The 57,671-nt window shown below is 42.6% G+C and carries 47 protein-coding genes and 1 pseudogene (1 of these 48 running past the window's edge); 32 read left to right on the forward strand and 16 right to left on the reverse strand.

Annotated elements, in window-relative coordinates:
* Positions 1 to 113: 113 nt before the first annotated feature.
* Both CXF69_RS06085 and CXF69_RS06090 read right to left on the reverse strand, forming a co-directional pair.
* Positions 114 to 860 (reverse strand): hypothetical protein, encoded by a 747-nt coding sequence (locus tag CXF69_RS06085; RefSeq protein ID WP_102078452.1) that lies wholly within the window; start codon positions 858 to 860, stop codon positions 114 to 116.
* Positions 861 to 1,174: 314 nt separating this feature from the next.
* The gene (locus CXF69_RS06090) at positions 1,175 to 2,107 is read right to left on the reverse strand and encodes a dienelactone hydrolase family protein (RefSeq protein ID WP_102078453.1); all 933 of its coding nucleotides are present in this window, start codon (positions 2,105 to 2,107) and stop codon (positions 1,175 to 1,177) included.
* A 571-nt stretch (positions 2,108 to 2,678) separates the two neighbouring features.
* Here CXF69_RS06090 and CXF69_RS06095 point away from each other — a divergent pair.
* From CXF69_RS06095 to mmsB, 8 genes are all read left to right on the forward strand, one after another.
* Complete coding sequence (locus tag CXF69_RS06095; protein WP_267284173.1) at positions 2,679 to 3,839, forward strand: MFS transporter; 1,161 nt, start codon at positions 2,679 to 2,681, stop codon at positions 3,837 to 3,839.
* Between the two features lie 209 nt (positions 3,840 to 4,048).
* Entirely contained in the window at positions 4,049 to 5,719 is a 1,671-nt protein-coding gene (locus CXF69_RS06100) for a fatty acid--CoA ligase (RefSeq protein ID WP_102078455.1), read from the forward strand.
* Between the two features lie 313 nt (positions 5,720 to 6,032).
* Positions 6,033 to 8,054 (forward strand): propionate--CoA ligase, encoded by a 2,022-nt coding sequence (locus CXF69_RS06105; protein WP_180952643.1) that lies wholly within the window; start codon positions 6,033 to 6,035, stop codon positions 8,052 to 8,054.
* A gap of 343 nt (positions 8,055 to 8,397) precedes the next feature.
* Complete coding sequence (locus tag CXF69_RS06110) at positions 8,398 to 9,882, forward strand: CoA-acylating methylmalonate-semialdehyde dehydrogenase (RefSeq protein ID WP_102078457.1); 1,485 nt, start codon at positions 8,398 to 8,400, stop codon at positions 9,880 to 9,882.
* A gap of 219 nt (positions 9,883 to 10,101) precedes the next feature.
* The gene (locus CXF69_RS06115; RefSeq protein WP_102078458.1) at positions 10,102 to 11,262 is read left to right on the forward strand and encodes an acyl-CoA dehydrogenase family protein; all 1,161 of its coding nucleotides are present in this window, start codon (positions 10,102 to 10,104) and stop codon (positions 11,260 to 11,262) included.
* 32 nt (positions 11,263 to 11,294) lie between these two features.
* The gene (locus CXF69_RS06120) at positions 11,295 to 12,077 is read left to right on the forward strand and encodes an enoyl-CoA hydratase (protein WP_102078459.1); all 783 of its coding nucleotides are present in this window, start codon (positions 11,295 to 11,297) and stop codon (positions 12,075 to 12,077) included.
* A 59-nt stretch (positions 12,078 to 12,136) separates the two neighbouring features.
* A complete protein-coding gene (locus tag CXF69_RS06125) occupies positions 12,137 to 13,396 on the forward strand; it encodes an enoyl-CoA hydratase/isomerase family protein (RefSeq protein ID WP_102078460.1) in 1,260 nt (419 codons plus the stop codon).
* Between the two features lie 194 nt (positions 13,397 to 13,590).
* Entirely contained in the window at positions 13,591 to 14,511 is a 921-nt protein-coding gene (mmsB, locus tag CXF69_RS06130) for a 3-hydroxyisobutyrate dehydrogenase (RefSeq protein ID WP_228706747.1), read from the forward strand.
* 191 nt (positions 14,512 to 14,702) lie between these two features.
* On the opposite strand, the gene CXF69_RS06135 is transcribed toward mmsB, so the two are convergent.
* On the reverse strand, positions 14,703 to 15,461 hold the full coding sequence (locus CXF69_RS06135) for an IclR family transcriptional regulator (RefSeq protein WP_102078462.1): 759 nt from the start codon (positions 15,459 to 15,461) through the stop codon (positions 14,703 to 14,705).
* A gap of 593 nt (positions 15,462 to 16,054) precedes the next feature.
* Here CXF69_RS06135 and CXF69_RS06140 point away from each other — a divergent pair.
* Complete coding sequence (locus tag CXF69_RS06140) at positions 16,055 to 16,927, forward strand: hypothetical protein (protein WP_102078463.1); 873 nt, start codon at positions 16,055 to 16,057, stop codon at positions 16,925 to 16,927.
* Between the two features lie 131 nt (positions 16,928 to 17,058).
* Here the strand turns inward: CXF69_RS06140 and CXF69_RS06145 are convergent, their stop codons facing one another.
* From CXF69_RS06145 to CXF69_RS06155, 3 genes are all read right to left on the reverse strand, one after another.
* Positions 17,059 to 17,874, reverse strand: a complete 816-nt coding sequence (locus tag CXF69_RS06145) for a 4'-phosphopantetheinyl transferase superfamily protein (RefSeq protein WP_145990083.1) — start codon at positions 17,872 to 17,874, stop codon at positions 17,059 to 17,061.
* Positions 17,875 to 18,100: 226 nt separating this feature from the next.
* Positions 18,101 to 18,619, reverse strand: coding sequence for a peptidoglycan-associated lipoprotein Pal (pal, locus tag CXF69_RS06150; RefSeq protein ID WP_057760480.1), 519 nt, complete (start codon positions 18,617 to 18,619; stop codon positions 18,101 to 18,103).
* A 141-nt stretch (positions 18,620 to 18,760) separates the two neighbouring features.
* The gene (locus CXF69_RS06155; RefSeq protein ID WP_102078465.1) at positions 18,761 to 19,369 is read right to left on the reverse strand and encodes a DUF6231 family protein; all 609 of its coding nucleotides are present in this window, start codon (positions 19,367 to 19,369) and stop codon (positions 18,761 to 18,763) included.
* A gap of 418 nt (positions 19,370 to 19,787) precedes the next feature.
* Here CXF69_RS06155 and pepN point away from each other — a divergent pair, with 418 nt between their 5' ends.
* Positions 19,788 to 22,388, forward strand: a complete 2,601-nt coding sequence (gene pepN / locus CXF69_RS06160) for an aminopeptidase N (RefSeq protein ID WP_228706748.1) — start codon at positions 19,788 to 19,790, stop codon at positions 22,386 to 22,388.
* 234 nt (positions 22,389 to 22,622) lie between these two features.
* Here the strand turns inward: pepN and CXF69_RS06165 are convergent, their stop codons facing one another.
* Positions 22,623 to 23,705 carry a 3-deoxy-7-phosphoheptulonate synthase gene (locus CXF69_RS06165; protein WP_102078467.1) on the reverse strand — a complete coding sequence of 361 codons (1,083 nt, stop codon included), beginning with the start codon at positions 23,703 to 23,705 and terminating at the stop codon, positions 22,623 to 22,625.
* Between the two features lie 429 nt (positions 23,706 to 24,134).
* Between CXF69_RS06165 and lpxB the strand changes: the two genes are divergently transcribed.
* From lpxB to CXF69_RS06180, 3 genes are all read left to right on the forward strand, one after another.
* Positions 24,135 to 25,451 carry a lipid-A-disaccharide synthase gene (gene lpxB, locus CXF69_RS06170; protein WP_102078468.1) on the forward strand — a complete coding sequence of 439 codons (1,317 nt, stop codon included), beginning with the start codon at positions 24,135 to 24,137 and terminating at the stop codon, positions 25,449 to 25,451.
* Positions 25,452 to 25,473: 22 nt separating this feature from the next.
* Positions 25,474 to 26,352 (forward strand): ribonuclease HII, encoded by an 879-nt coding sequence (locus tag CXF69_RS06175; RefSeq protein ID WP_102078469.1) that lies wholly within the window; start codon positions 25,474 to 25,476, stop codon positions 26,350 to 26,352.
* A 321-nt stretch (positions 26,353 to 26,673) separates the two neighbouring features.
* Positions 26,674 to 27,927 (forward strand): CAP domain-containing protein, encoded by a 1,254-nt coding sequence (locus CXF69_RS06180; protein WP_102078470.1) that lies wholly within the window; start codon positions 26,674 to 26,676, stop codon positions 27,925 to 27,927.
* Between the two features lie 136 nt (positions 27,928 to 28,063).
* Here the strand turns inward: CXF69_RS06180 and CXF69_RS06185 are convergent, their stop codons facing one another.
* Positions 28,064 to 28,729: a DUF924 family protein gene (locus CXF69_RS06185; RefSeq protein ID WP_101205049.1), complete on the reverse strand. Its 666-nt coding sequence runs from the start codon at positions 28,727 to 28,729 to the stop codon at positions 28,064 to 28,066.
* 99 nt (positions 28,730 to 28,828) lie between these two features.
* Here CXF69_RS06185 and CXF69_RS06190 point away from each other — a divergent pair, with 99 nt between their 5' ends.
* The 3 genes from CXF69_RS06190 (at position 28,829) to CXF69_RS06200 (ending at position 33,561) form a co-directional block, all read left to right on the forward strand.
* Complete coding sequence (locus CXF69_RS06190; RefSeq protein ID WP_102078471.1) at positions 28,829 to 30,070, forward strand: carboxynorspermidine decarboxylase; 1,242 nt, start codon at positions 28,829 to 28,831, stop codon at positions 30,068 to 30,070.
* A gap of 275 nt (positions 30,071 to 30,345) precedes the next feature.
* Positions 30,346 to 31,620, forward strand: coding sequence for a saccharopine dehydrogenase family protein (locus CXF69_RS06195; protein WP_102078472.1), 1,275 nt, complete (start codon positions 30,346 to 30,348; stop codon positions 31,618 to 31,620).
* Between the two features lie 246 nt (positions 31,621 to 31,866).
* Positions 31,867 to 33,561: an alpha/beta hydrolase-fold protein gene (locus tag CXF69_RS06200; RefSeq protein ID WP_101205046.1), complete on the forward strand. Its 1,695-nt coding sequence runs from the start codon at positions 31,867 to 31,869 to the stop codon at positions 33,559 to 33,561.
* Between the two features lie 160 nt (positions 33,562 to 33,721).
* On the opposite strand, the gene htpX is transcribed toward CXF69_RS06200, so the two are convergent.
* On the reverse strand, positions 33,722 to 34,630 hold the full coding sequence (gene htpX / locus CXF69_RS06205) for a protease HtpX (protein WP_102078473.1): 909 nt from the start codon (positions 34,628 to 34,630) through the stop codon (positions 33,722 to 33,724).
* A 221-nt stretch (positions 34,631 to 34,851) separates the two neighbouring features.
* Between htpX and CXF69_RS06210 the strand changes: the two genes are divergently transcribed.
* Positions 34,852 to 35,184 carry a YnfA family protein gene (locus CXF69_RS06210; protein ID WP_101205044.1) on the forward strand — a complete coding sequence of 111 codons (333 nt, stop codon included), beginning with the start codon at positions 34,852 to 34,854 and terminating at the stop codon, positions 35,182 to 35,184.
* Between the two features lie 90 nt (positions 35,185 to 35,274).
* Here the strand turns inward: CXF69_RS06210 and CXF69_RS14565 are convergent, their stop codons facing one another.
* Positions 35,275 to 35,397, reverse strand: coding sequence for a hypothetical protein (locus tag CXF69_RS14565; protein WP_021815223.1), 123 nt, complete (start codon positions 35,395 to 35,397; stop codon positions 35,275 to 35,277).
* 393 nt (positions 35,398 to 35,790) lie between these two features.
* Between CXF69_RS14565 and CXF69_RS06215 the strand changes: the two genes are divergently transcribed.
* The 11 genes from CXF69_RS06215 to radA all read left to right on the forward strand — a co-directional run bounded on the left by CXF69_RS06215 (position 35,791) and on the right by radA (position 46,656).
* A complete protein-coding gene (locus CXF69_RS06215) occupies positions 35,791 to 36,426 on the forward strand; it encodes a 6-pyruvoyl trahydropterin synthase family protein (RefSeq protein WP_101205043.1) in 636 nt (211 codons plus the stop codon).
* Positions 36,426 to 36,956, forward strand: coding sequence for a tRNA (adenosine(37)-N6)-threonylcarbamoyltransferase complex ATPase subunit type 1 TsaE (gene tsaE / locus CXF69_RS06220; RefSeq protein ID WP_101205042.1), 531 nt, complete (start codon positions 36,426 to 36,428; stop codon positions 36,954 to 36,956). The genes CXF69_RS06215 and tsaE overlap by 1 nt, the downstream gene beginning before the upstream one ends.
* A gap of 53 nt (positions 36,957 to 37,009) precedes the next feature.
* The gene (mutL, locus tag CXF69_RS06225; RefSeq protein ID WP_102078474.1) at positions 37,010 to 38,800 is read left to right on the forward strand and encodes a DNA mismatch repair endonuclease MutL; all 1,791 of its coding nucleotides are present in this window, start codon (positions 37,010 to 37,012) and stop codon (positions 38,798 to 38,800) included.
* A gap of 82 nt (positions 38,801 to 38,882) precedes the next feature.
* Positions 38,883 to 40,049: a tRNA (adenosine(37)-N6)-dimethylallyltransferase MiaA gene (gene miaA / locus CXF69_RS06230; RefSeq protein WP_102078475.1), complete on the forward strand. Its 1,167-nt coding sequence runs from the start codon at positions 38,883 to 38,885 to the stop codon at positions 40,047 to 40,049.
* A gap of 327 nt (positions 40,050 to 40,376) precedes the next feature.
* On the forward strand, positions 40,377 to 40,904 hold the full coding sequence (gene hfq / locus CXF69_RS06235; RefSeq protein WP_102083166.1) for an RNA chaperone Hfq: 528 nt from the start codon (positions 40,377 to 40,379) through the stop codon (positions 40,902 to 40,904).
* 219 nt (positions 40,905 to 41,123) lie between these two features.
* Positions 41,124 to 42,116, forward strand: coding sequence for a KpsF/GutQ family sugar-phosphate isomerase (locus tag CXF69_RS06240; RefSeq protein WP_102078868.1), 993 nt, complete (start codon positions 41,124 to 41,126; stop codon positions 42,114 to 42,116).
* 77 nt (positions 42,117 to 42,193) lie between these two features.
* Complete coding sequence (locus CXF69_RS06245) at positions 42,194 to 42,760, forward strand: KdsC family phosphatase (protein ID WP_102078867.1); 567 nt, start codon at positions 42,194 to 42,196, stop codon at positions 42,758 to 42,760.
* On the forward strand, positions 42,757 to 43,341 hold the full coding sequence (gene lptC / locus CXF69_RS06250) for an LPS export ABC transporter periplasmic protein LptC (protein ID WP_057760443.1): 585 nt from the start codon (positions 42,757 to 42,759) through the stop codon (positions 43,339 to 43,341). The genes CXF69_RS06245 and lptC overlap by 4 nt, the downstream gene beginning before the upstream one ends.
* Positions 43,342 to 43,430: 89 nt before the next feature.
* On the forward strand, positions 43,431 to 43,988 hold the full coding sequence (gene lptA, locus CXF69_RS06255; protein WP_102078866.1) for a lipopolysaccharide transport periplasmic protein LptA: 558 nt from the start codon (positions 43,431 to 43,433) through the stop codon (positions 43,986 to 43,988).
* A gap of 143 nt (positions 43,989 to 44,131) precedes the next feature.
* Positions 44,132 to 44,842: an LPS export ABC transporter ATP-binding protein gene (gene lptB / locus CXF69_RS06260; protein ID WP_379544987.1), complete on the forward strand. Its 711-nt coding sequence runs from the start codon at positions 44,132 to 44,134 to the stop codon at positions 44,840 to 44,842.
* Between the two features lie 377 nt (positions 44,843 to 45,219).
* Positions 45,220 to 46,656: a DNA repair protein RadA gene (radA, locus tag CXF69_RS06265; RefSeq protein ID WP_101205035.1), complete on the forward strand. Its 1,437-nt coding sequence runs from the start codon at positions 45,220 to 45,222 to the stop codon at positions 46,654 to 46,656.
* Positions 46,657 to 46,818: 162 nt separating this feature from the next.
* Here radA and CXF69_RS14645 read toward each other — a convergent pair.
* Both CXF69_RS14645 and rodA read right to left on the reverse strand, forming a co-directional pair.
* Positions 46,819 to 47,160: pseudogene (locus CXF69_RS14645) on the reverse strand (septal ring lytic transglycosylase RlpA family protein); the annotation flags it as partial.
* A gap of 1,275 nt (positions 47,161 to 48,435) precedes the next feature.
* Positions 48,436 to 49,578, reverse strand: a complete 1,143-nt coding sequence (rodA, locus tag CXF69_RS06275) for a rod shape-determining protein RodA (protein WP_057760433.1) — start codon at positions 49,576 to 49,578, stop codon at positions 48,436 to 48,438.
* Positions 49,579 to 49,862: 284 nt separating this feature from the next.
* Between rodA and CXF69_RS06280 the strand changes: the two genes are divergently transcribed.
* Both CXF69_RS06280 and CXF69_RS06285 read left to right on the forward strand, forming a co-directional pair.
* Complete coding sequence (locus CXF69_RS06280) at positions 49,863 to 50,810, forward strand: D-Ala-D-Ala carboxypeptidase family metallohydrolase (RefSeq protein ID WP_101205033.1); 948 nt, start codon at positions 49,863 to 49,865, stop codon at positions 50,808 to 50,810.
* A gap of 268 nt (positions 50,811 to 51,078) precedes the next feature.
* On the forward strand, positions 51,079 to 51,654 hold the full coding sequence (locus tag CXF69_RS06285) for a hypothetical protein (protein ID WP_101205032.1): 576 nt from the start codon (positions 51,079 to 51,081) through the stop codon (positions 51,652 to 51,654).
* A gap of 146 nt (positions 51,655 to 51,800) precedes the next feature.
* On the opposite strand, the gene CXF69_RS06290 is transcribed toward CXF69_RS06285, so the two are convergent.
* The 3 genes from CXF69_RS06290 to CXF69_RS14320 all read right to left on the reverse strand — a co-directional run bounded on the left by CXF69_RS06290 (position 51,801) and on the right by CXF69_RS14320 (position 55,157).
* Positions 51,801 to 53,378 (reverse strand): M16 family metallopeptidase, encoded by a 1,578-nt coding sequence (locus CXF69_RS06290; RefSeq protein WP_101205031.1) that lies wholly within the window; start codon positions 53,376 to 53,378, stop codon positions 51,801 to 51,803.
* Between the two features lie 67 nt (positions 53,379 to 53,445).
* Complete coding sequence (locus CXF69_RS06295) at positions 53,446 to 54,942, reverse strand: M16 family metallopeptidase (RefSeq protein WP_101205030.1); 1,497 nt, start codon at positions 54,940 to 54,942, stop codon at positions 53,446 to 53,448.
* A 65-nt stretch (positions 54,943 to 55,007) separates the two neighbouring features.
* Positions 55,008 to 55,157 carry a hypothetical protein gene (locus CXF69_RS14320; protein ID WP_156410696.1) on the reverse strand — a complete coding sequence of 50 codons (150 nt, stop codon included), beginning with the start codon at positions 55,155 to 55,157 and terminating at the stop codon, positions 55,008 to 55,010.
* A 762-nt stretch (positions 55,158 to 55,919) separates the two neighbouring features.
* Here CXF69_RS14320 and ftsY point away from each other — a divergent pair.
* Both ftsY and CXF69_RS06305 read left to right on the forward strand, forming a co-directional pair.
* Entirely contained in the window at positions 55,920 to 56,831 is a 912-nt protein-coding gene (gene ftsY / locus CXF69_RS06300) for a signal recognition particle-docking protein FtsY (protein WP_227526712.1), read from the forward strand.
* 54 nt (positions 56,832 to 56,885) lie between these two features.
* Positions 56,886 to 57,452 carry a methylated-DNA--[protein]-cysteine S-methyltransferase gene (locus CXF69_RS06305; protein ID WP_101205028.1) on the forward strand — a complete coding sequence of 189 codons (567 nt, stop codon included), beginning with the start codon at positions 56,886 to 56,888 and terminating at the stop codon, positions 57,450 to 57,452.
* A 79-nt stretch (positions 57,453 to 57,531) separates the two neighbouring features.
* Here CXF69_RS06305 and CXF69_RS06310 read toward each other — a convergent pair whose 3' ends face one another.
* Positions 57,532 to 57,671, reverse strand: partial view of a YebC/PmpR family DNA-binding transcriptional regulator gene (locus CXF69_RS06310; RefSeq protein ID WP_101205027.1) — the end only. 610 nt of this gene lie beyond the right edge of the window; the window shows 140 of its 750 coding nt (coding positions 611-750); the start codon falls outside the window, past its right edge; the stop codon is at positions 57,532 to 57,534.

A 57,671-nucleotide genomic window follows, 5' to 3' on the forward strand; every position in this document is an offset into this window, starting at 1 on the left:
GTTAATTAAATAAAATATGTAAATAAAACAAAGCTACTTTTTCACTGTAAACTTTGTTTTTCGAGCTGTTTTAATGGTATGTGTTCTAACTCTTTACGCCTTTATGTTTGTTTTTATGCCTTCTCAAGCTCAGGGCGAGCCAGATCAATCGCTGAAATAAGTGCTGTCTCAAATTGACCTTTATCAAATATAACCAATCCCGAATGCGCACTGCAAAAATTTCGACCATCACGCCACTCGCTTGCCAGCTCTACGGCCCAATCACAATAGTGCTTAGCTGCATCTGGCTCATCTTTGAGCGCTTTTTTGGTAGTAGGGTGTAAGCCTAGGTTAGGCTGCACGGCACTTATTAACTTGGAAGGGGGTATCTCAAAGGTATCATCGACATAAATGCTCTGGCTGGCAGGGTGGTAGGCCAAAAGCGAGCTGGCATGAACCGCTTCATCCGGTGAGATGTAATGGATGCCTTGAGGAATAGAGAATTTAAGTTCAGGGTAGCGCGCAGCAACGGAATCGCTTTCGACTAAGTCATCTGCCCAATTGACTTCAGGCACTTGTTCTGGATGTCGGCTACTGCCATAAAACGTCGCTTGCGGAAAGTCTTTGGCCATTTGAGCACAGTGTACCGTATGGAACGGATGAACATTGAGAACGGCTTCAACATCTCGACCATCATTGGTTAGTGCCATTACTTGCTGACGAACATTATCTTTTAATGTGTAGCTATCTAAGAATATAAATCGTCCTGATGGTAGTTTTATGAGGGCACATTGAACACCGATATCAAGTATGCCGTTCTTTATAAATGAGCCTCGAATACTCCAAAACCCTGCACCTAAATCATACATTTCATCAGTCATCGACATTACTCCTTGATAGTTCATTTATTCAATCGTTTTACTTTTTTGTAGCACCCTATAGTCGGTTCAATATAATTTGGATACAAGGAAGGCGAGTGAAAGCACTACAAGTTGTAGACTAAACGAGCCTGATACCGTATCCAATTTATAGAAGATTGACTATATGATTATTAATTTTTATGGCAGTAAAGTCTGTAAGAAAAAAGATAGAAGCAATGTAAATGTGTAAAAATAAAAAAGAGTTGTTATTCAAATGTCATTATTAACAGTGAAAGCTGTCTGTCCTTCCTTTTATAAGTAGATTAAAAAATAGCTTATAAACAGTCTTCGTAATCATAGGCTGAGATACGAGGATCATCTTTGTAGCTTTCATTGCCACATAAGAATTTATCGAAACGGGTATCACCATTAATATAACGTTGCATCCATGCGATAGCAGGCTTACTTAATAGTTTCTCGTTAAAACGATGACTGGCACAGAAATGACTGCCGTTGTTAATCTCGACCTTCATTTTTGGACCGTCAGCTTTTTGATAAAAGGTATTGGTATATTTTTTATTCGGGGCGATACGGTCATTTTCACAAGCGATGAATAGAGCAGGCGTATCCATCGCACCATAGCTCGTATCATGATAGGGCGTTTGTGCAATGATGGCTTGCACCGTACTGCGCTCAGTTGCCAATCGTAGCGCACCGCCGCCGCCCATTGACCAACCAATCGCGCCCAAACGATTTGGATCGATCATATGCCCCACTGTTTTATCAGCGATGAGATGATCGAGAGCCGCGCTCAATTGCTCAGCACGGCTATCCGGATTATCATAAATGGAGCTAGTATTAATAGTAATAACGACAAATCCCCAAGAGGCTAGACGCGGTCCCCACCATTTGATAGAAGACTCATAAGACACATAACCTGGCACTACCGCGATACCACCTAGCAGACCACAGTTAGCAGCATCCGTTGGATAATGTATGGTACCGCCACCAAAGCCATTGGCTGATTGGCGACTCACATGCTTGGACTTTATAGAAAACGGACCGTTATCACGTGTTTTTGTGAGCTCAGTAGCAGTGATAGCGTCATCCTTTATACAGTCTACTGCCGCTAGTGAGTTTGTAGCGTCGAGTGTTGATCTAACTGGGTTGAGGCTTTTAACGCTAGTCTCGGATACAGTTACTTCTGCTATAGCCATTGTAGAGAAAACCAATGTGCTCATCGCGATCATAAGTTGTGAAAGCATCATATTTTTCATCATAGTAAATTGTATTCTAAAAGGTTGTGTGGTCGTGCATGTCTATGGGTTAGAAAAGATAGACGTAGGTAGTGATTGTTAATTGTCAACGTCATCAATCGTTAAAGCAGTTAAGTACTCAACAAGTGCGTCAAGAGCATCTAACCATACTATCCTGTATATGCAGTAAACGTAACTTTGATCATGAACTTGTGAGTCGAAAGCTGTCTTCACCGTCTCAAGTCGAAATGTGATTCCTAGTCAAGTTTTTCTACGATAATCTCGTACCCGAATAAAGAATCTATCAAGTGGCAATAACACTTTTAAACCTGAGTATATTGATGAATGTGCTACCATAATTGGCTTGTCATTATGATGAGCATTTATCGTTTAATAACGGTGATTTTGCTTATACATTTAGCATAAGCAAAATCACCGTTATTCCTCTCTATCATCCACGCCAGTGACGGTTATTATTTGCAGTCATGGTATAACCAATATAGTCAGATCCCCTGTGAATAATTCTAAAGATCAGATCCAAGATATAACAGCTGTGCCACCAGCTCCCTCCAATCATTCAACGTTGTGGATATTGAAGCTTACAATTGGTCTAATAGGTATGTTTGCTTTTTTGCAAGTGTACTCTATCCAAGCGGTGCTACCAGTCATGATGGTGGACTTTGCTGCGACCGAAGTACAGGCTGGCATGATCGTTGGTGCCACTGTATTGGCTATTGCGATTATGTCACCATTTTTGGGTATGCTCTCAGATGCAGTCGGGCGCAAGTCGTTTATCGTTGGCGCTTTATTGTTTTTAGCGATACCAACAGCGCTTATTGCCCAGAGCTCGAGCATTGAATGGGTCGGCATTGGGCGCTTCATGCAAGGATTGTCCGTACCGGGTATTACGGTGGTGACAATTGCCTATATCGGTGAGGAGTTTGAGGGCCGGGCAATGACTGAGTTGATGTCCTTTTATGTGTCAGGATGCGTGCTTGGCGGCTTTATGGGTCGGTTCTTGCTGGGGCATTTGCATGAGTTGATTGGCTGGCGGCATGGTTACTACGTCATGACCGCAATGACCTTGCTAGGCGCGATATGGGTCGGCAAGATGCTACCATCGTCTCGTCACTTTGTGGCCAACCCTAATTTTCGCTCAGCGATACAGACGCTGGGTGAGCACGTCACCAATCGCTATGTGGTAACAGCATGTCTGCTTGGCGCTTGCGTGCTGTTCTCCCTTGTAGGCTGCTTCACTTTTATTAATTTACATCTGGCAGATGAACCGTATCAGTTGACGACAGGGGCACTTGCTAATATTTTTGCAGTATATCTATTGGGCGTTGTTATCACGCCATTGTCTAGTAAATTGCTACGTCGGTTTGGCTCGGCGCGTACGGTCCGTGTCGCTATTGTTGTATCGATGGTGGGTTTGTTATTGACCTTGGTTACGCCTTTGTGGGGAGTGATCATAGGACTAGCAATTATGTCCTCGGGTGTGTTTGTTACCCAATCAGCAACCATCAGTTATATCGCGGTCAACGTAAAAAAGGGTCGTTCATTAGCTTCGGGTCTATATTATATGGGCTACTATACAGGCGGTACGCTAGGGGCATGGCTGGGTGGCATAGCTTATGCGCGAGGGCAGTGGTCTCTTACCGTATGGTTATTACTGTTTGTGCAGGTATTGGCGTTATTAATAGCCAGTTTTGGGATGATTAAAACTACAGTACGGGCAAAGTGATTGGCTGTCTGATTTAATGTAGGCTCGGTCAGTCATCTTATGATACTTAATGTAAGACCGCTTTACACGGCGCCGCTTTTTTCTTACTATCAATAACGATGTTATTATAAAAATTAAAATGGTTAGCGCAGTAGATTTTATGCTGCTATTAACTTGATTATTATTGTTATTTATCCCTTATAAGTACGACAAACAAGGAAGTCAAATCTATGTCAAACATTTATCACAGTGCACCATCTGCCTACGATTATCCACTACTGGTCAAGCAATTATTAAGCCGTGCAAAAACGGTATCGCAAGATCAAGAGATTGTGTATGCGGACAAAAAGCGCCTGACTTATAAAGAGCTGTTCGAGCGGATCAATCGTTTGGCCAATGTATTGGCAGACCTAAAGCTCGATGCAGGTGATGTGGTTGCCGTAATGGATTGGGACAGTCATCGCTATCTTGAGTCTTATTTTGCCGTACCAATGTCAGAGTACGTTTTACAGACCGTCAATATCCGTCTATCGCCTGAGAAAATCCTTTATACCATCAACCATGCCAAGCCTAAAGTGCTGATGCTCAATTCTGAGTTTGCGCCATTGGTTAAAGACTATCAGTTCGAGAACTCAAGTATTGAGCATATTATCTGGCTTGATGACAACGGTGTCACTGCTGAAGGTATCTTTGGTAGCAACCAAAGCCGTGTCACAGGCGAGTATGAAGCGTTACTAAAAGCTGCTAATAGCGAATTTGATTTCCCAGATTTTGATGAAAATACCATTGCGACGACTTTTTATACGTCAGGCACGACAGGTGATCCAAAAGGGGTTTTCTTTAGCCATCGTCAGCTAGTGCTACATACACTAGCAGAAGCGGCAACCTTGGGGATGCTGCCTGATAAGCAAGGCGTGAGCTATGGGGATGTCTATATGCCGATGACGCCAATGTTCCATGTGCATGCATGGGGTTTTCCGTTTACAGCAACCATGGTGGGTCTAAAGCAAGTCTATCCAGGTCGCTATGCGCCTGATACGTTGATGGACTTAATTGTCAATGAAAAGGTCAGTATCACCCATTGTGTACCAACAATTTTGCAAATGGTACTCAAAGAAGCACAAGATCGCGACGCCAGCTTTAATGGTCTAAAAATGATTATTGGTGGTTCAAGACTGACAGAAGGTCTAGCCAAAACGGCGATGGCACAAGGCATTGAGGTCTATACAGGCTATGGTATGTCAGAGACTGCGCCGCTTATTAGCTTAACGGGTTTTAGTCTCGATGAGCCTGAAATGACTGAAGAAGAAGATATTGCCCGTCGTTGTATGACAGGTAAACCCGTACTCATGGTCGATGCTCAGGTATGGGGTGAAGGCAACAAGTCAGTAGGGACTGGACCAGACAATACAGGCGAGCTTGTATTGCGTGCGCCTTGGTTGACCCAAAGCTATCTTAAAAATGACGACGCTGGCAAAGAGCTGTGGGAAAATGGTTATATGCATACCCAAGATATTGCGTACATACGTCCTGATGGCTATATCAAAATCACCGATCGCTTAAAGGATGTAATCAAATCAGGTGGTGAGTGGATTTCATCGTTAGAGATTGAGACCATTTTATCGTTACATCCATCAGTGGCTGATGTGTCAGTGATTGGAGTGCGTGATAAGCAATGGGGTGAGCGTCCATTGGCTTTGGTGGTATTAAAGCCTGATGCTAAGGATACCAGTGCTGATGATATCAAAGCGATTGCAGAAAAAGCGGTAGAGCGCGGTATCATTCCTAAATATGGCGTACCAAGCCAGTTTAAATTCGTTGATGAGCTACCAAAAACTTCTGTTGGCAAACATGACAAAAAAGTCATGCGTGAGATGTATGCCAATCAAACTGAGATTTAATTAGTATTGATTAAATGTTCAAATATTTGTATTCGTCAAAATGTAGCGCGTATTACACGCTTAATAGTTGACCTTTCCCATAGGCTCTGCTACATTTTAAACCGATACGATATGTATCGGTTTTTTAATTCTGGCAAGGATGACCAGTATTTACTAAGACATGGTATTTTATAGTTGAAGCATTTTAGAGTTGGTATCAGCCAGTTGCACGCAGACAGTGCGTTACACGAGGTGAATACCGTTATAACTTATTAAGTGCCTTAACTATAAAATACTATTGCCTCATTTCTCGTTTATGCTAAGGACAGCTACTATGAGCGACCATTCCCAATCCCCAGTTTCTACCCAAATGACAGACACGCCAAAATTCGCTGATATTTATCATGAGTCTATTACGGATCGAGAGCATTTTTGGGCTGAGCAGGCGAAGCGTATCTATTGGCATAAAGAGCCTGAACAAATTCTAGATGACAGCAATCTGCCTTTTGCCAGATGGTTTGTCGGCGGTGAGACCAATCTTTGTTATAACTGTGTCGATCGTCATCTGGTAGACCGTGCAGAGCAAGACGCTTTTGTGTGGGTGTCATCAGAGATTAATCAAGAGTTGATAGAAACTTTTCCAGCGGTTGTTGATTCGTTTAAGGATTTGGGCAATAACGTCGAGTTTTATACAGACTATACCAAGCGTCGCCTGACTTATAATGACTTGTATAAAGAAGTTAATTATTTTGCCGATGTGCTACAACGTCACGGTATTGGCAAGGGTGACCGTGTCATCATCTATATGCCGATGATATTGGAAGCGGCTTATGCCATGCTTGCTTGTGCGCGTATTGGTGCCGTCCATTCAGTCGTGTTTGGTGGGTTTGCCGCCCATAACTTGGCTATCCGTATGGATGATGCCGAAGCCAAAATGGTCATTACCGTAGATGCAGGGCTACGCGGTGGTAAGGTCGTCAATTATAAAAACCTAGTCAATCAAGGCGTCGAACAAGCGACTGTCAAACTAGAACATGTGCTGGTGGTCAATCGCGGTATATTGCCATTTGAAACCAAAGCGATCGATGTTGATTATGCAACCGAGCGTCGTCATAGTTGTGAGGCCAATGCAGTCGTAGAGCCAGTTTGGCTCGAGTCAAATACCCCGTCCTATTTGCTTTATACTTCTGGTACTACTGGCACACCGAAAGGGGTGCAGCGCGATACAGGTGGTCATGCAGTCGCGCTGACGACGTCGATAGATTATGTCTATGACGGCAAGGCTGGCGAGACGTTCTGGGCGATATCTGATATTGGTTGGGCCGTCGGGCATTCTTATACGATCTATGCGCCGTTACTGGCGGGTATGACCAGTATTATGTATGAGGGCTTGCCGCATATGCCAAACCCTGGTATCTGGTGGCGTATCGTTGAAGCTAACAAAGTTAATATTTTATTCACCGCACCCACAGGTGTGCGTATGCTCAAAAAACAAGACGAAAGCTGGATGACGCGTTACGACGTTTCCAGTGTGAAGTCGTTCTTTTTGGCAGGTGAGCCGCTTGATGAATCAACGGCTAGTTGGTTGACTCAGCATCTGGGCGTGCCAATTTTAGATCACTATTGGCAAACAGAGTCTGGGTGGCCAATCCTCAGCCATACGCCAAAGTTCAATCATAAGCCGCACAAGCAGGGGTCACCTGGTTACCCGATGTATGGCTATGAAGCGCATGTCATCAACGAGGAAACGGGCGATCCTTGTCAGGCTGGCGAAAAAGGATTGCTTGCAATTAAAGCACCACTACCGCCTGGTTGTCTCACCACGGTATGGCGTAACGACGAGCGCTTTATTAGCAGCTATTTTGGTCTGTTTGATGGTCAGCAGTACTCAACTTCGGACTATGCAGTGACAGATGAAGAAGGGTATTTCTACATCTTAGGTCGTACTGATGACGTGATAAACGTCGCAGGACATCGCATAGGCACACAAGAGATTGAGGAGGCCATCAGTACGCATCCAGAGATGGCAGAGTGTGCTGTGGTAGGGATTCAAGACGAGCTAAAAGGTGAGCTACCTATTGCGTTCTGCGTCCTAAAAGATCAAACGCAAATTGAAACCACCGAAAACCGTTTCCGTATCGAGCAACAAGTGATAGGCGCTGTCGTCAAATCTTTGGGCGGAATCGCGCGACCAGCCGCTATCTACTTCCCTCAGGCACTGCCAAAAACCCGCTCTGGTAAAATCTTACGTCGCTCAATTCGTGCTCTGGCGGAAAACCAACCGACAGGAGATATGTCAACGCTTGATAATCCAACCGCTATTGATGCGATCAAGCAAGCGATGAAGGATTATTGATTAACGCAATGTATCGATCTATAAGTCAGCAATGATCGTTATTTTACATAACAAATAGATTTATTTTATAAAAGCTCATGAGTAATCATGGGCTTTTTTGTGTTTGTTATTTAAACCATTTTTATAGAAACTCGTGCCATCAAAATAAACTTAGATAAAATTTCGATAAAGCGCTTGACCGTAAAAATGGTTTATTGTTATAGTTAATAACGATACAAAATAAATCATTTTAAAATTCAGTTTTTAATAATGCTTTATAGACAAACCCTCATTGCTTTTACTTTTCTAATAAATATCTAGGTGCCGTCACACGGTAGTCTCGCAAAAAAGATAAGGATATCTTATGCACCACGTTCAGCAGCTCATCAATGGTCAGTTCGTACAATCAAATACCGACGAATGGATTGATATCACCGATCCAGCAACTCAAGAAGTCATCGCAAAAGTCCCTCAAACCACCAATGATGAGATTAATCAAGCGGTTGCCGCCGCACAGACAGCGTTTGAAACCTGGCGCAAAACGCCAATCACCACGCGTGCGCGTATCTTTTTAAAGTATCAATCTTTGATTCGTGATCATATGGATGAGCTGGCAGAAATCTTGACCGCAGAGCAAGGCAAAACGATTGCAGATGCACGCGGTGATGTGTTCCGCGGTCTAGAAGTGGTAGAGCATGCCGCTGGTATTGCCAATCTGCAAATCGGCGACTTCGTAGAAAACGTGGCGTCAGGTGTCGATACTTATAGTATTTGGCAGCCACTCGGCGTTTGCGCTGGTATCACACCGTTTAACTTCCCAGCGATGATTCCACTATGGATGTTCCCAATGGCGATTGCTACGGGTAATACATTTATCCTAAAACCGTCTGAACAAGATCCGATGGTGACTATGCGTTTGGTTGAGCTAGCGATTGAAGCGGGCGTACCAGAAGGCGTGCTAAACGTAGTACATGGCGGCAAAGCAACCGTCGATGCTATCTGCGACCATCCAGATATCAAAGCCGTTTCTTTCGTCGGTTCTACTCATGTAGGCAAACATGTCTATGAGCGTGCAAGCCAGTCAGGTAAGCGTGCCCAGTGTATGATGGGCGCGAAAAACCATGGCGTTATCCTACCTGATGCTAACAAAGAGCAGACGCTCAATCAGCTAGCAGGCGCAGCATTTGGTGCCGCTGGTCAGCGCTGTATGGCACTATCGGTCGTCGTACTGGTAGGCGCAGCAGGTGAGTGGATTGATGAGATTAAAGCCAAAGCAGAAAGCTTAATCGTCTCGGCTGGTAAGCATGACAAAGACTTGGGCCCACTGATTTCTCCTGCCGCAAAGGCCCGTGTCGAGCATTTGATTGGGACTGGCGTAGAAGAAGGTGCGAGCTTGATTCTAGACGGTCGCGGAATTACTGTTGAAGGGTTCGAAAAGGGTAACTTCGTTGGTCCAACTATCTTTGATAATGTCACAAGTGATATGCAAATTTATAAAGAAGAAATCTTTGGTCCAGTACTATGTATTATGCGTGCTAACACCTTGGACGAAGCGATTGCACTATTGAATGCCAATCCACATGGCAATGGCACGGCGATATTTACTCAGTCAGGGGCAGCTGCACATAAATTCCAGCAAGACATTCAAGTTGGTCAAATCGGTATTAACTTGCCAATCCCTGTGCCACTACCTATGTTCTCGTTCTCAGGTTCACGTGGCAGCAAGCTTGGTGACTTAGGTCCTTATGGTAAGCAAGCGGTCCAGTTCTATACTCAGACCAAGACTGTGACGGCACGTTGGTTTGATGATGAAGCAAGCCGCGGTGTCAACACAACGATTTCAATTTAATCGTCAGCTCATTGTCTTTTCAGTATGACATTTTGTGTTTTCGGTATGACGATCATGCGACTTGCGGTACTATTAAACGCACTTTTATTATCGTTATGCCGCTATCATGTCGCGCTAATGTCTTATAAAATCTCTGACCAACATTTTCATTAGAGCTTTTATTAACGTTTATCTGAGATTTAAGCCCTATATTTGATCTATAAGAACAAGGATGACCCTATGGATTTTTCATTGACCGATGACCAAGTCGCCTTTCGCCAAACCGCCCGTCAGTTTGCGCAAAAAGAGCTAAAGCCAAATGCTGCTGAATGGGATCGTAACTCGCATTTCCCAATAGATGTGATCAAAAAATCTGGTGAGCTTGGATTTTTGGGGCTATACACCAATCCAGAGTATGATGGCTTGGGCCTGCCAAGACTGGACTCAGCGATGGTATTCGAAGAGCTTGCATGGGGCGACACGGCTGTAGCAGCGTATATGAGTATTCATAACATGGCCGCATGGATGATTGGTGAATATGGCAGCGATACGCTATGCAAAAAATATCTGCCCAATATGGTCAGCGGTGAGTGGCTTGGCAGCTATTGCTTAACAGAACCAAACGCAGGGTCTGATGCAGCTTCTTTACGTACCAAAGCGGAGAAGCAAGGCGAGCATTACGTACTGAACGGTGAAAAAACCTTCATTTCTGGCGCAGGCTCAACCGATGTATTGGTAGTGATGGCGCGTACTGGTGATGCTGGGCCAAAAGGCGTGTCAGCGTTCGTTGTAGACGCCAATAGTGCTGGTATCGAATATGGCAAAAACGAGCACAAAATGGGCTGGAAAGCACAGCCGACACGCACGACTAGCTTTAAAGATGTAAAAGTGCCAGTAGAGAACCTGATAGGTGAGGAAGGTCAAGGCTTTCGTATCGCTATGAAAGGACTAGATGGTGGTCGTATTAATATCGGTATTTGTGCAGTAGGAACGGCACAAGCGGCGTTAGAGACCGCAACCAGTTACGTGCAAGAGCGCAGCCAGTTTGGTAGTGCAATTGCCAACTTACAGTCAGTACAGTTTAAACTTGCTGATATGTTGACTCAGACCATTGCCGCGCGCCAAATACTGTATCTAGCAGCTGATAAAGTCGACAACAATGATGGACAAGCGTCTACCTACTGCGCGATGGCAAAACGTCTGTCTACGGATCTTTGTTTCGATGTTGCCAATGAAGCTCTGCAGTTGCACGGCGGCTATGGTTATCTAAATGAGTATCCGCTTGAGCGCCATGTGCGAGACTTGCGTGTCCATCAAATCTTAGAAGGCACCAATGAGATCATGCGAGTGATTATTTCACGTCAGGTCTTGCAAGATGAAGGGTTAAGTCAACTTCGCTAATTTATCTCGTTTTACTGAAACAAGGATGTTTTATGACAGATTATACAAATCTACAGCTATCAATTGATGGCCATACCGCAACATTGACGTTGAACAACCCACCGGCACATACGTGGACGATGGACAGTCTACATGCACTTAAGCAGCTCATTACCGACCTTAATGCCAACGACGATGTCTATGCACTGATCGTGCATGGAGATGGCGAAAAGTTCTTTTCAGCTGGTGCAGATTTAAACAATTTTTCAGACGGTGATAAAGGCCGTGCCATCAGCATGGCGATTGCATTTGGTGAGGCATTCGAAGCGCTATCGGCCTATCGCGGTGTCAGTATCGCTGTCATCAATGGCTATGCAATGGGCGGCGGACTAGAGTGTGCGCTCGCATGTGATATCCGTATTGCAGAAGCGCACGCACAGATGGCACTGCCAGAAACAGGCGTAGGATTATTGCCATGTGCTGGCGGCACACAGAACCTACCTATGTTAGTAGGGGAAGGTTGGGCCAAACGCATGATACTGTGTGGTGAGCGGATCGATGCAGATACGGCATTGCGTATCGGTCTGGTTGAAGAGGTCGCTGCAAAAGGTGAGGGATTGCAAATCGCTCAAGCCTTGGCAAAAAAAGTCGCTAAACAGTCTCCTGTTGCTATCAGTTATTCCAAGAAACTTATTCAAGCGGCTAGAGACACCCCGCCTGCGCAGAACCTCATCCATGAGCGTGAAGCTTTCGTGAAGTTGTTTGATACCAACGATCAGCGCGAAGGGGTACAGGCCTTTTTAGAAAAACGCAAACCCAATTGGCAAAACAAATAAACAGCGGTCAAAACGCTTGAGCCATAACACTTATTCTTTAATCTTTGTAGGTCACTTTTATGACAGCAGCTACCGACAATACCCAAAACTCTTCGAACAATACCGAGCAAGAGGCCTCTGTATTGTTCAATACTGAGCTGACAGATTGCGGGCACTTGATTGGGATCATGACACTTAATACACCCAAATCGCTTAATGCACTTAGCGTTGATATGTGTCAATTATTGTCAGCACAGCTAGAGCAGTGGCAAGCGGACGAGCAAGTGGTAGCGCTTGTGTTAAAGGGCGCAGGGGATAAAGCGTTCTGTGCGGGCGGTGATATTCGTAAACTCTATGACAGCATGTCTGCCAGTGCACCAATGCCAAACCCGTATGCTACTGAGTTTTTTAGTCACGAGTACCGCCTCTATCGTCAAATGCACTTTTATCCAAAGCCACTAATACTTTGGGGTGACGGTATCATCATGGGCGGCGGTATGGGACTGATGGCAGGATGTAGTCATCGTCTAGTCACTGAGCGTACGCGTTTTGCCATGCCTGAAGTCACTATTGGACTGTTCCCTGATGCATCTGGTAGCTGGTTTTTGCAGCGTATGCCTGCTAAGACGGGTTTGTTCTTAGGTCTAACTGGCGCGATGTGCAATGGCAGTGATGCGCTATTGGCTAATCTGGCGGAGTATGCTGTTGCCAGTCAGGATTATGATACTGTCATGCAGCGCCTCAAACAGAGCGACTGGCAGGCAGTCGATAACACGAGCGGTGCAGATAAGTGCCATAGCAATAGTGCGCATAGTATTGTCAGCGGGGCACTTGCTGAGCTGCCAGTAGCCGAACTACCTGATAGTAAGCTTGCAACTTACTGGCAGCCTATTCAGCAACTGATGAATAGCGGTGGTCTGGCTGATATCGATACGTTGCTACAAAGCGATGAAGCACTCATGCAGCTAAACCAAGACTTTGCAGCAGACAGTTGGACTCAGCGAGCAGTTGCAACCTATCGGCATGGCTGCCCAGTCACGGCTGCATTAACCTATGCGTTGTATCACAAAGTCGCTGACCTATCGATCGAACAAGTACTGTATTTAGAGACCAATGTCGCAGTACATTGCGCGGCCAATCCTGATTTTAAAGAAGGCGTGCGGGCATTATTAATTGATAAAGATAGAAAGCCCAAATGGTCGCGTTCATTGGCAGACTGTCTAAGTGTAGAAGGGCAGGCGTATATCGATAAGCACTTTGTCAATCCTTATCCAAAAGGTGAGCATCCTTTGAGCGATTGGTTAGGTAGTGATGCTTTGGGTAGTCAGTATGTCCGCTAGTTGCCTAAAAGAAATTTATAACATAAGAACAATCAGCGATTTTATAAAGTTTTAAAGAAGGGTGCTAAGACATAAGATAGCAGCATTCTTTAGTAAGCAATACTCGCTAGTAAACACTGTTAAATAGTATGTAGCAATAGCTACATTATAAATCATCAAGGAGTGATGAGATGGGTACAAAGGATATAAGTACAATGAGTAATGACCCCAGCAAACCAAATATTGCCTTTATCGGGCTGGGTAATATGGGCGCGCCAATGGCGGAGAACTTGTTAAAAGCAGGTTATGCACTGTCTGTTTTTGATTTGTCTGAGGTTGCAACCCAGCGCCTAGCACAAGCAGGTGCTAGGGTGGCAGACAATCCTAAAGATGCTGCGAGTAACGCTCAAGTTGTGATTAGTATGTTGCCTGCAGGTCAGCATGTACATTCGGTGTACTTGGGTGATAGTGGCTCTGATGGGTTACTTGCAGAACTGCCAAAAGGCACGCTTGTGATTGACAGTAGTACGATAGCAGCTGCTGATGCAAGGACAGTAGCAGAGGCGGCAAGTAAGCTTGGGATAGATTTCTTGGATGCACCAGTCTCTGGCGGTACAGGTGGGGCAGTTGCTGGTAGTTTGACCTTTATCGTCGGTGGCGATTCTGCTGCTTTTGCTAAGGCTGAGCCAATACTTGCCGTGATGGGAAAAAACATCTTTCATGCTGGAGAGCACGGCGCAGGACAAGTCGCAAAAATTTGCAACAATATGCTGTTAGGTATTCTGATGGCAGGCACGGCAGAAGCGATTAATCTAGGCGTCAAGAATGGTTTAGACCCCAAGGTGCTATCAGACATCATGCTGCAGAGCTCAGGGCGTAACTGGACACTAGAAGTTTATAACCCTTACCCGAAAGTCATGGAAAATGTGCCCTCTAGCAATGGCTATCAAGGCGGTTTTATGAGCAAATTGATGCAAAAAGATTTGAACCTTGCGATGCAGACTGCTCAAGACACTGAAGTAGAAACGCCAATGGGTGCTAAAGCAACAGAGTTATATGCCTCACATACTGTAGAGAATGGTGATAAAGATTTCTCTAGTATTATCGGACGTCATGATGTCTCATTATTGTCCTAAGCATAACTCTCTTAACTTTGTCTCTTTTGGATGTAACCTTCTTAGACATATCGATTCTTAAACATACCAGTATTACGAATTTTTCGTATCACTAGTAGGTAGCATTAATTAAGAGAATGCATTTGCTAAAAAGAAAAAAGGTCTACGCTAAAATCATAGCGTAGACCTTTTTTTATGGCTAATAGACTGTGTTAGCTTTGCAGATCGTAGACGAGCGTCTGAACGTCTTGCGCAGCTTTCTGTAGGCGTGGTACATGAGTCAGCAGATCGTCGAGTGATACTCGTATAGTTGGTGCATGCAAATAGAGAGAAGCCAGATAGCGTGACTTTTTGTCGAGTATAGGTACAGCCACTGCCACCATCTCAGAGATAAACTCCTCATTATCGATGCCGATACCAGTATCAGCGATACGATCAAGCTCGGCATTTAATGCATCGATATCAGTAATCGTATTCTTAGTGAACTTATCTAGTGGTAACCCTTGTAATATTTTCATACGGCTAGTCGTAGATAATTGGCTTAGATAGAGCTTGCCAGTCGCTGTACACCACATGGGTGATTTTGCTCCGACAGGAAGATAAATCTGTAGTGGTAAGGTCGTTTGAGCACGGTTGGTATAGATCATATTCATATGATAAGGAATACCAATGCCGCAAGTTTCTTTTAGCTCGTCAACCAGCTTTTGCAAAATCATCTGCCGTTCGTTAAAAAATAACCGTTGCTGCCAGAGCTCAACGCTCAAATTGCGTACGCGCTTACCAGGGATAATACCGCCACCAATATCAACAGTCAAAAAACCATCATCAACCAAATTTTGAATCAATCTATGAATGGTCGGTTTAGGGATATCTAGCTCCTGTGAGAGCTCAAGTGGAGAAAGCGGTTTTGAAGCATAGGACACTGCTTCGATGATTTCTAGGACACGGGTAATCGACGATACTTTAGGCATATATATGGCTCGTTAGGAGTAAAGAAATAGAGCAGGTAGTATCACAAGGTTTTCATAAATAAGACAAATAGTGACAATACTGACGTTCTATAACAAATCTATTATAACAACTAATTTAGCATAATATTCGCTTGAGGCAAGCGTTAGTCGCGTTATATGAGATCATTTATATCGTTTTATTTGTTGGTGTAGATTTTCTTATATAAGTAACAATAGATACGTCAACTCACAAGCCACACTATTTGGTAAGGTTAAGCCATATAACTGTCATTGAGTCGGACGATATTTTAGATAATTATGTGGACATGTTTTGCAATACCCTTACATAAACATTAAGCAAGCGAAGTCTCATGTTTACGCTGTTTGGTTACTTTAAGGACGTTATGTAACATAAAAGCGAATTTTTGCAGATTGGTGTAGCAATTATTACAGTACCTATGCAATCTTTACATAATGGCAAATAAAAACAGCATCAGTAGGGGTGACTTTTTAAGTCAGAATTGTTTTAATCACCTCAACAAAATGATGGTTTAACAAAAGCACAATCATCGTTTTTTATGGGCGGGTTTATTTCACACTTTAGGAGAATAATTATGAAATTGATTAAATTGACGGCAATCTCTGCTGCTGTTCTAGCATCAACTGCTGCATTAGCTGCTGATCCAGTTATCGTTGTTGATGACAACGCTGCAGTTGCATATGAAGCTGAGCCAGTTGCTGTTGCCTATCAAGCAGAACCTGCTGCTTATGCATACAATGCTGACGCTGGTGTAGTAAGCAACACTACTGGTGCGGTACTTGGTGGCACTAAAACTTTGTTCCAAACAGCTATTAACCCAGCATCTGTTAGCGCTGAAGTTGGTACTCTAGGTTATGGTGCGAATATCGGTTGGTCAATGAATGAGAAAACTGAACTACAAGCTGGTTGGGCAGGTGGCGATGTAGCTGACCTTTTCGGCGGCGACTTTGATGCAGACGACGTAAACTATGATGTAGATGCTGACTTTAGTAACCCATACCTAGGTGTACAATTACGTCCTACTGGTAACTGGTTCACAGTTGGTGCTGGTATCATCGTTCCAGACAACGATTTTGATGTAACTGCTAACTCTGAAGGACCAAACTTCAGAATCGACAACGTTGATTACAACGCTAGTGAAACTGGTACCCTACAAGGTACTATGGAGCATCGTAACAAACTAGCTCCTTATGCGACTGTTGGCTTCCGTCCAAACATCACAAATAACTTCGGTCTATTTGGTGAAATTGGCGCAGCTTATATGGGTAAAACAGATGCTACCGTTACTTCAAGTAATGCAGATGCAGATGTAACAGCAACTACGGTAAATGGTACTACTACTGTTAAAGGTAGTGATGTAGCCAAAGCTGCTGAGCAAGAGCTAGAAGATAAAGACTGGTTAGAATGGTTGCCAATCGTTAAAGTTGGTGCAACTTACCGTTTCTAATCTAATGACAGTTTAAATACTGTCATTAGTAGAAAACAAAAAAACGATCCTTTTTAGGGTCGTTTTTTTATGCTTAAAATAATGAAAGATATTCTAAAAATCAGGTTTGAACTTTACTTAGAAAACCTTGCTTAAAAAACGATGACAGTCTGCTGCGATTGTAACGTGGCAATGCGGTAAACAGATTGGTAATCTGTGTTCTTAATATCAGTGATTACAGAAGAAGCGTTAATCTCTCTATTATTTTCAATCAAGCTAGGAATAAGGTGAGAGTAATCCATACCTAAGCCTTGAGCTAATGTATATTGGTTCACTTTGATAAAGCTTTCTTTTATTTGCCATAATAGTTTGGTAGTGCGTTCTCGTTGATCTTTAGAGAGCCCCTGTAAAATGATCAGCTCGTTCTCTGAATAGAAACGCTTGACTACATGCCACGCAATATTATTGGTCTCTATATCGATACCAGCAGGACGCTGATGACTGATAACAACCGCTATTTTGCTATGTAAACGTGTACAATTTGTCTGATTCGATTCTGTAGTTTGCTTTGAACTACTAGCTCCTGTATGGCTAAAGCATACGTAATGCTGACTATTAACGAGCCGATAGGGAAAGCTTGACTCATCCAAGGTGTCATCTATTTCTAATTTTTTGAGCAGCTCTTGTAATAGTTGCCTGACGCCTTGCCGCTGCTGCTGACGCTGTTTACGTGCTAGAGCAGGTACTGAGTGTCTAGGTGCTGCTGTCGCCACCTGATAGTGCCAGCTTAGATTATTGAGCTTAATGATGCCTTTATACGACGTATTACAGGATGACAACCATAATGACTTGTTCCATAAGCTTCCAGTGACTAAATGACTGATTGACTCACTCACTTGAGCAGTCACACACCATGTCGTGGTGTCGAGTTGAGTATACTGTATTTGGGTAAGGTTGGAAGTCGGCATATATTACTAGTCGTCAAAAATGATTATTATAGAATTGAGTATATAAAATTGTGTAAGTCTGAACGCTATGTATTTAGTATTTTGCTCATAGATAGTCATATCTCAATAGCTATGTCTAAATAATCTATATTTAATTATCTGGTCAAGAATATCAAAAGCCCAGCAATAGTATATTGCTGGGCTTTAATTAAACTATCAAACTCTATAAATAACGCTAAATCACAATTTAGTAAGACAGCTCAGCACGACGGTTTTGTGCATACGCGTCTTCAGTGTTACCAGCTGCTGCAGGGCGCTCTTCACCATAGCTAATCACACGGATGTTGTTTGCAGTGACACCTTGAGCAGCTAGGTAGTTACGTGCAGCTTGTGCGCGTCGCTCACCTAGTGCCATGTTATATTCACGGCTACCACGCTCATCAGTATGACCTGCAATAACGACAGTAGCTGCTGGGTTTGAATTTAATAGGCTTACGTGTTGGTTAAGGACGCTCGCTGATTGAGCAGTAATTTCACTGCTATCAAAGGCAAAGTAGACCACTGCTTGAATATTCTCAGCGCCAGTAATGACAGCGTTTGAGTTATCAACGATAACCGCACCATTGTAGCCAACTTGTCCACCTGGAATACCTAGCGGGGCAACGACAACTTCTGAGGTAGAACGCTTGGTAGCACAACCAGTGGTTAGTGCAACGGCGCTTGATAATACAGCAAGAACAGCGATCTTAGAAAAACTGATTGACATGACGAGCTCCTAAAATTTTAATTAAATTTGTTTTTTTAAACTGCTTCCGATAAAACTTAGGCAATCTCTATCTATAATATACTAAATGTTAATTTATGTAAGTATTTTTACTGTAAATTACGATAGATAAAATCGAGCGTATTACCAGCGGTGCTTGCCCCAGTTTTCAGGGTTGGCCCAGTAATCAGCATTGAGCCAATTTGGGAGTTGTTTGTAGTCATATAGATTAAATTGCCAAAGCGTCGCAGTAACGGTTGATGAGGTAATAGATTGAATGTCATCAATATTTAGAGATGGCTCACTCAATATATCAAATGGCGTAAAGCCATAAGGTTTCAAATCTATCGAGCTATCTAATGCAATAAGCAAATGCGCGGCATACAGGTCACGGTAGCGCATCAGTAGCGGCACATAGTGTTGAGTCAGCTCTTCTGACAAGGTAGGCAGCCAAAAGCAAGCAAGCTCATAACGATCAGGTACATGCTGTTTAGCAAGATCTGATAACGTTGATAAGTGTCGTGCGTTCAGCCTTGCTTCAGTGTTCTCATTAGTAGATGTAGTATCGTCAAGTTGTGCTTGTAGTGCTAATAAATCTGCATTGTTATGTGTTACCCATAATGCTTCATTATTATTTTTGTTATGCTCAGGTGACAGTTCTGTCTGAGTCGTCAATGAGGGTAGTAATGCATCAACATACTCTATAAGCAAAGGTAGGGTAATGTCTGCACGTTTCACCGTAATTTTTGTCATATAATAGGCCGTTAGTCAAATGATTGGTCATCAGTATGACTATTAAATCATTTTCAACGACATTATCCAATTGATAACGTATGTTTCATATTCAAATCATATTGAACCGACGATATCTTACTTTACATACTTGAAATTTAGCGATTTAGGTCAATCTAGCTATAAGCTTAAAGAGAAAGTCAAATTAGTAATAAAAATTAGCTTAATCATTGCAAAGTTATGTGTATATGCTTAGCTGATTAGTTAGCCTAAAGACTAAGTCTTTATTTGCACTAGAGCCTTCTGCAAATAGCGAAATGATATTACTCATTATTATATTGCTTATCCCTAGTAAAACTACCTTATAACCAAATCACTGATAATAATAGGACACCATATGTCTACTGCTGAAACTGATGCACAAATCATCAATCCTGAAATGCCAGATGTGCCGCCCCATGCGCCAAGTAAGATTAACTTAAAAGACTATACCAAACCAAGTTTTGATGTCGAGACAGTACATTTAGATATTAAGCTGTTTGAAGACTATGCGCAGGTAGACAGTACGCTTGAGATGGTACGTCAGACAGCAGGGGATATCGTCTTATTTGGTGAGTCATTAGAGCTGCTAACGATTACGATGAATGGTAAGACGCTGAGCACTGAGGATTATCAGCAGGAAGCAGGCAAGCTGACGATTTATAATGCCCCTGAGCGAGCTACTTTAGACATTCAAGTACGTATCTGTCCGCAGACCAATACGGCGCTTGAAGGCTTATATATGGCAGGCAGTGGCGACGACACGATGTTTGTGACTCAGTGCGAGCCAGAGGGTTTCCGTAAGATTACTTTTTATCCTGATCGCCCTGATGTGTTGGCGATATTTACCACGCGACTTGAAGCAGATAAGCGCTATCCGACGTTGTTGGCCAATGGTAACTTAGTCGAAGCAGGCGAAGTGGCCGATGCACCAGACCGCCATTATGCCATCTGGCACGATCCAACCAATAAGCCAAGCTATCTATTTGCCTGTGTGGTAGCCGATTTAGATGTATTGACAGATTCTTATACGACTAGCGAAGGTCGAGAAGTATTGCTTGAGTTGTATGCCAAGTCTGCTGATATCGATAAATGTGATGTCGGTATGCAAGCCCTAAAAGATGCGATGAGATGGGATGAGGTCAATTACGGGCGAGCCTACGATCTAGATCGCTACATGATTGTGGCGGTAAGCCAATTCAATATGGGTGCAATGGAAAATAAAGGTTTGAATATTTTTAACACCGCTTGTGTGTTATCTAGCCCTGAAACGACCACCGATGCTCGTAGTTTTAGCGTAAAAGCCATTATCGCTCATGAGTACTTTCATAACTGGACTGGTAACCGTATTACTTGCCGTGATTGGTTTCAGCTTTGTTTAAAAGAAGGCTTTACCGTTTACCGTGATCAGTCATTCTCAGCAGACCAACAGTCAAGCGCGGTACAGCGTATTGATGACGTAGCGACCTTGCGTGCCCATCAATTCAGCGAAGATGCAGGCCCATTAGCGCATCCAGTACGTCCAGAGAGCTTCGTTGAGATTAATAATTTTTATACAACGACTGTCTATGAGAAAGGCGCTGAAATTGTACGCATGATTGCTAATACGTTAGGGCCAGATGATTTCCGCAAAGGAACAGATGAGTATTTCCGTCGCTATGATGGACAAGCGGTAACGGTTGAGGACTTTTTATCAGCACTTAGTATCACTGATGACAAAATCGAGAATTTCATTGATTGGTATCGTCAACCTGGTACGCCAGTGGTATCAGGTTCTCAAACCTATGATAGCGCAGCACAGACGCTGATCATCACTTTGAATCAGCAAACACGCCATGTTAAAGGCTTTGATGCACCAAAACCATTGCCGATACCTGTAGCAACGGCATTGTTTGATAAAGACTCAGGCGCTATCGTCGCTGAGCGTATGTTATTGCTTGACGAGGCGACGCAAACCTTTGTCTTTGAAAATATAGCGAGCGAGCCTGTTGTGTCATTACTACGTGACTTTAGCGCGCCAGTCCAGCTCACTTATGACTATCAAGATGCAGACTTAGCGTTTTTGCTTAAGCATGAAACCAATGGGTTTAACCGCTGGCAAGTAACTCAAATGCTGGTAAATCGTATTTTGCTGCAAGGCCAAGGTACGAAGAGCAGCCCTGATGTATACCTAGAAGCATTAGCGCAGACACTGCCTGTCTTAGCAGCTGATGATGCGATGCTAGCGGCACGATTGCTTGATATTCCATCAGCGCAAGAGCTGGCTTCTGCTATTTCTAAAGACTACGATCCAGTGTTGGTTAAAGAGCAGCGCGATGGGCTATACAAGCAAGTGGCTGATAAGTTAAAAGGCCAATGGGCTGAGCTTTACAAAAACCTGCCAATGCAGTCTTATGAGGATAGCGCTGAAGCTCGAGGCATTCGTGCGCTGCGTAATGTCGTACTCGATATGGCATTGACGGCCAATGTGGATGATGCGGCAGACTGGGCACAGCAGCAGTATGACAATGCGAGCTGTATGACTGAGCGCTTTGGTGCATTGAAGACCATGGTCAATCATCAATTGACAGGTGCAGATAAGTACTTAGCAGACTTCTATGAGCGTTTCCAAGCAAATGATTTGGTTATCGATCTGTGGTTCAGTGTCCAAGCTGCCGCCGACGATGTGACACCTGATATGGTCAAGTCGCTACTAACGCACACGGACTTTGATTGGAATACGCCTAACCGTGTCCGCTCAGTTATCAGCGCTTTTAGCTCGCAACCGACGGTACTTTGGACGGCAGAAGGTTTAGAGATGTATACAGGCGTGATTCAAAAATTAGATGATGCCAATCCTGTGTTAGCGTCACGCTTATTGCAAGTACTGGCCCGCTGGAATACGTTGGCTGAGCCTCGTCGTCAAATGGCGCATGAGCAGCTGGTTGATTTACAAAAGAATGTCTCATCTAAGCATGTGCTCGAAAGCTTAGAGAGCGTGTTAGGTGCTGCAAATAGTTAATTAAGAGCAGTGCAATATGCATTGAAATGCAATATTAATGTTATAAAAATACTAATGTAAAAATAAGGCTAGCTCTGACCAATTAACGAAACATGTATCGTTGCTGGTCATTGCTAATCAAATTTTAGAATAGAGTGTTTCTTATAGAATGTTCATAAATAAAAAGCCCCTTTCGCACTGATGCGCAAGGGGCTTTTTATTGTTTGCTCGACGATAAATTATCGTGGATAGCTATTAGCGATTTGGTAGCACATCTTTTACCATATCACGTAAGTCACGTAGTGCTGTGACGGTGCTATCCCAATCTAGGCAACCATCGGTGATAGATTTGCCGTACTCAAGCTGGCTTAAATCAGCAGTCAATTTTTGATTGCCGCCTTTTAAGTGACTCTCAATCATCATACCGATAATTGATTTATTGCCATTTTGAATTTGTTCGGCGACGTTTTTGATAACCATCGGTTGTAGGTAAGGGTCTTTACCTGAGTTAGCATGACTTGAGTCAATCATAATCTTGCTATTGGTTTTGCCTTTTGCCAGCTCGTTTTCAACTTGGGCTACCGCAGTTTCATCATAGTTAGGTTTACCGTTACCACCACGAAGTACCACGTGCGCGTAAGGATTACCTTTAGATTTGATGATAGAGACTTTACCATCTGACGATAGACCTAAGAAACTATGACCTTCTTTAACCGCTTGCATGGCATTTACAGCAACTGTCATACCACCATCAGTACCGTTCTTAAAGCCAACTGGGCATGATAAACCAGAGCTCATTTCGCGATGCGTTTGGCTCTCAGTGGTACGTGCACCAATGGCTGACCAACTGATTAGATCCTGAATGTACTGCGGCGTATTTGGATCAAGTGCTTCGGTCGCGCAAGGTAGACCTTTTTCATTCAAATCAAGTAGCAATTTACGAGCCGTGCGCAAGCCTTTTTCTATATCAAAGCTGTCATTCATGTCAGGGTCGTTGATCATGCCTTTCCAGCCAACCGTCGTACGAGGTTTTTCAAAATAAACACGCATGACCACAAATACACTGTCTTCGATTTCTTTTGCCAATACGGCTAAACGATCGGCATATTCGTGAGCGGCTTTGATATCGTGAATAGAGCAAGGGCCAATGACCACAAACAAACGCTTGTCTTTACCATCCAAGATATCTTGAATAGTATTACGACCTTTTAGTACGGTGTTATACGCGTCGTCTGACAGAGGCAGCTCGGCTTTTAGCTCGGCGGGGGTAATCAAAGGAATAAATTTTTCAATATTCACGTCGTCAATATCTGCATTATGGGTAACTGATGTTGTCATGGTTATATATCGTCTAGCTGATTTATAGGAACATTCATTATGCGGACAAAAGTGTTGGTTGACAAGGGTAGTCGAGCAGTTAATTGACTGATAACTGGAATGAGAAAACTAAAACTTAGTTATACTTATAGAGACTTAGCATGATATTTGACGTTCTAAATGCACGTTTAGCATTTGGTTTTTCTATCTATTAATAAGAGTTGGTTGAGTTTTTGATGCATAACGCTCAGATTTTATGCGTGAATTTCGCTATTTGTATCATCGTCAAGTATGATAGCAACATTAGCGATGGGTGGCCCAAACTGTGGCATTAAAACAGTACGGATGAGTGTGCACATTATCCGTGATGCTGTATCGCTGATTTATTACGTTATATTTTATAATAACGGTTTATTTTATTTTGTGTATTTCTAATATCGAGAGCTTGTCATGACAGATTCTGCTACGTCTCATCACCATACTGACCTCATTCATCAAGCCGAGACGGATTCTCAAGTACCAAATATAAATGCTATGCCGCTAGTGATAGGCATCGTCGCAGGTGAGGTATCTGGTGACAGCTTAGGCGCAGATTTTATGCGGCAAATGAATAATCTACGTGATGATATTGTCTGGGTAGGCGTAGGCGGTACAAAGATGCAGGCGCAAGGGCTACAGAGTATTTTCCCGTTAGAGCGCTTGGCAGTGATGGGTCTGGTTGAGGTCATGTCGCAGCTACCCGATTTGCTCAAAGCGCGCCGCGAGCTACTGAGCGCATTTAAGGTTGCCAATATTGATTGGTTCGTCGGTATTGATGCACCTGACTTTAATTTACGAGTATCCAAAAAACTAAAGCCCCAAGGCGTGTTCTGTGTGCAGTACGTCAGTCCTTCTATCTGGGCGTGGCGCGAGTCGCGTATTCATAATATTAAAGCGGCGACCAATTTGGTGCTATGTCTATTCCCGTTTGAGTTGCCAGTTTATGAGCGACATAACCATCCAGCGATCTGTGTGGGCCATCCATTACTACGAACCATTGATCAGACCCTTATCGATACACCAATCAATCAACGTCGCAGTGAGCTCGTTTGGGACAATGATGGGTTGCAGCAGTTCTTCATCGAACGCTTCGATGATGTGAGTCAGCTTATTTGTGTGATGCCAGGCTCTAGGCGCGGTGAAATTACAGCCATTTTGCCATTGATGCTTGATGGCATCCAAAAGTTAATCCTGTTAGATCCTAAGCTGTGCTTTATTATTCCAACGGTCGATCAAAACCATCAATATATTGTGCAAGAAGTGATCGACCAACGCTCAGAACAGCTACGTGCAGCAATTGTAGTGGTCTACGATGATACCCAGCCAGAATTTAGCCAACATGCCATGGCGGCATCAGATATTGTGATGCTGGCATCTGGGACAGCAACGCTGGAGGCAATGCTGCTTGAACGTCCGATGGTAGTGGTCTATCAATTAAATCAGCTGACTTACCAAATAGCCAAGCGTCTGGTAAAAGTACCATATGTGGCATTGCCTAATATATTGGCTAATGCGCCAATCGTACCTGAGCTGATTCAAGAGCAGGCGAGCGGTGACAATATCTGCCGCACCGTAATGCGATTGCTGCAACCACGCGCTTATGCCGAGCAATTACACGACTTACTAGTGACAAAGCAGTCGCTACAACAGCAAAGTAACCATGAGCCTGCAAACAGCGTGATTGAACAGTGGTTTATTCAAAATACCGATACCGTCAATCCTAATTAAACGAGAAAGACCTTTTAATATTATGCATATCAACCAACATACAGAAAGCTCAGTTCAAACGATTGACATCAATATTGAGCATATTGATGTGAAAGGACAATATATACAGTTAGCAGCGCCCATACGTTTATATGGGCAAATGAATACCGCTGAGCTGCTTACCCAATATCTCAGTTATGATAACCAAGAGACAGAGCAGTCAATACTGCAAATCGGCGTTGATGAAGCAGGACGTGGGCCATTACTAGGTAGTGTCAATGTGGCGGCGGCAATATTACCTGCGACCTGGTCAGGATTGATTGAGGAACAACCGCTCAAAGACACGCCGTTATCGATACTGACAGATTCCAAACAACTGAGTGAAAAAAAGCGCGATATCCTTTATCCATTGGTGCAACAGCATGCTATCGGTTATATCATCGCTGATATACCAGCAGCAGTAATCGATCAAGTGAATATCTTGCAGGCAACAATGCTTGGTATGCGCTTATGTACTGAATCGTTGCTAGAAGTGATTTTTGAAAAATTTTCGACTACTGGAAATGTTAACAGCACGTTGCTCGATCAATTAAAGATCGAAGTACTATTTGATGGAAATCGTTGCCCTGAGTTGAACTATGATAGCTTTAAACATTTAAAGGTAGCGCCATCTGCGATTGATTGTCAAGCATGGGTAAAAGGCGACGCGCGTCATACTAGTATTGCAGCGGCCAGTATATTAGCAAAAGTAAGTCGTGATGAGACGATGTATGCACTGGATGCTCAATATCCGGAATATGGTATTGCCAAACACAAAGGCTATCCGACGCGCGCGCACATGGAAGCAATCGAAAAATATGGTGTCTTGCCAACGCATAGACGTAGTTTTGCACCAGTGAGAAAAGCGCTAGAAATACAGTAGCTATAAACAAGTGACTATAGAAACATGTTCATGAAAAAATGACTGTATAGCGGAGACAAAAGAATCGTACTTTATAGATGATATCTTTGCCTTGGAAATAGCTTAAGCATAGTGTTGATTTATAGACCTAAAAAGAAACCTGTTACTTGCAATCAGCGAGTAGCAAGTTTTTTACAAAATAATGAGCAAAAGTTCATAACTTGTAATACAATAGACATTATATTGAAATAAAACACTGTTAAATCAATCACTAACTACCCTGTAACTGATTTTTATTCTCATTGCTTTTCACAAGCAGGTTATTACTTTATAGGATGAGCGATGACTTCTTATACTTCTCAAAAAAATCTTGCGGCAGTGCTATTTTTAACGATATTCCTCAGCGCGTGCGGCGGAGGTGGGGATTCTGATAGCAGTTCTACATCTGCTAATACACCAGACAGTTCACAAAATGATGAAACAGCCCAGCCAACAACGTCGGAACCTATCATTTCTGCACCGATTATAGCGACACCAACTAGTCAAGGTGACGAGCCAAGCGATGGTACTCCTAACGCTGGTGATAATGGGTCAGCTGATAATAATGTACAAGCAGCATTAAGTGCAAATAATCAGTTCAGTCTAGCAAGAACCAGCTGTGGTCTAAATGGTTTATCCGTTGATACAGAATTAGACGATATTGCCATTCAGCACGCAAATTACATTAAATATGTATTTGCCAATAGCTCACCAACCAGCTTTAACGCGCATTTTGAAAATGAAATCAGCGATATTGCTAGTGTGACAGGTTCTAACAATCCTTTTTTCAGTGGATTAGATTTGGCAGATCGATTGATCAATGCAGACTATGGCAACTCTCAATATGGTGTCACTGAAAACATTGCCCAGTCTGTCTATTACAGCTCGGCAGGCAATTTTTTGAGTACAGAAGCCGTGGCAAGCTCTATGGCAAAGTCGTTGTTGTCAGCGCCTTATCATCTACGCTCTTTAATGTTGCCAACTTCAGGCGTAGTAGGAACAGGGATGGTTACCTATACGCCTAGTAGTAAAAATGCTGCTAACAATAAAGGCTATGTTTTGGTAAGCAATGCTGCAGGGACAAAAACTACGACAAATAAAACGTTTGAAGGTGTTTTTACGTATCCATGTCAAGATGTGACGGGGACAGTTACTGCACTTTATAACGAAACCCCAAATCCAGTCAGAGGCTCTGGGCGCAATTTACGTACTGATCCTATCGGACAGCCGGTTTATATCAACATGCCATCCGCTGATAAAGTTAAAGTGAGTAACGTTAAATTCCGAGATGTGCAGCGTAATATAGATGTGCCGACTCAATTGCTTGATTCTGACAATGATCCGTACAAAGGTACGAATTATGCGCTACCAACAAATGAAGCATTTATTTTGCCATTAACGGATGCGCTGAAAAGCTGTGAATCAGGTAGTAATAAAGGTGGTAATTGTGGACTTTATGGTAATAGCGAATATAAGGTCAGCTTTGATATTTTGGTTGACGATAAAACATTAGAGCAGCAGTCATTTACGTTTACTACTGGTAAGGTAAATTACTAATAATCATTTAATACGCTCTAAATATTGATCGTAAAAAAGAAGGTCTGAACCAGTGATATGATTCAGACCTTCTTTTTATGTAATAATTTTTTGTGTAATAACTTTAATTATCTTCGTACAATACTAGGAATGTGGCCTAAAACGATGAATTAGGCTGTTTTAAAAAGTTCTTTTCATCTTCGGTTGAGTCGCGATTTAGTACCTCGTTGCGATGTGGATATCGCCCGAATTGATCGATGATTTGTTTGTGACGATGTTCAAAGTCCAATGTGTTTGCATCATCTAATTGCTCAAATAGCGGTAGATAACGCTTATGAATCATGGCCGATTCAGAGTGCATAAACGGTATGATAATAAACCTACGCCATTGCATCGGTAGAGTATCAAAATAAGGCTGTTGAATGGCTTCTTGGGCGAGTGCTAATGCCATACCGTCTTGTGCAAATGCACTTGCTTGTCCGCGACATAAATTGCGTGAAAACTGATCTAGCACAATAATTTCTGCCAAGCGTCCTGCCAATGCCGTTATCGAGCTATTACCATCCAATGAAGACTCTGCGATACGCCAAGTGACACATTCGCCTTGTTTCGCTGCATGCCAAATGCCGCCAAACTTATCCTGTATCTGCTTATCAAAACGATCGTTTTGTTCAAACCAGTATGCTTCATTGTTTTTATCAAACCAAAAATCTAACACGGCACGCGCATCAGGATCTAGGTAAGTCAAATCTATGTTTTTCGGATCCAATTGTGATGAATGGGATCGACTGGCTGAGGTGGAATAATCGGTTGAGAGTGCCATAAGATATTCTAATTATGATGAATTTAGTCTACTATAGCGCAAATATTTATATCTGTCTGTCAAGATAGCAACAGCAGAGTGTCTATTAGGTAATCTATTATGAATGCAAAAAATCTAGAGAATTCTATCAACGCGACATTGCCACCAACGCCTTACTACGTGCTTGATGAAGCGGCCATCGTTGCCAATATGAAAATCATCGCTAGGCTATGTGAGCTGTCTGGTGCAAAAGCATTATTGGCACTAAAATGCTTTGCCACATGGGGCGTGTTTGATGTGATGCAGCCTTATCTGCATGGCACGACTTCATCTTCACTTAATGAAGTGAGATTGGGCTATGAGACCTTTGGCAATAACGATGATGCCAGTAGCAGCGATAAAAAAGAAACGCATGCTTATAGCGTCGCCTATAGTGCAGATGAAATCCCTGAAGTATTGAACTATGCGGATAAAATTATCTTTAACTCAATCTCACAGCTCAACGCTTTTAAAGCGCAAGCCGCCGCACAAAATATACCTGTAGGTCTACGACTCAATCCAAAGACTAGCAACTCATCGTTTTTGATTGCTGATCCTGCGCGTCCATTTAGCCGTCTTGGTGAGCACGATAAAAATAAAATCGCAGCAGTACTTGGCGATATTACTGGCGTCATGATTCACAACAACTGCGAAAATGACAGTTTTGAAGCCTTTAGCGAAAGCTTGGCTGATATTGAAGAAAGATTTGGTAATATCTTAGCGCAGCTTGAGTGGGTGAGCTTGGGCGGTGGTATCCACTTTATTGCGCCTGATTATCCATTAGAAAAATTGGCTGCACGTTTGAAAGCGTTTAGCGACACTTATGGCGTGCAAGTGTATCTTGAGCCAGGCGAAGCGAGTATTCACGGCGCAGGTACTTTGGTGACGACGGTGTTAGACACCATGCACAATCAAAAAAATCTAGCAGTCGTCGATGCGTCTATCGAAGCACATATGCTTGATCTACTGATTTATCGTGAGTCAGCACCGATTGCTGCGATCAATAATACTGCTACCAATATTGCACCCACTGGTAATCCAGCAGAAGCTGCACCGTCTGAAGCTAATGCTGAGTCGGCAGACCATACCATTATCTATGGTCGTTCTTGCTTAGCAGGTGATATCTTTGGTGAGTATGCATTACCGAGTAATCTTCAGATAGGCGATCAGATTGCCTTTGGTAATGCTGCTGGTTATACGATGGTTAAGAAAAACTGGTTCAATGGTGTCAACATGCCAGCGATTGTCATCCGCCGGTTGGATGGCAGTATCGATATCCAGCGCGAGTTTGATTATCAAGATTATAAAGCCAGCTTGTCTTAACGCGTTACTTTCGTGACTTTTCTACATTAGAAAACAAAGGCTTAGTCTTAATAATGGGTGATTTTAAGGTATCTGCTATTGATACATTATTTTTTACCGATAAGGGAATAAAAATTGTTATAATCGCGTCGGGCAAATAATGGAGTATTATTTGCCCGACGGGTGCGTGGGTTTTCCTCGGTCTTCCTTTTTAATTCACGCATATCATTCACTCGTTTCTGTTTTGCATAGCCGCTATCAATGGTATCGACAGGGACACAAAGGAGGATTGTTCATTGAACACAAACCAACAAGCTAAGCCCAACAAAAAAGACGTACTGATCATCGGAGCAGGCGGTGTCGCTCAAGTAGTCGCGCATAAATGTGCGATGCACAATGATGTACTTGGCGAGATTCATATCGCCTCACGTACCAAAGACAAATGCGATGCCATCGCCCAAAGTGTAAAAGAAAAAGACAGCTTTAAGCAGGCTGCGGTCTTGCATACGCATCAAGTCGATGCGATGGACAGCCAAGCACTCGTGCAGCTGATACAAGACACAGGAATACAAATAGTCATCAATGTTGGTTCGGCATTTATCAATATGACCGTACTAGAAGCCTGCATTGACACAGGTACTGCCTACATAGATACGGCTATTCATGAAGACCCACGTAAGATTTGTGAGACACCGCCGTGGTACAACAACTATGAATGGCAACGCAAACAGCGCTGTGCAGACAACAATATCACTGCCATTTTAGGTGCAGGATTTGATCCCGGTATGGTCAACGCCTACGCGCGTCTTGGCTATGACATGATGGATGCAGGATCTGTGACGGATATCGATATCATTGATATCAATGCGGGCAGCCATGGCAAATACTTTGCGACCAACTTTGACCCAGAGATTAACTTCCGTGAGTTCACCGGTACGGTTTACTCTTGGCAAGACAGCAAGTGGCAGTCTAATAAAATGTTTGAAGTCAAACGTACGGACGATTTGCCAGTTGTGGGCGTGCAAAACAGCTATCTAAGTGGTCATGATGAAGTTCATTCATTGTCAGCCAATCTAGATGTACCAAACATTCGCTTTTGGATGGGCTTTGGTGAGCACTATATCACTGTCTTCACTGTCTTACAGAGCCTAGGACTACTGTCTGAGCAGCCAGTTATGACGGCTGAAGGCCAAGAAGTTGTACCACTGAAAGTCGTTAAAGCGGTACTACCAGACCCAAGCTCACTTGCACCGAACTATACAGGCAAGACCTGCATTGGTGACAAAGTCAAAGGCAAGATCAATGGCGTTGAGACTGAAGTGTTTATCTACAATGTCTCAGATCATAAAGATGCTTACAACGAAGTTGGTAGCCAAGGTATCTCATATACCGCAGGCGTGCCACCTGTTGCTGCTGCGATACTGGTCGCGACTGGCGAATGGGATGCAGGCAAGATGGTCAATGTCGAAGAGCTAGATGCCAAGCCATTTATCAATTTACTAAATAAGATTGGTCTGCCAACGCGTATCAAAGATAGCGAAGGTGACAGAGCGCTTGAGTTTGATATTTAGTTAGTCATTATATCTATTCTAAAAGCCCATCTGACTTTAATTGAGTCAGGTGGGTTTTTTATTTTATAAAGGAAAAATAAATTGTCATTGTCTATTTAATTATACAGAATAAATTATCAAACGATAATGATTTTCAATATCATCTATATTAAAAATAAGGTAGTATTTTACTTTTGTATCATTCGCTAGACATTCTGTAAAGGTAGAAATTAGATGTTTGTCAGTGAATAAATGAGGGAGTAGTGAATGAGATACATACGATTTCTTCCTAAGAAAAAATGGGCCATAGCAGGCTTTACCTTTTTATTATATTCGGCGTCATTTCCTGCATTTGGTTCGGAGGCAACGATGCTAACGATTGAAAGTCCCTTAAAAGGCGATTTAAATCATTCCAACAGGGAAAACGCTGATATCAAGCCACAGCATAAGTCATTAGATTTTAGCGTTCCTTGCGATACAGGCGATTATCTAACCGGATATGTTGAGAGTGATAGAAGTATGATGACGCTAGATGTTATCGATGCCACAGGAAAAGTATCGCGCCGTTTGATTGATAATAAAAGTGGCAAACAACACTTCTATTCAGTAGCCGAAAACTGTGCAGAGACCTGGCGACTGTCTGGCTCAGGTGCTTATCAGATAGTGCTCGAACAACGTGTTAGTTTAGCAGAGCAAGATTTAAAAGGTTCTTTAGGAAATTCTCTAGACAGTTCTGACACGTTACTCAGCCCCAGAGTATCGGCATTACTTGAGTCATTGCAGAAAGGGCAGAGTACAGATCGCTTTTGGGCGGAAGTGGAAGTATTAGGTACACCGCTGATTGAAGACACAGCTTTGGGCACTGTGATGACGTTTTTAGCGCGAGGAGACTATCGCAATGTCAAGTTAATGGGTGGCCCGTCCACCAATCATGATGCATTGCAACGATTGGTAGACTCTGATACATGGTACAAAAGCTTTATTGTGCCAAACAACACGCACTTATCCTATCAGATTGCTCCCAATACCCCTGAGCCACCTCTGTCTGAGTTTGCTCGTAGAGTCGCCATAAAAGCCGTGGCTCAAGCCGATCCTTATAATCACCATTCATGGCCACGTTCAGCCACTGATAAGTACACAACCAAATCTACTATTACGTTAAAAGACGCACCAAATAGGCGTTGGATAAAAAGACAGGCAGAGGTTCCCAAAGGAGAGTTGTCTACCTTTAAATTTACCAATAGTACATTGGACAATACTCGCGATATCACCATTTACTCCCCAACTGTTAATAACAACAAGGAGAATAGTAAAGATGATGCGGTGCTGTTATATATCTTTGATGCGGAAGCCTATATTGATACGGTTGGATTGCCCACGATTTTAGATAATTTGATTGCAGAAGGTAAGGTTCCACCAGTGACAGCGGTGTTTATTAGCAATCCTGATAATGATGCCCGTGCACGTGAATTACCTGCCAACCCAATGTTTGCAGATGTATTGGCCAATGAGTTAGTACCACAAATAAATAAACGATTGCCAGTAGCGATACCAACGGATAGAACGGTCATTGCAGGGTCAAGTTATGGCGGTTTAGCAGCGACGACTATCGCACTACGTCACCCCGACATATTTGGCAATGTTATCTCTATGTCTGGGTCTTACTGGTGGCATCCAAAAGATCAGACAGCAGAAGATAAACACTTCGTAGCGTCTGAGGTAATAAAAATGGATAAGGCACCCGTTCGTTTCTTTTTGAGCGCAGGCGTGTTTGAAACGGCTCGTGGTAAAAGTGGTAGCAACGGTATATTGGGAACCAATCGTCATCTGCGAGACGTTTTATTGGCAAAAAGGTACGATACACATTATCAAGAGTATGCTGCAGGACATGATTACTTTGCTTGGCGAGGAATCATAGGAGATGGTTTGGTATCGCTTTTTCCATCTAAGGAAAAGAAGTAATATCTCTTTTATTTAAACTAGCGCTAATGTTTAGCCTTTTACTACTAAATAAAATGATAGTGACTGAGTATTCATACTCTAACTTCTAATTTTCTATATAAAGTATTTTTTTAAAACCAACCTGCTAACAAGTAGCAAGTTGGTTTTAAATCGATTGTCATTAATTAGGATTATATTCTCTTAACGCCGCAATACGGTCATCAAGCGTGGGGTGTGAGCGGAATAAGTTGGCAATACTAAAGCCTTGAGTTTGCCCAGACGAGATTGCAAACGCTTTCATACTCTCAGGCATTTGATCTGGTCGCTGTGCAGAAGGACGCAACGCATCAAGCGCACTGATCATTTTTTCGCGACTGGCAAGTTTTGCGCCCATTTGATCCGCACGGAATTCACGTAAGCGTGAGAACCACATCACGATGGCAGACGCCAAAAATCCAAGCAAAATATCCATCACAATACTGGTGATAAAGTAACCGATACCGGGGCGATCACTGGTGTTTTTAAAAACAGTACGATCCACGAAGCTACCGATAATGCGCGCAAAGAACATCACAAACGCATTGACCACGCCTTGAATGAGCGCAAGGGTGACCATATCGCCGTTAGCCACATGACCAATCTCATGCGCCAATACGGCCTCGACTTCATCTTGATTCATATTTTGTAGTAGACCAGACGACACTGCTACTAGTGCTTTATTCTTATTCCAGCCAGTTGCAAACGCGTTTGGCTGCGAATTATTAAAAATACCAACCTCAGGCATACCGATATTTACGGCTTGCGCTTGTTTTGCTACGGTATCGACCAGCCACTGTTCAGTAGCGGTGCGTGGCGATTCTATGACTACTGTACCCGTAGATTTTTTAGCCATCCACTTTGATATAAAGAGTGACACCATCGAGCCAACCATACCGTAGATACCGCACATAACAGCAAGACTGACATAGTTTAGCCCACCTGCCGTATATACACCGCCAATCCCAAAAAATCTGGACAGTATCCCAAACACAATGCTAAATACCACAATCACTGCTAAGTTGGTTAATAAAAATAATCCAATACGCATCATGATGCTAACTTCCTATTTACAATGTCGGTATGGCCTCGATAGACGGTTATCTAAGAGGTTTGTTTGTTATGATAGATTGTACTGTGATTTTAACTGTCATGTCAGAAAAAATAGCTTTTTATAAGTGGTGACAGAGATAGGGTGATTATTTTGGGGAATGCCGTACAATACATGGCTGGTCTTAGCAGGTTAGAAAAGTAGTAGATGAGGAGTAGTGATTTTTGACAGAATTAAAGACGGTTGGGCTATTTGCGCTTACTGCATTGGCTGAGATTGCAGGATGTTATCTGCCTTATCTGTGGCTGCGAGAAGGCAAGTCAATCTGGCTGCTGATACCTGGTACGCTGAGCTTAGTCGCGTTTGTTTGGCTGCTGTCATTACACCCAACTGCTGCGGGCAGGGTCTATGCTGCATATGGTGGCGTTTATATATGTATGGCGATTTTATGGTTGTGGACGGTCAATGGTATACGGCCAACTATGTGGGACATAGTGGGTTCAGTAGTTGCACTATTAGGAATGGCGATTATTATGTTTGCACCGCGCGGAGCTTAATTAAAGACAGTACTTAGCTAAAAGCCAATGACGAATCAAAAAATACCAATCAAACGGTTAGGTCAGATTGGCATATTGATGTATTGATTATTAATGTTTACCTAAAATACTACCATTGTCGTCTTTCTTAGCTTGTTTGGCAGCTTTCTTTTCTTTAGCAGTCAAAAGGGGCTTTTTCTTAACGTTCTTCTTACTATCTTGACCTTTGCTCATAATCGTTTCCTTTTTTACAGCACACTACTCTTGACGCCAAGTTAAGCGCATTCAAGACAGGGTGAATACAGCTAACATAGCTGCTTACTGAATAGAGTATAGGCTTAAGCTTTAGTAATAGATAGCGCTCGCACAATTCGTCTACGATTCAATTATCATTCAAATCCTCTATTGTTTTCGCTAAGTGTTCTTTATGCAGAATGACGAGCAACTCCAATAAGGTTAGTCCTAGTCTATCAATTGATTCGTTCAATCAATCATTGTATTAATAAGTGCTTACTTACGGATACATGGCGATTTGCTATAATGAGTCATAAACCGATTTATAAACGCGGCAAACTCTTATTTATTAACATTTAGCACCATAGTGCTTACTGTTTTGGTCAAATTATTATGCGTATTCGTAAACTGTTCAAATTTGAAAATGCTCACATCGTTCGTAACTGTAGTTCTGAGCGTTGTAAGCACTCGATTCATGGCCACAGCTATCAGATCGAGCTGATCCTTGAGGCCACTCGTTTAGACCATGGGCAAATGGTTTATGATTTTGGTCTGCTAAAATCTTCAATCAAAGACATTATAGATAGCTTTGATCATGCCATTTGTTTTTGGAACAAAGATGATCCTGAGTATGTTGCAGCGTGTAAGAAATTCAGCGCACGTTGGATTAGCTTGCCAGTTTCACCATCAGCAGAGCAGTTTTCACGAGTGATATTCTTTTGGGCACAAGAAATACTACGTCAGACACAAATGCAAAATGGTGAAGCGGATGTCAGCGTGTACTCAGTGATTGCCCACGAGACGGCGACAGGGTATGCGCAGTGTTTTGCTGATGATGTTGCAAACGATCAAATGGGTAAGCTGGTCTTAGAAGATTTTGAATTCAGTGAGCAGGTTCGTGCTGAGTGGACTGACTCTGAGCTGTATGCCAAGCTGATTCGCGGTGAAAGCTTTACCAATCCAACTGTGACCATGCAGGTACAGACAGAGCAGGTACAAACAGAGCAAGCACAGGCAGGTTCAGACTGATGCACACTGATGAATCTATAAAAGACGACACATACTCGCAAACATTGATACTGAACTCTGAGCAAGATACTCAATCATTGGCGCAGCAATTAGCTGATCTGCCATTGACAGGCAGTGTGTGGCTGGCAGGTGACTTGGGTGCAGGCAAAACCACGTTGACTCGTTATTGGCTGCAAGCGCTTGGTCATATAGGTGCAGTAAAAAGCCCAACGTATACCTTGGTTGAGCCTTACAGTATTCAGAAAAGTGATGGCTCGATTAAGCCAGTTTATCATGCAGATCTGTATCGTTTGCAAGATCCAGAAGAACTGTCTTTCATTGGGTTTGATGAATATCTGGATGAGCCAAATGCTCTGGTCATTATCGAATGGGCTAGCCGCGCTGATAGCTATCTGCCGCCGCCCACGTTATTCATCGATATGACTCAAAGTGTCAGTGATGATAACGACACTGAAACTCGCCAAGTGCAGTTGAGGTTGTCAAAGGCAGGTCAAGCGCAAGGTTTGGATTTATCACAACTTAGCATCTAAATGAATATCTAAATTATACCAATCGCTACTTTCCAAAAATATGACATCTATCAATGCCAGATAATTATCCTAATACCCGCATCAAAAAACTATCGCCGTTGCTAATCAATCAATTAGCAGCAGGTGAAGTGGTGACACGTCCAGCAGCAGTGGTCAAAGAGCTGCTGGAAAATGCCATCGATGCTGGCGCGACCAATATTGAAGTGCGCATCACTCAAGGCGGTATGGGCCTGATTGAGGTAGTAGATAATGGGGTGGGCATTCATCCTGATGATATGGTCATGGCCATCACTCGTCATGCGACCAGTAAGGTTGCTGACGTTGCTAATTTACATGGTATTACGACGTTGGGTTTTCGCGGTGAGGCGTTAGCGGCTATGGCTGCTGTCTCGCGTTTGACCTTAACCAGTAGTCATGATGAGAGTGGTATTGGCCGTCAATTACAGGTCGCTGGCGTATTAGATGACATACCGAAACTGTTGCCAGTTGTGCATAACCGCGGTACCACGATTGTCGTAAAAGATTTGTATTTCAATGTGCCTGCCCGCCGTGGCAACCTAAAATCTATTGCTACTGAATTCGGTCATATCGAAACCATCGTTCGAGAAGTCGCACTGGCGCGTGCCGATATTGCTTTGACACTTTACCATGACAATAAACAGCGGCTATCATTATCTGCAAGTGCTACGAGTATTAGTGGTAACAATGACAGTCGTTTGCCACTACCGCGGTTGGAACAAGCGACTGGTATGGCATTGACAGATAATGCATTAGCAATATCGATAGATTTGTCGAGTCTGATACAGTCGTCTGTAGAGTATGATAGTAGCAATGCTAATCAAGCAGCGATTAGTGGTTGGTTATGGCCATTGCATTATGAAAAATCTGACTTACCAAAGCTGATTTATGTAAATGGCAGACTAGTAAAGGAAGCGCTGATTAGCAATCAAATACGTCAACTGGCACAAGGTGCGCAGCTAGCAGGTATGGGGTATGCACTGTATTTTGATTTGCCAACGCAATGGTTGAATATCAATGTACATCCATCTAAACAACGTATCAAAATTAGTCCATTGAATAATATTATGGCGCACTTAGGCCATACAGTTCGTACGCAGTTGAAAACGATCGATGTAGCTAAGTTTGGGTTTGGGTTTGGAATTGATTCTGCATTTAAATCTGTACCGAAGCCAGAAACTGACAGCCAATACATATCTGAAGAATTATCAAACGAAGATGCTTCTGAAAGTCGTTTGTCTGAAATGCTCATCTCAAGTAGTCAGTCTAGCAATAACCCAAGGCAGCATAATAAAGTAGAATCTAATAAGCAGTCTTATCAGTCTACTGCAAACCAATCACTTTCATATAATCCTTCATTGCAAGAGTCAGCGCGATCTTATATCAATGAACGATCAGACCAAAGTAACAATAGTAACAACAGCACGTCACATTATTCTGATGGAGCAGCTACCTCTGCATCTTTACCAATTTGCTTAGATATCATTAACGATGTAGAAGCTGTTGACATGGACTTAAACACAGATGATAAAAAGCTACCTTGGTTATTATTTTATCACCAAGGGCAGTGTGCACTGATAAGTGCTAAAGACTGGCAGTTTAAAGTAAGCCAGTTGTTCGAATCACTTACCTCTAGTCAGCAAGTATTCAAAAAAGATAGATTGCCAAGCAGTGCTACTGAGATTAATCAGCAACTTATTAGTGTCAATACGCAAATGTCTGCGCAAGATTCAATAGTTTTTGCAAATGATCTTACTGAAATAATCATGAACAATGCTATTAAAGCGATAGACAGTCACCTCTTAGTAAAGCTAATGCTATCCTGAATATCTGAAAATAATTACAACATCTTAAAGCAATTAAACCAATCGATATCTGAGTTATCCATATATTATGAAAGGCCACTTTATGCAACATTCGTCTGATAGCCTACCTCACAAGCTGGCGGATAATAGCGTGGTTTGTCTTATGGCACCAACTGCTAGCGGCAAGACATCACTGGCATACGAGCTATACGATACAGGTCGTTTTGAATTAATTTCTGTGGACTCAGCGCTGATATATCGTGACATGAACATTGGCACAGCCAAGCCAACAGCGATTGAGCTGGCGCGTTATCCACATCATTTGGTCGATATCATCGATCCTACGCAAAGCTATAGCGTGGCGGAGTTTGTCAGTGACGTTGCTCGTCTTATTGACGAATGTCACAGAAATGGCAAGATACCATTATTAGTAGGTGGCACCATGATGTATTACATGGCGCTACTCGATGGATTGTCTCCTGTGCCTGATAGCGATGACAGCGTACGGGCGCGCGTAGAGCAGTGGCGTCAAGAGGAAGGTATTAGCGCTCTATATGATTATTTGGGGAGTATAGACCCTATAAGTCATGAGCGCTTGAATGCTACTGATACTCAGCGTATCACGCGAGCAATTGAAGTCTATCTACAAACACATATTCCAATAAGTGACTGGCAGCGCAAGCCAAAGCAAGCATTGGCACATAATCCGAATCAGCAGTGGCACGCGCTATCGGTAATGCCAGATCGTCCATGGCTACATGATCGTATCGAACAACGTCTAGACATAATGTGGAATGAAGGGCTAGTGGCTGAAGTCATAGACTTACTAAAAAAGTATCCGCTCACGCCTAATATGCCTTCGATGCGCTGTGTGGGTTACAGGCAAGTACTAGAATACTTGGTGCATATTGATCATCCGATATTTAATGAGGCTCATCTAGATAAAGCTCAATTTTATGAAGCTTTTGGAAAGCATACAGCTGTCAACGGAGAAAAAGAAATCTCAGATAATGTTGCTCATTCAGCTGCTCAACCAAACATGGCTAACCAAGAGACCGAGGCGCTTGCTTGTCAGGAAATGCAAAATAAGGCATTATATGCTACAAGACAGCTAGCCAAACGTCAGTACACATGGCTAAGAAAGGTAATGCAATTGCCCAATACATCATCAACTGGGATAGCAAAATCTGAGAGCGGGGCTAATAATAGCAGTCGTATGATATTACAAACGTTTGAAACCATGGCCGAAGCACGAGAGTACTTGTCTTAGGGTGCAATGATAGCTAACACAATTAGTTTCAAAAATTGGCATAGATAGCTGTTATAATTTGGCTCAGTACGTTGAGCATTGTTATGATGTCTAGTTTATGAACTTTTGTAGACAGAAAGTATTAACGAAACAACTAGTTACTTAATTATTTACAATAATAACGTATTCGCGATAAAGTGGAATCACTTAAGAGCAACGAATATTTATTTAGATACGTTTTATAAAGAAAACACCTTATTGTATCTACCTTTTAGCCATTATAATTAAATTAACACTTAAAATAATTGGCACTCAAAACATAACTATATAATATTTAGGAGAGATTTCATGTCAAAAGGACAAACTTTACAAGATCCGTTCTTGAACTCGCTGCGCAAAGATCGCATTCCTGTCTCTATTTTCTTGGTCAATGGCATTAAACTACAAGGCCAAATTGAATCATTTGATCAATATGTTGTTCTCCTGAAAAACACAGTGAGCCAAATGGTATATAAGCATGCCATTTCAACAGTCGTGCCAGCACGTAACCCGCGTAGTAGTACGACGACAGGTACAAGTGCTCAGCCTCAGAGCGCAGCACAGACTGGATATCAAGGCGGTGGCTTTGAACGTGGTAGTAACCCTGCTGCTGGCGGCTTTGAAGAACGTGGTTTTGCATCGAGTCGCAGTGGATTTAATCGTGGTGGTTTTAGCCAAGGTCAGGATCGCGGCTTTGAACGCGGTAGCTTTGGTCAAGGTCAAGAGCGCGGGTTTGAGCGTGGTGGTTTCGGTCAAGATCGTGGGTTTGATGCCACGGCAGATAACACAGGCTTTGAAGATAAGCCAAACGATGGTTCTAATGATAGCAACAGCTAAAGCACTGCATTAATCGAGCATGTGGTCTAAAAAAATATTAAGACATGACTTATTCGTTTAAAACCTGCTGATAATAGTGGGTTTTTTTTGTATAGATAGCAGCAAGCTCTTTATTCAGTATAAAGCACTATATTAGTGTAGATTTTGTAGACCATTACTAATATGAAACATAGTGTAGTAAAATAGCGTATTGATTCATTATAAAAATAGAGCGGATTCATGAGTGATACCAAAAACAACTTAACCCATGAGCAATTTATTACCACTGCTATCGAGGCCATTAACACAGAGATATCTGCGTTAGCACTACTAATAGAGCAGATTGACGACAGATTTGCCCAAGCATGTGACATCATTCTGACTTGTAAGGGTCGAGTGGTAGTCACCGGCATGGGTAAATCAGGTCTAATTGGACGCAAGATTGCAGCGACCTTTGCCTCAACTGGTACGCCTGCTTTTTTTATGCATCCTGGTGAAGCAGGGCATGGCGACTTGGGAATGCTTGTAAAAGGTGATGTGCTGCTTGCTATTTCAAACTCAGGTGAGTCAGATGAAATCAAGATGCTACTGCCAGTTGTTAAGCATCTAAATATTCCTCTTATCAGTATCAGTCGTGATAAGCGCGGTATGTTGCCACGAGCAGCTGACATTGTATTGACACTCGGTCAGTCGCAAGAGGCTTGTCCACTTAATTTAGCGCCAACCTCCAGTACGACAGCTACTTTAGCGCTCGGGGATGCGTTAGCGGTTGCTTTAGTACACGCACGTAACTTTACTTCTGAAGATTTTGCATTATCACATCCTGCTGGTGCCCTGGGTCGTCAGTTATTGACGCGTGTTGAAGATTTGATGCATACCAATTCAGAAGACTTGCCTTTGATTCATCAGCAAGCCCCATTGCAACAAGCTTTATTTACCATGTCTGCTGGGCGATTAGGCATGACAGTAGTGACTGATGATAACAATAAGGTCGTCGGTGTGTTCACAGATGGTGACTTGCGCCGAGGGTTAGAAAAAGGCATCGATCTACAAACGCCAATGCATGAAGTAATGGTCAGTAATCCACGTCATATCAGTAAAACGATGCGTGCGTCAGATGCGCTAAGTGTCATGAATGAGAGTAGTATTAGCCAGTTATTGATTATTGATGATGAAGATCGTTTAGAAGCTATTATTACCGTGCATGATTTGCTGCAAGCTGGGGTCAAATAAGGTTTGTGAGTTGCCGTTGAAATAGTTAAGCTATATAGAATAATGCTTCGAAAATAAATATTAAAAAGAGATAAATAATGCAGGACTTGATACAGAAAGCCGGACAAGTAAAACTATTGGTCATGGATGTCGATGGTATTTTATCCAATGGTCAAATTATCTATGATGCCAATGGTGTTGAGACCAAAGCGTTCTCCGTACAGGATGGTGTGGGTGTTAAGTCGTTAGCACGCTACGGTATTTTGACAGCCATTATTACCGGCCGTAGTAGTGCGATGGTGAATAAGCGAGCAGCAGAAATGGGCGTCAACCATGTGGTGCAAGGCCGTGATGATAAGCTTGTTGCGCTAAACGAGCTGCTATCTTCTCTAGATCCTGCCCTGAATATCACTGCTGCTGACTGTGCCTATATGGGCGATGATTTACCAGATATCAAAGCAATGCAAACAGTAGGCTTTGCGGCAACCGTACCTAATGCGCATGCTGAAGTCATCAAGCGCAGTGACATGGTAACGACTCGTGCTGGCGGTACTGGTGCAGTGCGCGAGATATGTGACCTTATTTTAAAAGGTCATGGACATTATCAAGACTTTATCGCGCATTACACGCTTGATGAGGCGCAAACTCAGGATAACCAGTCGTGAATACACGTGTCTTAATTGTATTAGCCTTAATTATTGCTGGTATCGCGGGTTGGTTTTTTCAGCAGCAAGGTGACGTGACGCCGCCAGTCAATATTGAAACGACAGATGTCGATTATGAAGCCACTGATATCAAAGCCGTTCAGACCAATGAACAAGGTGAAACCGAATACGAGCTTACCGCTGAGTCTTTGACGCATAATCCTGAGACCAATCAGGATGAAATGTCAGGCATTACCATGAATTGGGAACCATCTGCAGAGCAACGTTATCGTATTCAAGCGGGCAGTGCAGCCATCAGTCAACAGACAGGGGAGCTTAGTTTATCAGGTGGATTTACACTGGTGAGCGAAGGTAATAAGAGTACCCCTGATATCGAACCAATAAAAGTAACTGGTAGTACGCTAAAAGGTAATACGAAATCAGGCAAGGTATACAGTGATGCGCCTGTGAAAATCGAACAAGGCATGAATCGATTTGAAGCCTCTAGTATGACTGCCAATCTTGAGACGGGAGAGTATGAATTTGGCCAAGTGGCTGTTGCCTTTTCTCCATCTGAACGCCAAGACAAAGCATTGTTTTAATCAAAGTCTTTCTTATTTACTGTGTCAAAAAATAGCAGCTAGCATAAAGTTTGCAAATCCTACCACCTATTATGAAATGAGTTATTTATATGAAACTTAAATTTTTGCCTACTTTACGCGCATCATCACTCTGCTTGCACAAATTGTGCGCACTGCCAATGGTGATGTTATTGGCGCTACCGCTATATAGTCATGCGTTGCCATCAGATTCTAATCAGCAGATTAAATTGCTAGCGGATAAAGCCACTTATAGTGAGCGTACCGGCGTGACCAGTTATGCAGGTAATGTCATTATTACCCAAGGTACGTTTAAGATGACGGCTGACAACATCACGGTCAATCTTTCTCAGCAGCGTAGCATTAACTCGGCGGTAGCAACTGGCCGTCCAGCGACTATGCAGCAAGTAGTCACGCAAGAAAAAGGCTTGGCAAAAGGGCAGGCTAATAAAATTGACTACAACGCAGTGTCTGGGATTATTACGCTAACTGGCAATGCGAAACTGGTTCAGAATGGTGCAAGCTTCGCTGGTAACGTCATTCGTTATAGCCTAAAAGCAGGTGATGTTGAAGCGACTGCTGGCGGCAATCAGCGCGTTGAACTGGTATTCCCGCCTAACAATGGTACAAACCAAAGTGGCGTACGTTAATCCAAATAAACAGGCTATGAGTAAATAAGTCTGCCTTTAGCAATGCTTAAATTTTGTGAAAGTAAGAGTAAGTTATGAGCGATGATAAAAATCTAGACCTATCGGCATCAAATAACAATACGGCGCCTGTCGCTCGATTGACTATGCAAAATTTAGGCAAACGCTATGGTAAGCGCTGGGTGGTCAAAGACGTTTCATTTTCTGTCGAACAGGGTCAAGTCGTCGGACTGTTGGGGCCTAACGGTGCTGGTAAAACAACTAGCTTCTATATGGTGGTGGGACTGGTCAATATGGATAAGGGCCGCGTTACGCTAGGTAAAATGGATTTATCTAAATATGCAATGCACGAGCGAGCGCGTGCGGGTATCGGCTATCTACCACAAGAAGCATCAATCTTTCGTAAATTATCTATCGAAGATAATATCTTAGCTATCCTACAGACTCGTACAGAATTAAGTAAAGCTGAACAGCAGCAAGAACTTGAAAAGTTGATTGGCGAGTTCCATTTAGAACATGTACGCAAGTCTCAGGGTATGAGCGTATCAGGCGGTGAGCGTCGACGCTGTGAGATTGCGCGAGCATTGGCCGCTGATCCTAAGTTTATCTTATTAGATGAGCCTTTTGCAGGGGTAGATCCTATCTCTGTTGGTGATATCAAAGACGTTATTTTAACGTTAAAGAATCGCGGCATTGGCGTTTTGATCACCGATCACAATGTTCGAGATACATTGGCGATTTGCGAAAAGGCTTATATCGTATCAGAAGGGGCTATCATTGCAGAAGGCACTTCGGCTGAAGTGTTAGAAAATGATTTAGTAAAATCTGTTTATCTAGGTAAAGACTTTCAAGTATAAGTGAGAGCGTTAAATTCCTTATCTCATACTCTATTTTATATAGTGCGCTCAAAACAAAAAGGTGCCGTTAAAGTAGCATTATCTGGTATGGATTTTCCTTACTTCCTATTCATTTTGTTTTCCAAATGCTGTGTAAAATTTATACCAACAGTTTTGTATTTTCTGATTAACTAATAGAGCTGGCTACAACTATTTTATATAGAGCTTATAAGCCAGTTACTACTTATATCTACAATTAACATCATCCTCTTTCAAGTACAGCTTGCAAAACTAATAGCTGACTTATCATAACAAATATTTTTAAATCAGCGCTTATAAAGCGTGACAATACTTTCTTCATTATTCTCGATTGATCCTCTGAATAAGGCTTATAAGCTATGGCAAAAAATAAAAGCAGCTATGTCTGTCAGCATTGCGGTGCGCATTTTGGTAAATGGGCTGGGCAGTGTACGGATTGCGGGGAATGGAACAGTTTAGTCGAAGCTCCAAATATCAGCATGCCTCATCACAATAAGAGCACCGCGAAGCCTAATAACGCACGAGCTGCTACTCGTGGTACCAGTGCGCCAGCTGGTAACTACTCTGGTACTCACAGTGCTGTCATGCCGCTTAATGCAGTAAGTGTGACGCTCGACACACGCCTACCAACTGGTATCAGTGAGTTCGATCGCGTACTGGGTGGTGGGTTAGTGGCGGGTTCCGTAGTGTTAATCGGCGGTGATCCAGGTATTGGTAAATCAACGATCTTGCTGCAAACGGCGACCAATATGGCACGGGCGGATTCACTAGCAGGTAGTGCACTATATGTGACGGGTGAAGAATCACTTGCGCAGGTAGCCATGCGAGCCAAACGTTTAGACTTGCCTGCTGATAGACTGCGTGTACTGGCCGAAACTAACGTAGAAACTATCTGCGCTGCATTAACGCAAGAGCAGCCAGCCATCGCTATTATCGATTCTATTCAGACTATTTATACGGATGCTATCAACTCTGCACCAGGTGGTGTCAGTCAGATTAGGGAGTCTGCAGCGATTTTGACGCGCTATGCTAAGCAAACAGGTACAGCGCTATTTTTAGTAGGGCATGTAACCAAAGAAGGCACGCTAGCAGGTCCGCGAGTATTAGAGCATATGGTTGATACCGTACTTTATTTTGAAGGCCAGTCTGACTCGCGTTTTCGTATGATTCGTGCGGTCAAGAATCGCTTTGGTGCGGTTAATGAGTTGGGTATCTTTGGTATGACTGATATGGGGCTCAAAGAAGTCGCCAATCCATCAGCGATATTTTTAAGTCGTTATGACAAACCTGTTGCTGGATCTGTGGTGATGGTCAGTCGTGAAGGTACAAGGCCATTGTTAGTAGAAGTGCAGGCTTTGGTAGATGATTCACAAGGCTCGCCTAGAAGGATGGCGCTGGGTCTAGATTTCCAACGTTTATCCATGTTACTAGCAGTGATGCATCGCCATGGCGGAATACATACCAGTGGACAAGATGTCTATGTCAACGTCGTTGGTGGCGTTAAAGTCATAGAAACGGGATCTGATTTAGCCGTACTGTTGGCCTGTGCTTCAAGTATTAAAGAGAGAGCGTTACCATCTTCATTAGCCGTATTCGGAGAAGTCGGTCTATCAGGTGAGATACGCCCAGTACCTAATGGACAAGAACGCCTAAAGGAAGCGATGAAACATGGGTTTAAGCATGCCATCATTCCAAAGGCCAATGCACCTGCTAAGGATGCGCCTCAGTTTAAAGGTATCAATGTGATTGCTGTTGAGCGTCTGGATGATGCTATCGAAAGCGCCTTTGAGTTATAAGTTATATAGAATTAGTAGTACTTTGTTTTGAGTAGTTTAGTCGCTACTGTTAGTTTGGAACGATAAATATAGACCATAAAAAAAGCCTAACTAATGATGAGTTAGGCTTTTTTTGCTATATAGGCTAGCAATATTATTGGTCTTTAAAACTGATACCTAAAGTTAAGGTCCTGCAACGCGCTCAATAGCAACGTTACCCACGCCTTTACTCGTAATACCGAGTTTTTTGGCGGCACCATAAGATAAGTCTAATACACGGTTACCATGAAATGGGCCACGATCGTTCACTTTTACCACGACACTTTTACCATTGGTCTTGTTAGTGACTTTGACATAGCAGTTCAATGGTAATGAGCGATGCGCTGCAGTTAAACCGTTCATGTCAAAAGTTTCGCCACTGGCAGTCTTGCGACCATGAAACTTACGACCATACCAAGACGCAAGACCAGTCTGCTTGAACTTACTGACAGAGTTGGAAGCAACAGCTGTTAAGCGCTCTAATACATCTTCATCATTGGTAACTTGTGTCGTATCATTGGCTAACAATGAGCTGCTAAGTGCCAATGAAGTCGGCTGACGGGCTGACTTTACCAAACTTGATGCACCATCATGCTGACGGCTTAGTTCACCAAGTACACGGTCAATGTGGGAGGCGTTATCTTGCGAAATCATAGCAAGTGTGGTCTTTGCTTCTACAGCATTTGCATTGGTAGCGACTGCAGAGCCAGCAAATAACATTGCTGACATTGTAAGTAAACCAGATAAACGCTTGTTCATAAATACCTCTATAACTTATACATCAAAACCTAACTCTAAATATTTTAGATTGAGCATGGCATTAATCTATTATTTTCATATTGATTAATGAGCGGCTCTTATAGATATTAATATATGGTAATTTTTCATTTCATTATCATCAGTGTTCAGCAGAAGTAGAGCTAAAGTGACTGACGATACGCTCAAATGATAGTTAGCGATAAGCATTGAATACAAAGTCCAAAATCAGGACTGAGTGACAATGTCACTATATGTCGTATTTACATGATGTGCGATCTACAAACTTCTTTAGAATGCTACGTTAATAAAAGGTTCAGAGGACATCGCGTATCGCTTTGTTATCAAACCGTTAATTAAGTAGTGTATTTGAAAGTCTGGAATCTACAAGATGCTAACTATACGGCTACGCTACAACCTAAATATATTTAAATGCAAAGTTTATTAGTAGCTATGTACGGGTTATGTATCAGAGTACAGTAAAACGAGGTTAACGCAATTTTTTGTAAAAAACAAGGAATAAAATCTTTCTAGACTTATAGGTGGTTAACTTATATTGGAAATTCTGCCTATTTACTATTAGGGCGTGTCCTCATTTTAAAAATGGTGATAAAAATGAGATAAATCGCAGTCAAACAAGGAAAATAGCGCAGATAATATCGAGATATTAGTCAGCTATTTGACGCCATTTGGCAAGATTTAGCCATTTTTAACCCATTTAGATGACTATCGATTGAATTGAAGACACGCCCTAGAAATAAGAGGCGCTAAAACGAACAATTATTTCAGATTTGTAACTATTATTATCTATACGAACATAAATTATATGAAGATCATTAAAATAAAAAAGCCATAGCGCTAAGAATAAAACTCTTCTTCGCATTATGGCTCATTGTCTTTTATCAAATCATTAGTAGTACAAAGCAATTTATCTTAATGGTACTACCATGATTATTACAACGACTTACTCGAAAGACGAATTATACAGAAAGTATCCTATCCCAGTTAGCCAGATTTATGTGTATGGATAGACATGAGTAAGCCAAATCCTGCCATCAGAGTCACGATAGCCGTACCACCATAACTAATGAATGGTAGTGGAACACCTACGACAGGCAAAATACCGCCAACCATGCCGACATTGACGAATATATAAACAAAGAAAGACATGGCGATAGCACCAGCTAACAATCTACTATAAACATCAGGATGAGTGAAAGCAATATATAAGGCACGTGATAAAAGGCAGAAATAAATGAACATCAGTAGCATGACACCGAGCAAACCAAACTCTTCGGAGAAGGCGGCAATAATAAAATCAGTATGGCCTTCTGGCAGAAAATGTAGGTGTGATTGCGTGCCTTCCAGATAGCCTTTTCCAGTGAGGCCACCAGAACCAATGGCTGTCTTCGATTGAATAATGTTCCATCCAGCACCTTGCACATCTGCTTCAGGATTAAGGAGTGTCAATACTCGCGTACGCTGATAGTCGTGGAGTAAAAAATTCCAAGCAAATGCTATAAACGGTACAGCCAAAATTACAGCAGCAGAAATCAATCGCCACGAGAGGCCCGCTAAGAAAAGCACAAATATGCCGCTAGCAGCGACCAGTAACGACGTACCAAGATCAGGCTCTTTAGCAATTAATAGCACCGGTACAATGATCAATGCCAAAGTAATAGCAATGCTAGACGCTGACGGTGGCAAATCACGCTTAGACAAAAACCAAGCACACATCATTGGCATGCCCAGCTTCATAAACTCTGAAGGCTGCACACTACCGAACCCCGGCAAATTGATCCAGCGCTGAGCACCCATACGTACTTCACCGATAATATCTACCAATACCAATAATATAAGTCCTAAGACATAAAATATGGGCGTAAAAGTACGATAGAGACTGGGCGGTATCTGCGCCATGGTAAACATTACCGCGAATGCCACTCCATAACTGACCATTTGGCGAATAACCATACCAATATCTTGGCTGGCGGCGCTGTATAGAATCGTCAGACCAATACAACAAACCGTCAATAACAGTAAAGTTAACCATGGGTCGATATGAATACGTTGCCATAGCGTCGGTGCATGACCTTGACCCAAATGATGGCTCTGACGTGAAAAACGATATTGCGGGTTAGAAGACATAGGCAGAATTTGGCTAACAATTGGTGTAGGAGGGAAGTACTAACTAAATTATCTCATTGTAAATAATGATGAGAAGCGTACTTAAAAGTACCGACTTTAATAAAAGTATGCGAGCACGCGATGGCTATATAATTCACAAATAATAATAAAGTCACTCAATTATAAAAGTTGTAAGGATAAGTGTTAATTATCAATATTGGACTTCAAATTAGAAGCGATAGTTTAGCCTGCTTGTTGAAAATTTGATAGTATCGATAAAACGTTTTTAGCGGTAGTTTATTGCAATGATAAAATCAAAAATCCATGCGTATAGGCAAATTTGCCAACCTATTATCACCCTTATCCTATGTGCTGGCAGTGTCAGTGCTCATGCCGTTATCATCAGTGATGATAGTGAACGCCGTATTCAAATACGTCAAAGTAGCAGTACAAGCAATAACAGTAATGCGTATATAACGCCCTCTACTAACAGCTCAAATCAGCGTCCTGGTGTTACCATGTTGAGTGGTGCGAACGCATCAAATAGCGACAGTATGCAAAACTTGATTGTACAAAAACAGCGTGATTTCGAGATTGATGCTAGGTTGTCCATTGAAGAAAACAAACGTGTGAATGTAGTGAGACGCGGTACTACTTATAGTACAGCAAACAACACCTATAATGGTGCTTATAACGATTCTATGAATATGGACTTTAATGCATGGTTAAATAGCAATAGTTATCGTGCCAGACAAATAGCAGAGTATGAGCGTTATCTTAGCGCACGAGTCGGATCACAGAATGTACCGCCATTGTCTCAACTGCTGACGACTGCCCGTAGTTGGAGTAAATGCGGGTATGAGCCTTATCAACTGCCACCTCAAGAACTATGGTCTAACATTGTACCAACATTACGCCTTTATAGTGAGTTGAAAAACCAAGGTATTTTACCACTTAGTAGTGAGATACGTTCGGTATATCGTAACCCAGGTTTGAATGATTGTGCAGGCGGGGCAGACGGTAGTAAGCATATGAATGCAAGTGCTATGGATATCTGGGTACCTGAGTACGAAGACAATTTATGGCGCTTGAGTACCATGCATGATGGCTTATGCCAGTTTTGGCAGTATCAAGGACAGCCTTATAACTTTGGTTTAGGATTATATGCGACGGGAGCTATTCATTTAGATACGGATGGTTATCGTAAGTGGGGGTTCAATCACGCTAGTAGTTCCTCTTCTTGCCGCTATTAATTGACTTATTAAGAATCGAGAATTCAAATGAATATAAAGTTAGCCGAGATAACGCTAGATGTATATTCATTTTTATATATACTATTCCAGTGTTTACTAAAAATAATAATTTTGTAATTATTTGGTAGGATTCATAGGTCAGACGCATGAGTTCATTAAAAATTTGTTTGGTCTTTAAAAACTATGCTTTAATAATATGTGTTATCAATCGCCTTTATATTTTCATGGCTTATAAAGAAAACCACCAAATTTACTTTAAGCGAAAACTATGAAAAATCAGCGCTCGACAATGAAAAACTATCATAAATTAAATAACGAGAAGCAAAGTTTTTTGCACTCGAACTATAAGTATGGCGCTTTGTTTACTTCTGCACTTATGTCGGTATTATTGATTAATGCGTGTAGTACAGAGATGTCCTCTGAAAACAATATGATAGTGACGGATAAAGCTGATAGACATATACAAAGCTCTAAAGAGATAGAAGATAGTATCAAGAACTCTTATGCTCGTTTGGCATCTAAGCGCTCTGATGTCTGTCCAAAATTAATTCAAGAAGAAACAGGTAATCAGGTTATCGAACGTATATCAGAGGTCATGGTAAATGACTACTGTGATTATTTCTTATATCCGCGAGAGGGTCAGCGCCTCAATGTTAAAGTAGATAACCGTCAAATAGAAGCGCTATTAATTGTGCCGACGCTACATAACTTTGCCAATGGTAATTATAAAGTGACGTCTTATGATAAGCATGTTATCCGTTTGAGCTATAACGGGGCTACCCATAAGCCTGAGCATTTTGTCTATGATGTTACGCTAAAAATTTCTGATGCCAAGTATTCTTAATACTAAGCATTCCTAATATTTCACTTCTTATTTAAAGATTATAGCCGTTCAAATATTAATGGACATATTATGAGTAGTATTTTTTACCATTTATAATACGTCCATTGGATTGATAACGCTTATTTCTAATATTGCTTCCTAGCGATTTATTTCTTACTGGTTTTTTCTACCACTTTCTTTTCTTTCCAAGGATCTTCTTGCCCAACCGTAACTATTAAAAAGTTATCAGGCTTTAGCGTATCTCGCATGGTTTGATTGACCTCTGAAAGTGTGACTTGATCAATGCGATTGGTATAGTCAGCTAAGTAATTATTCGGTAATTGGTAAAAATTCATCATTCCAAGTGAGCTATTGATACCTACATTGCTCGCAAATCCCATCGGGAAGCTATTTTTCAGATTATCTGTAGTTAAGCGCATCTCCTCAGTGGTGATACCCTTGTCCAGCGTTTCGTTGATAACCGCTAAGCTTGCATCAATGGCCGCACGCGCCTTATCATTACGTGTCGAAAAACCAATCTGGTAGGGACCTCGAGAGAGCATTGGGTTCATCGATCCTGAGATTCCATAAGTATAGCCAAGGTTTTGTCTCACCTCAGTCATTAGCCGCGCATTAAAGTCACTTCCTGCCATGACTTCATTTCCAACAGCAAAGTTGGTTTGCTGCTGCTGTGCTATTGGGTCGGTTGCTCGTTTGCTACCTAGCTGTCCCATGAGTACAGTGGTTTGAGTGCTTGGGAATGGAATATGAACATGCTGCGCTTTAGTCAGCGGTTTTGGCTCAGGTAAATCAGTGGCAGCTTGGCCAGCAGGTAATTTAGCAGTGATGTCTTCTGCCAGTTTTTTGGCTTGTTTTAATGTCAGGTTGCCGGTCATAGCAACAGATGCGTTTGCTGCTACCAGATATTTGTTTTTAAAGTCTATCAGTTGTTGCTTCTCAATCGTAGGAACGCTTTCTAGCGTGCCGACTGATGGATGCGCGTAAGGGTGAATACCATATAGAGCCTCGTTGAAAGCGATACTTGCTAAGCTATTAGGATCTTGTTTTTGTTGCTGCAGGCCTACCAACAGTCTTGCTTTATTGCGAGCTAGAACTTGCTCGTCAAACGTAGGCTCACTTACCATCTGTGTCATTAAGTCAATGGCTGGCAGAAGATGCTTGTCATCAGATAGGCTACGCAGTGAAACAATAAACATATCTTTATATGCGCTACTGCTTAGATTGATGCCCAACGTTTCCACTGCACGTGTAAATGCGTTCTCATCTAGACTTTTGGAGCCCTGTTCGAGCATCGTCGCTGTCATATTAGCAATACCAAAACCTTCTTTTTTGATACTACCATCACGCGCGCTACCAGCATTAAAACGCAAATCAACATCGACAATTGGCAAGGTGGTCGTTTGTACAAACATAACAGGTACGCCAGACTTGGTCTTAAACTGTTGAATGGTCGGTACGGTGACTTTTAAAGGTTTGTCATCGGCTAAGCTGGTCAGTTTAGATAGAGCAGCAATTGGCGCACTTGCATCGACTGCAGCAGGTGAGCGGTAATCTTCAGAAGCTGTTGTATCAGCTTGAGCAGTAGTAGCCAAGATGCTAAAAGCAAAAATTACGCTAGCACTGAGATAAGATCCCTTTTTAGATGCGATAGTGCTTCTTATAGAGGCTGAAGCAGTTTTAAAAGATTTTGGTTTTGCTTTAGAGTCGTATTTATTCTGAATCATGAGTTTCTTCTTATTAAGAATACGGTGCTATGGCCATTTTTATGAGACGTTTGATAATAGGCAGCGACTATTTCGCTGGGGTTTTACTGTCTTTAGGTGGCACGACATGCATCACCGTCAAGTTGTCTTTGACCAAATATTTTTTGCTGGCAGCCTGAATGTCGGCCACACTGATACCGTCGAGCTTAGCTGGTAACTTAGCAAGCAGTCTGTCATCTAGACCGATAGATTGTAACGAGCCAATCATACGTGCCTGTCCTTCCATGCTGTCTTGCGCATAAATCAAACCAGTAACCGTATTAGTCTTGGCACGACTGATTTCGTCATCGGCAATCGGATCGGTTTTTAACTTTTCTATTTCTGAGGTTATGGCTTGTTGTGCTTGCTCTAAGCTGACGCCTTCACGAGGTGTTGCTTGTATTAAAAACAGCCCATCTCCGCGATCTAACAAGTCGTAAGAAGTACCAACCGTGGTAAGCAGACCTTGCTCACGTATCAGTCGACTCTCTAAGCGTGCAGATAAGCCGCCATCGAGCACATCTTGCGCAAGTGACAGGGCATAAGCTTGTTTTTCATTGTTGGTGCCTGCCGTTGCAAGGCTTGGCACGTTGTAACCCATCAGTAGAACGGGTACTTGTACGGCTTGCTCAGAGTCTACCTTTTGATAACCACGGAAGCCTTTTTGAGTCACAGAAGTACGTTTGGGTAGGTTGCTTTTTTCTAAATCACCAAAGTAACGTTTGACTTGAGTAAGTACTTCTTGTGGTTGCACGTCGCCGACGATGACTAACGTTGCATTATTTGGTGCATACCATGTCTTATACCAGTCTTTTAAATCTGAAAGTTTGATCGATTCTAGCTCGCTCATAGGTCCAATGACAGATTCGCCTTTTGGGCTGTCAGGTAAGGCCAGCAGACGAAATGACTCATACGCTTTGGCAAGGGGATTGTCATCAGTACGTTGGCGACGCTCTTCCATGACCACTTGATGCTCTTTGGCAAATTCTTTGTCATCGAATATAAGGTTTTTCATGCGATCTGCTTCAAGCTCTAACGCTAATGGCATACGATTGGCAGGGAACAGCTCGTAGTATCCAGTATAGTCATAGCTGGTAAAGGCATTGTTGACGCCGCCAAACTTAGCAATTAGCCGCTCATAATCATCACTAGAGACATTGGTCGTGCCCTTAAACATCATGTGCTCAAGCAAGTGAGAGATACCACCTTTATCAAGAGGCTCATCTGCCGAGCCCACTCGGTACCAGATTTGTGTCATAGCGACTGGGGCACGGTGGTCTTCTTTTATAACGACTTTTAGACCGTTTTCTAACTGATATTCATGTCGACCTGACATGTCCATTGTCAACTCAGACGGCTGTGTGTCTTTGCTCGTTTTATTTTCATCTGACATATTTTGAGCCGAGCTATCGGTTGCGATTGAGCTTGTCGCGGTTGCAGAGTTAGTAGGTATCGTATTGGTTTGACATGCAGCAAGTGACGCTGCTACTACTAAGGCACAAGCCATGCGTAATGGCGCAGCTGCTAGAGGTAAAGACAATGACATGGTATGGTCTACTTATATAAAATAATAACTGAAGAATTAAATGCTAATCATAGTAATAAATGGCATTACAAAGAGGTCTGAGCACCAACCATAACACTAGCAGTCGGTCTAAACTCTTGCGTAGTGGTGCAACCTGTCACTAATATAGTCGTCGTTAATAAAACCGCCACACTGATGCTGCTGATTTTTTTGTAGTGCTTAGAGAATAATGACATAACGGATTCCTAATAAGTATTTATCGAATAAGTCTTGGTAGAGTAGGCGAAGTCTGACAAGTAACAGGTCAGAATTTTGTGTCCAAACCTTAAGCAAAACTTTCTCAAATCATCGAGTGATTTTTTAAACAGATAAATTTTGACGATAGTCTAATAGGGTAAGGGCTGAGCATGACTTGAATTATGCTAAAATAGGTCAAAATTAGATGTCATGTCGCTCGTAGCCAGATGACAATATGTAAATCCATTAACAATAAACAAATAATTGATCGTGATAACTTTTAGGGCAAATTTATGAACAACCCAAACAATAGCAACCGCGTAGTCATTAACCTTGATGCTGGTCTTGACGACTTAGATGACGATGATATTACCTTACCCAGTCTACCAGTGCAATCTGTGCCCATTATTGATGAAACAGAGAGTATTGCTCCACAGAAGGACAGTACGGTAAACCAGGACGTCTCTAGCAATGATGCTGCAGAAAATATTGCTTTGGCGACGCCAATTGTCATGACAGAAGAGCATAATGTCCCTAAAGGTAATTCTGAAAGCTTTTCAAGCGCTACAGAGACAGGCGCTACAGGTCAATCAAATGCTGCGTCAACTATTCCCGCTATGCCGCTGCAAGAACAGTTAGGTGATACGCCAAGCGTAAACCCAGTGGCTAACAGCGACGTACAGGCAGATACTGCAAAAGAGCCTGCTACAGAGTCACAAGAGACTGAAGAAAATAAGAAGAAAGGCAGCTGGTTCAACCGTATGAAAACGGGCCTCAGTAAGTCACGCAAAAACTTAGCCGAAGGCATGGTCAGTATCTTAATCGGTGGTAAAGAGATTGATGACGAGCTATTAGAAGAAGTTGAAGATCAGCTATTGGTAGCCGATATTGGCGTCAACGCGACGAACCGTATCATCAAGAGCCTCACCGAGCAGACAGATCGTGGTGACTTGATCTATGCACACTCTCTATATAAAGCATTGCAAAGTGAGTTGGTTGATATCCTTACACCAAAAGTTGAGCCATTGGTGATTGATACTAGCAAAAAGCCGTTTGTTATATTGGTAGTAGGTGTCAATGGCGTAGGGAAAACTACAACGATTGGTAAGCTTGCCAAGCGCCTACAAGGTGAAGGCAAATCAGTCATGCTGGCAGCGGGTGATACGTTCCGTGCGGCAGCTACTGAGCAGCTACAGATTTGGGGCGAGCGCAATCATATTCCAGTGGTAGCCCAAGGTCATGGTTCTGACAGCGCTTCTGTCATTTTTGATGCGATGCAGTCAGCCAAAGCAAAAAATATTGATGTACTCATTGCCGATACTGCGGGACGTCTGCAAAACAAGACACATTTGATGGCAGAGTTGGAGAAAGTCGTACGTGTCATGCGTAAAGCGGATCCAAGTGCCCCGCATGAAGGTATGATTGTGCTGGATGCTGGCACGGGTCAAAATGCTATCAACCAAGTCGAACTGTTTAATAAAGTTGTGCCACTGACAGGTATTACTATTACTAAGCTAGACGGTACTGCTAAAGGTGGTGTGGTATTTAATATTGCCGAAACGACAGATGTGCCTATCCGCTATATCGGTGTGGGTGAGTCGATTGATGACTTGCGTTCTTTTAGTCCGAAGCAATTTGTCGCCGCTTTGTTCGAGACCGACGATAAAGAATAAGAGAGCCAGTTTTAATTGGTAAATCATTTTTAAAAGAATAGGGAAGTAGACGCTATGATAGTTACCACAACCGCCTTTGGGTCACATCGATTAACACTGATTGCTCGTGTCAATGGGCATGGTCAGCCTAAGCTCGTTGAAGCCAACTGGCTGCTGGCAGGTAACTCATGGCATAGCTCAAAATCTGTACCCAAACTTAAAAAGTACTATGGCCTGACAGACGAAGACTTTACTTTTATAGATAAAAATAGCCTAAGCATGAATGAGCCTGCTCAAGCATTATTAATAGAAACGATTTTCCAACTCAAAGATTATGCTGATGGTAAACGTAAGATATTAGATTTGCCTTTAGACTTCTCTATGGGTACTGAGTTTCAGCAAAGAGTATGGCAGGCACTACAAGGTATTGAGTATGGCGAAACCATCAGCTATGCCACGCTCGCGCAGCGTGTCAATAGTCCAAAGGGATTCCGTGCGGTTGCGCAGGCCAATGGCAAAAATCCTTTTAGCATTATCGTGCCTTGTCATCGAGTGATTGCGAGCGACGGCAAGCTTGGTGGTTATACAGGCGGGCTAGATAAAAAAGAGTATTTACTAGCGCTAGAAGGCAGTTGGACATAAAACTGAGTCCAAATCTGTCTTAATAAAAAGGGCCAAATACTTTTAGTATCTGGCCCTTTTTACTGAACAATTAATAAGTTTATGCTTCAAGCTGCGCCATGACGTCAGCAGAGAAGTTCACGTTAGTATAAACTTCTTGCACATCATCAGCATCTTCTAACATATCAATCATCTTCATGATCTTTTCAGCATCATCGATATTGTCGATCTCAGCCGTGG

It is taken from the genome of Psychrobacter sp. Choline-02u-9 (assembly GCF_002836505.1).
Taxonomy (GTDB): domain Bacteria; phylum Pseudomonadota; class Gammaproteobacteria; order Pseudomonadales; family Moraxellaceae; genus Psychrobacter.

Coding starts and splice junctions, on each gene's coding strand:
- CXF69_RS06085 (WP_102078452.1), bottom strand. CDS start 860: ATGACTGATGAAATGTATGATTTAGGTGCAGGGTTTTGGAGTATTCGA.
- CXF69_RS06090 (WP_102078453.1), bottom strand. CDS start 2,107: ATGATGCTTTCACAACTTATGATCGCGATGAGCACATTGGTTTTCTCT.
- CXF69_RS06100 (WP_102078455.1), top strand. CDS start 4,049: ATGTCAAACATTTATCACAGTGCACCATCTGCCTACGATTATCCACTA.
- CXF69_RS06105 (WP_180952643.1), top strand. CDS start 6,033: ATGAGCGACCATTCCCAATCCCCAGTTTCTACCCAAATGACAGACACG.
- CXF69_RS06110 (WP_102078457.1), top strand. CDS start 8,398: ATGCACCACGTTCAGCAGCTCATCAATGGTCAGTTCGTACAATCAAAT.
- CXF69_RS06115 (WP_102078458.1), top strand. CDS start 10,102: ATGGATTTTTCATTGACCGATGACCAAGTCGCCTTTCGCCAAACCGCC.
- CXF69_RS06120 (WP_102078459.1), top strand. CDS start 11,295: ATGACAGATTATACAAATCTACAGCTATCAATTGATGGCCATACCGCA.
- CXF69_RS06125 (WP_102078460.1), top strand. CDS start 12,137: ATGACAGCAGCTACCGACAATACCCAAAACTCTTCGAACAATACCGAG.
- mmsB (WP_228706747.1), top strand. CDS start 13,591: ATGAGTAATGACCCCAGCAAACCAAATATTGCCTTTATCGGGCTGGGT.
- CXF69_RS06135 (WP_102078462.1), bottom strand. CDS start 15,461: ATGCCTAAAGTATCGTCGATTACCCGTGTCCTAGAAATCATCGAAGCA.
- CXF69_RS06140 (WP_102078463.1), top strand. CDS start 16,055: ATGAAATTGATTAAATTGACGGCAATCTCTGCTGCTGTTCTAGCATCA.
- CXF69_RS06145 (WP_145990083.1), bottom strand. CDS start 17,874: ATGCCGACTTCCAACCTTACCCAAATACAGTATACTCAACTCGACACC.
- pal (WP_057760480.1), bottom strand. CDS start 18,619: ATGTCAATCAGTTTTTCTAAGATCGCTGTTCTTGCTGTATTATCAAGC.
- CXF69_RS06155 (WP_102078465.1), bottom strand. CDS start 19,369: ATGACAAAAATTACGGTGAAACGTGCAGACATTACCCTACCTTTGCTT.
- pepN (WP_228706748.1), top strand. CDS start 19,788: ATGCCAGATGTGCCGCCCCATGCGCCAAGTAAGATTAACTTAAAAGAC.
- CXF69_RS06165 (WP_102078467.1), bottom strand. CDS start 23,705: ATGACAACATCAGTTACCCATAATGCAGATATTGACGACGTGAATATT.
- lpxB (WP_102078468.1), top strand. CDS start 24,135: ATGACAGATTCTGCTACGTCTCATCACCATACTGACCTCATTCATCAA.
- CXF69_RS06175 (WP_102078469.1), top strand. CDS start 25,474: ATGCATATCAACCAACATACAGAAAGCTCAGTTCAAACGATTGACATC.
- CXF69_RS06180 (WP_102078470.1), top strand. CDS start 26,674: ATGACTTCTTATACTTCTCAAAAAAATCTTGCGGCAGTGCTATTTTTA.
- CXF69_RS06185 (WP_101205049.1), bottom strand. CDS start 28,729: ATGGCACTCTCAACCGATTATTCCACCTCAGCCAGTCGATCCCATTCA.
- CXF69_RS06190 (WP_102078471.1), top strand. CDS start 28,829: ATGAATGCAAAAAATCTAGAGAATTCTATCAACGCGACATTGCCACCA.
- CXF69_RS06200 (WP_101205046.1), top strand. CDS start 31,867: ATGAGATACATACGATTTCTTCCTAAGAAAAAATGGGCCATAGCAGGC.
- htpX (WP_102078473.1), bottom strand. CDS start 34,630: ATGATGCGTATTGGATTATTTTTATTAACCAACTTAGCAGTGATTGTG.
- CXF69_RS14565 (WP_021815223.1), bottom strand. CDS start 35,397: ATGAGCAAAGGTCAAGATAGTAAGAAGAACGTTAAGAAAAAGCCCCTT.
- CXF69_RS06215 (WP_101205043.1), top strand. CDS start 35,791: ATGCGTATTCGTAAACTGTTCAAATTTGAAAATGCTCACATCGTTCGT.
- tsaE (WP_101205042.1), top strand. CDS start 36,426: ATGCACACTGATGAATCTATAAAAGACGACACATACTCGCAAACATTG.
- mutL (WP_102078474.1), top strand. CDS start 37,010: ATGCCAGATAATTATCCTAATACCCGCATCAAAAAACTATCGCCGTTG.
- miaA (WP_102078475.1), top strand. CDS start 38,883: ATGCAACATTCGTCTGATAGCCTACCTCACAAGCTGGCGGATAATAGC.
- hfq (WP_102083166.1), top strand. CDS start 40,377: ATGTCAAAAGGACAAACTTTACAAGATCCGTTCTTGAACTCGCTGCGC.
- CXF69_RS06240 (WP_102078868.1), top strand. CDS start 41,124: ATGAGTGATACCAAAAACAACTTAACCCATGAGCAATTTATTACCACT.
- CXF69_RS06245 (WP_102078867.1), top strand. CDS start 42,194: ATGCAGGACTTGATACAGAAAGCCGGACAAGTAAAACTATTGGTCATG.
- lptA (WP_102078866.1), top strand. CDS start 43,431: ATGAAACTTAAATTTTTGCCTACTTTACGCGCATCATCACTCTGCTTG.
- lptB (WP_379544987.1), top strand. CDS start 44,132: ATGCAAAATTTAGGCAAACGCTATGGTAAGCGCTGGGTGGTCAAAGAC.
- radA (WP_101205035.1), top strand. CDS start 45,220: ATGGCAAAAAATAAAAGCAGCTATGTCTGTCAGCATTGCGGTGCGCAT.
- rodA (WP_057760433.1), bottom strand. CDS start 49,578: ATGTCTTCTAACCCGCAATATCGTTTTTCACGTCAGAGCCATCATTTG.
- CXF69_RS06280 (WP_101205033.1), top strand. CDS start 49,863: ATGATAAAATCAAAAATCCATGCGTATAGGCAAATTTGCCAACCTATT.
- CXF69_RS06285 (WP_101205032.1), top strand. CDS start 51,079: ATGAAAAATCAGCGCTCGACAATGAAAAACTATCATAAATTAAATAAC.
- CXF69_RS06290 (WP_101205031.1), bottom strand. CDS start 53,378: ATGATTCAGAATAAATACGACTCTAAAGCAAAACCAAAATCTTTTAAA.
- CXF69_RS06295 (WP_101205030.1), bottom strand. CDS start 54,942: ATGTCATTGTCTTTACCTCTAGCAGCTGCGCCATTACGCATGGCTTGT.
- CXF69_RS14320 (WP_156410696.1), bottom strand. CDS start 55,157: ATGTCATTATTCTCTAAGCACTACAAAAAAATCAGCAGCATCAGTGTG.
- ftsY (WP_227526712.1), top strand. CDS start 55,920: ATGAAAACGGGCCTCAGTAAGTCACGCAAAAACTTAGCCGAAGGCATG.
- CXF69_RS06305 (WP_101205028.1), top strand. CDS start 56,886: ATGATAGTTACCACAACCGCCTTTGGGTCACATCGATTAACACTGATT.